The following is a 57,671-nucleotide window of genomic DNA, read 5'->3' as shown; positions in this document are numbered from 1 at the left end:
AAAAAACTAAAAAAATGGACGACTTTAGTAACCTGTGCGACAGCCCTAACAGTCATGACAGCTTGTAGCCAATCAAACAGTCAAGCAACGGGGACGACGTCAAGCACGACATCAAAAACAAGTGCTGTAACCGCAACAACTAGTAAGAAAACGACTAATAACAACAGCAACTATTTTACTTCAAAAGATTCAGACACAACTTATGATGAAAGTTCTGCCTCTAAGATTAAGTTATCAGGTTCATCTGTGGATGTTTCAGGTGATGGCGTAACGGTATCAGATTCAACCGTAACCATCTCCAAAGCTGGGACTTACGTCATTTCTGGAAAATCTGATGGTGTGCAAATCAAGGTGGATGCTGGGGATTCAGATGATGTCCATATTGTTCTAGATGGTGCTACCATGACAAATACAAAGGCACCAATCAACGCTACAAAAGCCGGGCATGTCTACTTAACGCTTAAAGATGGAACCACTAGCACCCTCTCTGATTCAAGTTCTAATAGTGATGAAGATGCGGATGCCGTGATTTTCTCTAAGGGAGATTTGACCATTAATGGGTCAGGTACTTTAAACATTGATGCCAAGAAAAACAATGGTATTAAAGCAAACGACAGTCTTCATATAACAAGCGGTACCTACAAGATTACTTCAGTCGGTGATGCCTTCAATGTCAATGATGAACTTAATATCACAGGAACAACCATGACCATTGAGGCCGAAGAAGATGCCGTTAAGGTCGACAACGATGAAGACACCTCAGTAGGTACCATGTATCTTTCTGACAATACCATGACTATCAAGGCTGGTGACGATGGTATTCATGCCTCTGGTGACCTGATTATTGATAGCGGTACTTACAAAGTCGAAAAATCAACCGAAGGTATTGAAGGTAAATCTGTGACTATTAATGGCGGAAATATCGATGTCTATGCGACAGATGACGGTATCAATGCTGCTAATAGTAATGCCAGTCAAAGTGAGATTTTCTTCAAGATGACAGGTGGAACTCTTAATGTCGAGGTTGGTCAAGGTGACACAGACCCAATTGATTCAAATGGTGATATTACCGTTACGGGTGGAACGATTAACTTAACCGGTCAATCTGGCTTTGACTTTGACGGTTCAGCGACCTATACCGGTGGTGACATTACTATCAATGGTGAAAAACAAACTAAGATTGAAAACTCAATGCCTGGTAGGGGTGGTCCCCAAGGTGGTGGGCAACCAGGTGGCTTTAGCGGAGGTCACTGAAGAATCATGGGATGAAACAGAAAGGAAGTGCCTATGTATATTATTATTCCAGCTTATGAACCAGACATTCGCCTGATTCAGGTGGTTCAAGATATTACTATAAAACTCCCTAAAGCCCGTATTATTGTTGTTAATGATGGGAGTGGTCCACGCTATGACGACTTTTATGACGAAACGGCTCTTTTTGGAGCTACGGTCCTTAAACACCCGATTAATAAAGGAAAAGGAGCTGCTCTCAAGACTGCTTTCGCTTATATCCAAGAAGAAGTGGTCAGCCAACATCTGTCAGCTCAACCTATAGTAACAGTTGACAGTGATGGTCAGCATCTGATTAAGGATATTGTCCGTGTAGCCAAGGCGACCGAGGAAAATCCAAGCCATCTTATCTTGGGTGCGCGTGCCTTTGTTGGTAAAGTGCCAGCACGAAGCCGCTTTGGAAATAAAGTGACTGCGGGGCTCTTTCGTCTAGTAACTGGTCAGAAGGTAACGGATACCCAAACGGGGCTTAGAGGCATGTCAACGGACCTGATTCCATGGTTGCTTAATCTAGATGGCAATCGTTTTGAGTACGAGTTTAACATGTTGCTTGAAGCCAAGAAGTCAGGCCACCAAATCTCTGAAGTCCCAATCGAGACCGTTTATCTGGAGGAGAATAAAAGCTCGCACTTTCGGCCCATTCGTGATTCCATCCGTATTTACAGTCCTTTTTTAAAGTTCTCTGGCACGGCCGTCTTGGCCTCAATCATTGATGCAACAGCCTTATTTGTGCTCTTTGCCTTGACGAAAAATCTCCTCCTTTCGGTCGTGCTAGCTCGAGTGATTTCGGCTTCCAGCCAGTGTCTACTAAACGCTAATGTGGTCTTCAATCCGACAAGTTCCCTCTTTAGATCGAGTGTCCGCTACTTTATGTTGGTCCTAGTCCTCTTGGCTTGTAATTATTTCTTACTTAGTAGTCTAGTTGCCATTGGTTTGGGACTGGTTCTGGCAAAATTGGTCACAGAAACCTTGCTCTTTTTAGTCAGCTATAGGGTCCAACATAATGTCGTTTTTGCTTAATAGCTGACTTGAAAACTGCCAACTGATTGCATAGAGATAGCTTAATCAATGACCTCTAAAAACTTTCCTAAAAAATAGAAAAAGACTACCGTTTTCTAGATTCGGTAGTTTTTAATATTTGTCGAAATATTTTTCAATTTACATTATGGTTAAAAAGTTAAAAGGTCTGATAAAGTTTCCAAATACTTGAAAAAAATATGCTATAATGAAAATGTTTGAATTATGTAGATTTTCATTCAAACTAGGAAAAAGAAATGAGGACCTAAAATGGGAAAAAAGGTACATTATAAGCTTCACAAAGTTAAGAAGCAGTGGGTGACGATTGCCGTCACTTCGGCAGCACTTGCCTCTATCGTAGGTGGCGCTACAGTTGCCAATCAAAAGGTTTCAGCTGATGAAACAACTCAACCAGTTGCCTCTACGACAGCTGAAAGCGATGTTGTCGTTGAAACGCATGAAGTAGCCGCTCCAGCAGCAACTGCTACGACAGATGCGACAGCAGTAACAACTGACAAGGCTGCTGATACTACAACAGTCGAAACTCCTGCGGCAGCAACCACTGCAGCAGATACAAGTGCTAATACGGTGGCACCAGCAACAACTGATCGTGCAACAGTAGTAAATGATGCAACAACAGAAGCACCAGCTACAACTGCGACTGCGACAGATACAACGCTTACAGTAGCTGAAAAACCAAAATCTGGCGTTACTGAAAAAGAAGAAACAGCAGCACTCTCTTTGGACAACATCAAACAAGTTGATGGTAAATACTATTATGTCAAAGAAGATGGTTCATACAAAACAAACTTTGCTGTTTCAGTTAATGGCCAGTTGCTTTACTTTGGTAAAGATGGTGCTTTGACAAGCACATCAACACACTCGTTCACACCAGGTACAACTAATCTAGTTGATGCTTTCTCTTCACATAACCGTGCTTACGATTCTAAGAAAGAAAGCTTTGAGTTGGTAGATGGTTATTTGACACCTAATAGCTGGTACCGTCCAGTCACTATTTTGGAAAATGGTGAAAAATGGCGTGTATCAACTGAGAAAGACTTTCGTCCACTTTTGATGGCATGGTGGCCTGATGTAGACACACAAGTTGCCTACCTCAATACTTTCTCTAAACACTTTAACCTTAACGCAACTTATTCAACTAGCCAAAGTCAGTCAGAATTGAATGCAGCTGCTAAGACAATTCAAATTAAGATTGAACAAGAAATTTCAGCTAAAAAATCAACCGAATGGCTTCGTCAAGCAATTGAGTCTTTTGTAAAAGAACAAGACCAGTGGAATACTACAACTGAAAACTATACCCTTGCTGACCACCTTCAAGGGGGAGCTCTTCTTTATGTCAATAATGACAAGACCCCTTGGGCAAATTCTGATTACCGTTTGCTTAACCGTACACCAAGTAACCAAGATGGTTCTCTAAATGGTACAGGAAGATACTTGGGTGGTTATGAATTCCTACTTGCCAATGACGTTGATAACTCAAATCCAGTTGTGCAAGCTGAGCAGTTGAACCAAATTCACTATCTTGTGAACTGGGGATCAATTGTTATGGGTGATAAGGATGCTAACTTTGATGGTATCCGTGTTGATGCAGTTGATAATGTTGATGCAGACCTTCTCCAAGTTTATACAAACTACTTCCGAGCAGCCTTTGGTGTGGATAAATCTGAAGCTAATGCACTCGCTCACATTTCTATCCTTGAAGCTTGGGATTTAAATGATAATGCTTATAATCAAAAACATGATGGTGCAGCCCTTGCCATGGATAATAACCTTCGTTATGCAATTATGGGTGCACTTTATGGATCAGGCTCTTCATTGAAAGATTTGATTACTAGCAGTTTGACAGACCGTACAAATAATAGTAAGTATGGGGATACACAAGCTAACTATATCTTTGCGCGTGCTCATGATAACCTTGTTCAAGATATCATTCGTGATATTGTTCAAAAAGAAATCAATCCAAAATCAGATGGTTATACCATGACTGATGCTGAATTGAAACGTGCCTTTGAAATCTATAATGAAGATATTAAGAAGGCAGAAAAACGTTATACGATTAACAATATCCCGGCTGCCTATGCTTTGATTCTTCAAAATATGGAGCAGGTAACTCGTGTTTATTATGGAGATCTTTATACAGATAATGGCCAATATATGGCTACTAAGTCTCCTTACTATGATACTATCACAACACTCTTGAAGAACCGTATGAAATACGTTTCAGGTGGACAATCGATGAAAGTCGACACGTTCAATGGAAAAGAAATCTTGTCATCTGTTCGTTACGGTAAAGATATTATGACTGCTGACCAAACTACGGGTGTAGCAGAAACAAGTAAACATTCTGGTATGTTGACCCTTATTGCCAATAATCAGGATTTCTCACTGGGTGATGGTACTTTGAAAGTTAACATGGGTAAACTTCATGCTAACCAAGCCTACCGTCCATTACTTCTTGGTACTGATAAGGGAATTGTCACTTACGAAAATGATGCAGCAGCAGCTGGAAAAATTAAATACACTGATGCTGAAGGGAACTTGACTTTCAGTGGAGATGAAATCAAGGGGTATCGAACTGTTGATATGAGAGGTTATCTTGGTGTATGGGTACCAGTAGGCGCACCTGATAACCAAGATATTCGTGTTAAAGGTTCAGATAAGAAACTTGATAAGACATTCTCTGCTACTGAAGCATTAGATTCACAAGTTATCTATGAAGGCTTCTCAAACTTCCAAGATTTTGTTGAAAACGATAGCCAATATACTAATAAATTGATTGCAGAAAACGCAGAACTCTTCAAGTCATGGGGAATCACATCATTCGAGATGGCTCCTCAATTTGTATCGGCTGATGACCGTACCTTCCTTGATTCTGTTATCCAAAATGGCTATGCCTTTACGGACCGCTATGACCTTGCCATGAGTAAGAACAACAAATACGGTTCTAAAGAAGATCTTCGTAATGCCCTTAAAGCCCTTCACAAGCAAGGTATTCAAGCAATTGCTGACTGGGTACCAGACCAACTTTACCAATTGCCAGGACAAGAAGTTGTAACAGCAACGCGTGCTAATAGTTATGGTACTCCAAAGGCCAATGCTTACATCAATAACAGTTTGTACGTTGCAAATTCTAAATCATCAGGTAAGGACTTCCAAGCTCAATATGGAGGTGAATTCCTTGATGAGCTCCAAAAGAAATATCCACAGTTGTTTGAAGATGTGATGATTTCAACTGGTAAGAAGATTGATCCATCTGTTAAAATCAAGCAATGGTCTGCTAAGTACATGAATGGTACAAATATCCTTGGTCGTGGTAATCGTTATGTTCTCAGTAACGATGCTACTGGTCGCTATTATCAAGTTACTGATAATGGTATCTTCTTGCCAAAACCTTTGACAGACCAAGGTGGTAAGACAGGTTTCTACTATGATGGTAAGGGTATGGCCTACTTTGATAATAGTGGTTTCCAAGCTAAGAATGCCTTCATTAAATATGGTGGAAATTACTATTACTTCGACAAAGAAGGTTATATGTTGACTGGTCGTCAAGATATCGATGGTAAGACTTATTTCTTCTTACCAAATGGTATCCAGCTTCGAGATTCTATTTATCAGCAAGATGGTAAATATTATTACTTTGGTAGCTTTGGTGAGCAGTACAAAGATGGTTACTTTGTATTCGATGTACCAAAAGAAGGTACTTCAGAAACAGAAGCTAAATTCCGTTATTTCTCACCAACTGGAGAAATGGCAATTGGCTTGACTTATGCTGGTGGAGGATTGCAATACTTTGATGAAAATGGCTTCCAAGCTAAAGGCACTAAGTATGTGACTCCAGACGGAAAACTCTACTTCTTCGATAAAAATTCAGGTAATGCCTACACAAATCGTTGGGCAGAAATCGATGGTATCTGGTATGAATTCAACGATCAAGGCTATGCACAAGCTAAGAAGGGGGAATTCTACACTACAGATGGCTCAACATGGTTCTACCGTGATGCGGCTGGTAAAAATGTGACAGGTGCCCTTACTTTGGATGGTCACGAATACTACTTCCGTGCAAATGGTGCTCAAGTTAAAGGTGATTTTGTTACTGAAAACGGCAAGATTAGCTACTATACTGTAGATAATGGTTACAAGGTTAAAGATAAGTTCTTCGAAGTGAATGGTAAATGGTACCATGCTGATAAGGATGGTAACCTTGTCACAGGTCGCCAAACTATTGACCACCTTAACTATTACTTCAATGCTGATGGTAGCCAAGTTAAATCTGACTTCTTCACACTTGATGGTGGTAAGACATGGTACTACGCCAAAGATAATGGTGAAATCGTGACAGGTGCCTATAGTATCGGCGGTAAAAACTATTACTTCAAAGAAGATGGTAGCCAGGTCAAAGGTGACTTTGTTAAGAATGCGGATGGTTCGCTGTCATATTATGATAAAGATTCAGGTGAGCGTCTTAATAACCGTTTCTTGACAACTGGAAACAATGTTTGGTATTACTTCAAAGATGGTAAGGCTGTAACTGGACGTCAAAACATTGATGGCAAAGAGTATTACTTTGATAACTTGGGACGTCAGGTTAAAGGAAGCCCTATTAGCACAGCAAAAGGAGTGGAGTATTACGAATCAGTTCTTGGAGAACGTGTGACAAATACATGGATTACATTCCAAGATGGTAAGACAGTCTTCTTCGACGAAAATGGTTATGCTGATTTTGATAAATAATCACTCATTCTAATCTTAATATGAGATATTAAGTGAAAAACTATATGATTGTTTAGGTGAAATTTCTTGAAAACGGAAATCGTTTAAGGAAATTTTGCCTTTTTTTGTACCTTAAAGAAAAAATCTGACAAATATCAATTTTAAGTTAGAAACCCTGAAAAAGCTATTGTATCAATCTTTCTAGCGATCTCCTTGAAAAAAGTTTTAGCTATCAAACAATATGAAAATGAGAATTGAAAACCTATGAAATAGGCGTGTTACAAAATATTTCTAATGTTACTGTTATGTTAAAGATATTTTATGAAAAAACAATTAATTCGAGAAATAGTTAGAAAATAATGATATAATGTAATTGTTTGAAATCGGATAGATTTCAGTCTGATTTTGACAAATAAAATCACGGGGAAAATTATAATGGAAAAAAAGGTACACTATAAGCTTCATAAAGTTAAGAAGCAATGGGTTACAATTGCAGTTGCATCTGCAGCGCTCGCTACTGTCGTAGGGGGCTTTTCTGCAACAACATCTTCAGTTTCAGCGGATGAGACACAAGACAAGACTGTAACGCAACCAAATTCAGATACAACAGCAGACTTAGTTTCGTCTACTGAAGTAACTTCAACAGAAGCAACAAAAGAAGTCGCTAAACATACTAATACAAAAGAAGCAGATATTTTAATACCTGCAAAAGAAACAAATGCAGTAGAAGCAGGGGCTACAACTAACGTACAAGCAACAGCTGATGTAGCTACAACAGCAACAACTACTACTGATGTAGCAGTGGCAGCTGTTCCAAATAAAGAAGCAGTTGTAACAACAGATGCACCAGCTGTAACAACTGAAAAAGCAGCAGAACAGCCAGCTACCGTCAAGGCTGAAGTCGTCAATACAGAAGTTAAAGCTCCTCAAGCTGCTTTGAAAGATTCAGAAGTGGAAGCAGCACTTTCTTTGAAAAACATCAAATACACTGATGGTAAATATTACTATGTTAATGAAGATGGTTCACACAAAGAAAACTTTGCCATTACTGTAAATGGTCAATTGCTTTACTTCGGCAAAGATGGCGCCCTTACAAGTTCATCAACACACTCTTTCACACCTGGAACAACAAATATTGTTGATGGTTTCTCAATCAATAACCGTGCCTACGATTCATCTGAAGCAAGTTTTGAATTGATTAATGGTTATTTGACTGCTGATAGCTGGTACCGTCCAGTTTCTATCATCAAAGATGGTGTGACTTGGCAAGCATCAACTGCAGAAGATTTCCGTCCACTTTTGATGGCTTGGTGGCCAAATGTAGATACGCAAGTTAATTACTTGAACTACATGTCTAAAGTCTTCAACTTGGAGGCTAAGTACACAAGCACAGATAAGCAAGCAGACTTAAATCGTGCTGCTAAGGATATCCAAGTTAAGATTGAACAAAAGATTCAGGCTGAAAAATCAACACAATGGTTGCGTGAAACTATCTCTGCCTTTGTTAAGACACAACCACAGTGGAACAAAGAAACTGAAAACTATTCAAAAGGTGGAGGAGAGGATCACCTTCAAGGTGGAGCCCTTCTTTATGTGAATGACTCACGTACACCATGGGCAAATTCTAACTATCGTCTTTTGAACCGTACGGCTACTAACCAGACTGGTACGATTAATAAGTCAGTTCTTGATGAGCAGTCTGACCCAAACCACATGGGTGGCTTCGACTTCTTGCTTGCTAATGACGTAGACTTATCTAACCCAGTTGTTCAAGCGGAACAATTGAACCAAATTCACTACCTTATGAACTGGGGTTCAATTGTTATGGGTGACAAGGATGCTAACTTCGATGGTATCCGTGTCGATGCGGTAGATAATGTCAATGCTGACATGCTTCAACTCTACACAAACTATTTCCGTGAGTACTATGGTGTAAATAAATCTGAGGCGCAAGCTCTTGCTCATATCTCAGTTCTTGAAGCGTGGAGTCTTAACGACAACCATTACAATGACAAGACTGATGGTGCTGCGCTTGCCATGGAAAATAAACAACGTTTGGCCCTCCTTTTCTCATTGGCTAAACCAATTAAGGATCGTACACCAGCTGTAAGTCCTTTGTATAACAATACTTTCAATACGACTCAACGCGATTTTAAGACTGACTGGATTAACAAAGATGGAAGCACTGCCTACAACGAAGACGGTACAGCTAAACAGTCTACAATTGGTAAATACAATGAGAAATACGGAGACGCGTCAGGAAACTACGTCTTTATCCGTGCCCATGATAACAACGTTCAAGATATTATTGCTGAAATCATTAAGAAAGAAATCAATAAAAAATCAGATGGTTTCACTATCTCTGATTCTGAAATGAAGCAAGCATTTGAAATTTACAACAAAGACATGCTCAGCAGCAATAAGAAATATACCTTGAATAACATCCCTGCAGCTTATGCTGTAATGTTGCAGAACATGGAAACGATCACTCGTGTCTACTATGGAGACCTTTATACAGATGACGGTCACTATATGGAAACTAAATCACCATATCACGACACCATCGTTAACTTGATGAAGAACCGTATCAAGTATGTATCTGGTGGACAAGCGCAACGTTCTTACTGGTTGCCAACTGATGGTAAGATGGACAATTCAGATGTTGAACTTTACCGCACAAGTGAAGTCTACACTTCAGTACGTTATGGTAAAGACATCATGACAGCTGACGATACAGAAGGTTCTAAATACAGCCGTACCTCTGGTCAGGTAACTCTTGTAGTGAATAATCCAAAATTGACTTTGCATGAGTCAGCTAAACTTAATGTTGAAATGGGTAAAATCCATGCCAACCAGAAATACCGTGCTTTGATTGTTGGTACAGCTGATGGTATCAAGAACTTTACATCTGATGCAGAGGCAATCGCAGCAGGTTACGTGAAAGAAACAGACAGCAATGGTGTCTTGACTTTCGGCGCTAATGACATCAAGGGTTATGAAACATTTGATATGTCAGGTTTCGTAGCAGTTTGGGTTCCAGTCGGAGCTTCAGATGATCAAGATATCCGTGTAGCACCTTCAACAGAAGCTAAAAAAGAAGGCGAATTGACCCTTAAAGCGACTGAGGCTTATGATTCACAATTGATCTACGAAGGATTCTCAAACTTCCAAACTATCCCGGATGGTTCAGATCCTTCAGTCTATACTAACCGTAAGATTGCTGAAAATGTTGATTTGTTCAAATCATGGGGCGTAACATCATTTGAAATGGCACCACAATTTGTATCTGCCGATGACGGTACCTTCCTTGACTCAGTTATCCAAAATGGTTATGCCTTTGCAGATCGTTATGATCTTGCCATGAGTAAGAACAATAAATATGGTTCTAAAGAAGATCTTCGTGATGCTCTTAAAGCCCTTCACAAAGCGGGTATCCAAGCAATCGCTGACTGGGTTCCAGACCAAATTTACCAATTGCCAGGTAAAGAAGTCGTAACAGCGACTCGTACTGACGGTGCAGGACGTAAGATTGCAGATGCTATCATTGATCACTCACTTTATGTAGCTAACTCTAAGTCATCAGGTAGGGATTACCAAGCTCAATATGGTGGCGAATTCTTAGCTGAACTTAAAGCTAAGTACCCTAAAATGTTCACGGAAAACATGATCTCAACTGGTAAACCAATTGATGATTCTGTTAAATTGAAACAATGGAAGGCTAAATACTTCAACGGAACAAACGTTCTTGACCGCGGTGTTGGCTATGTACTTAGCGATGAAGCAACTGGTAAATATTTCACTGTCACTAAAGAAGGTAACTTCATTCCTCTTCAATTGACAGGAAATGAAAAGGCTGTTACTGGGTTCTCAAATGATGGTAAGGGAATCACTTACTTCGGTACAAGTGGTAATCAAGCTAAATCTGCCTTTGTTACTTTCAATGGAAATACCTATTACTTTGATGCACGTGGTCACATGGTTACAAATGGTGAATACTCACCAAATGGTAAAGATGTTTATCGTTTCTTGCCAAATGGTATCATGTTGAGCAATGCCTTCTATGTTGATGCTAACGGTAATACTTACCTTTATAACTATAAAGGTCAAATGTACAAGGGTGGTTACACTAAATTTGATGTAACTGAAACTGATAAAGATGGTAATGAATCTAAGGTTGTGAAATTCCGTTACTTCACTAATGAAGGTGTCATGGCTAAAGGTCTTACTGTTATCGATGGTTCCACACAATACTTTGGTGAAGATGGTTTCCAAACTAAAGATAAGTTAGCAACCTATAAAGGTAAGACTTATTACTTCGAAGCTCATACTGGTAATGCTATCAAGAACACTTGGAGGAACATCGATGGTAAATGGTACCACTTCGATGAAAATGGTGTTGCCGCTACAGGTGCTCAAGTTATCAATGGTCAAAAACTTTACTTTAATGAAGATGGAAGTCAAGTTAAAGGTGGCGTTGTTAAGAATGCAGATGGTACTTATAGTAAGTACAAAGAAGGTTCTGGAGAATTAGTTACTAACGAATTCTTCACAACTGATGGAAATGTATGGTACTATGCAGGCGCTGACGGTAAGACTGTTACAGGTGCTCAAGTTATCAATGGACAACACCTCTACTTTAAAGAAGATGGAAGCCAAGTTAAGGGTGGTGTTGTTAAGAATGCAGATGGTACTTATAGCAAGTACGATGCTGCAACAGGTGAACGCTTGACTAATGAATTCTTCACAACAGGCGACAACAATTGGTACTACATTGGTGCTAATGGTAAGACAGTAACTGGTGAAGTTAAAATTGGTGACGATACTTATTACTTTGCTAAAGATGGTAAACAAGTAAAAGGGCAAACAGTAAGTGCTGGCAATGGTCGAATCAGCTATTACTATGGTGATAGTGGTAAGAGAGCTGTCAGCACATGGGTAGAAATCCAGCCAGGAGTTTACGTTTACTTTGATAAGAATGGTCTTGCTTACCCACCTAGAGTGCTAAACTAATAGACATGAAAAGGAGAACTTCGGTTCTCTTTTTTATATTTTCTGAGAAAAAGTTCTTTTTGAAAAATACCCTTTCAAGTCGCTTACATGACGGATTCTTAATTTAATATTAAGATGGTAAAAAAGTCATTAAAATAAGTTGTATTAAGTTTTTTTGATAGTGAAAAATGATATAATAAGTAAGTCTTTAAGGTGTAGATTTTAAGACAAAAAATATATTGGGGAAAAATTGAATATGGAAAATAAAGTACGCTATAAACTTCATAAAGTGAAGAAGCAGTGGGTTACTTTGGCTGTCGCTTCAGCAGCTTTGGCTACCATTGTAGGTGGTAGTGTTGCCACATCTTCACTCGCCTCTGCAGAAGAAATAAATAATACTAATGGATCACCTTCAACAACTACAGTCGGGGAGAATACAAATCCTGTGGTTGAAAAAGAGGTAGGGACAACAACTGAAGTGGCAAATACTTCAAATGCCACGACAACAGAGCGAGCAACAGTCACTGCTGACAAACCAGCTGAAACGACGGTTCAACCAAATTCAGGAACAACTAGTGATAGAGCTGCAGCAGTAGAGGTTGAAGCCAAACCTGAAACGACTGCTAAGCCAGAAGTTGCTGCTAAACCAGAAACAGCTACAACATCGGAAGTAGCTGCAAATGCTGGAGTAGCCGCTTCAACGACTGACAAGTCTAAAGAGCTTTCTGAAGCTGAAATTAAGGCTGCAGTCTCACTCGATAATATTAAAAAAGAAAAAGATGGTAAATATTACTATCTTTTAGAAGATGGATCACATAAGAAAAACTTTGCCATTACTGTAAATGGTCAGGTCCTTTATTTTGATGAGAATGGTGTCCTTTCAAGCACATCAACTTATTCATTCACACAAGAAACAACAAATCTTGTCACTGATTTTACTAAAAACAATGCTGCTTACGATTCAACAAAAGCAAGCTTTGAACTTGTTGATGGTTATTTGACAGCTGATAGTTGGTACCGTCCAAAAGAAATCCTTGAAGCAGGAACAACTTGGAAAGCGTCAACTGAAAAAGATTTTCGCCCACTTTTGATGTCTTGGTGGCCTGATAAGGATACTCAAGTAGCTTACTTGAACTACATGACTAAGGCTCTTAGCAATGGTGAAGAAACAAAAGATGTCTTTACGATTGAAAATTCTCAAGCTAGCTTGAATGCCGCTGCTCAAATCATTCAACGTAAGATTGAAGTTAAGATTGCTGCTAATAAGTCAACAGACTGGTTGCGTCAGTCAATCGAGGCCTTTGTTAAAGACCAAGATAAATGGGACATTAACTCTGAATCTCCAGGTAAAGAACACTTCCAAAAAGGGGCTCTCCTCTTTGTTAATAGTGATTTAACGAAGTGGGCTAACTCAGACTACCGTAAACTTGACCAAACGGCAACAAGTCGTTTGGCAAACGATAAGATCAAGAGTGGTAGTGATGCTGGTTATGAGTTCTTGCTATCAAGCGATATCGACAACTCAAACCCAATTGTGCAAGCTGAAATGCTTAACCAATTGTATTACTTCATGAACTGGGGACAAATCGTCTTTGGTGACAAGGACAAAGATGCTCACTTTGATGGTATCCGTGTTGATGCTGTGGACAATGTCAGCATCGATATGCTTCAATTGGTGTCTTCATACATGAAGGCTGCTTACAAGGTCAATGAGTCTGAAGCACGTGCCCTTGCTAATATCTCAATTCTTGAAGCTTGGTCTCAAAACGACCCATATTATGTGGACGAACATAATACAGCTGCCCTTTCTATGGATAATGGTCTCCGTTTGTCTATTGTTCATGGATTGACTCGTCCAGTAACTAATAAGGGTACTGGTGCACGTAATGCTTCAATGAAAGATCTTATTAACGGTGGTTATTTCGGTCTTTCAAACCGTGCGGAAGTTACATCATATGATCAACTTGGTTTTGCAACCTATCTCTTTGTTCGTGCACACGACTCAGAAGTTCAAACGGTTATCGCAGACATTATCAGCAAAAAAATTGATCCTACAACAGATGGATTTACTTTTACATTAGATCAATTGAAACAAGCTTTTGACATTTATAATGCTGATATGTTGAAAGTGGATAAGGAATATACGCATTCGAATATTCCTGCAGCTTATGCTTTGATGCTTCAAACAATGGGTGCAGCAACACGTGTATATTACGGAGACTTGTATACTGATAATGGTCAGTACATGGCTAAGAAATCACCATACTTTGATCAAATCACAACTCTTCTTAAAGCGCGTCCTAAGTATGTAGCTGGTGGACAAACATCTTATATCCACAATCTTGCTGGAGATGGCGTATCGTCTGCTAAAGACAATAAAGAAGTTTTGGTTTCTGTCCGTTATGGTCAAGATTTGATGTCTAAGACTGATACAGAAGGTGGAAAATACGGTCGTAATTCTGGTATGTTGACCCTCATTGCTAATAACCCAGATTTGAAATTAGCAGATGGTGAAACAATTACTGTAAATATGGGTGCAGCCCACAAGAACCAAGCCTACCGTCCACTCTTGCTTGGTACGGATAAAGGTATCGTGTCCTCATTGAATGATTCAGATACTAAGATTGTTAAATACACAGATGCACAAGGAAATCTTGTCTTCACAGCTGATGAAATCAAAGGCTTTAAGACTGTTGATATGAGTGGTTACCTTTCAGTTTGGGTACCAGTAGGTGCGACTGACGATCAAAACGTTCTTGCCAAACCATCAACAAAAGCCTACAAAGAAGGGGATAAGGTTTATAGCTCTTCTGCAGCACTTGAAGCACAAGTGATTTACGAAGGTTTCTCAAACTTCCAAGACTTTGTCAAAGAGGATAGTCAATATACTAACAAATTGATTGCAGCTAACGCAGTCCTCTTCAAGTCATGGGGTATTACGTCATTTGAGATTGCACCTCAATATGTCTCATCTAAGGATGGCACTTTCCTTGATTCTATTATTGAAAATGGTTATGCCTTCACAGACCGTTACGACTTTGCCATGAGCAAAAACAATAAATATGGTTCAAAAGAAGATCTTCGTGATGCCCTCAAGGCTCTTCACAAACAAGGTATTCAAGTCATTGCTGACTGGGTTCCAGACCAATTGTATACTCTCCCAGGTAAAGAAGTAGTGACAGCTACTCGTACAGATACGCATGGTAAGGTGCTTGATGATACTAGCTTGGTTAATAAGCTCTATGTGACAAATACCAAGTCATCAGGAAATGATTTCCAAGCACAGTATGGTGGGGCCTTCCTCGACAAACTTCAAAAACTTTATCCAGAAATCTTCAAAGAAGTTATGGAAGCGTCAGGTAAGACAATTGATCCATCTGTGAAGATTAAACAATGGGAAGCTAAGTACTTTAACGGTACAAACATCCAAAAACGTGGTTCAGACTACGTTCTCAGCGATGGTAAATTGTACTTCACCGTTAACGATAAAGGTACCTTCCTTCCAGCTGCCTTGACTGGTGATACAAAAGCTAAAACTGGATTTGCTTATGATGGTACAGGGGTAACTTATTATACAACATCTGGTACTCAAGCTAAGAGTCAATTTGTGACATATAATGGCAAACAGTACTACTTTAACGATAAGGGTTACCTTGTAACTGGTGAACAAGCTATCGACGGTTCAAACTATTTCTTCTTGCCAAATGGTGTTATGTTTACTGATGGTGTTATTAAAAATGCCAAAGGTCAATCATTGGTTTATGGTAAGTCAGGTAAATTGACGACTCAAACTGGTTGGAAAGAAGTTACTGTTAAAGATGATAGTGGTAAGGAAGAGAAATTCTACCAATACTTCTTCAAAGGTGGCATCATAGCTACTGGTTTGACTGAAGTAGAAGGTAAGGAAAAATACTTCTATGACAATGGTTACCAAGCTAAAGGCATCTTCATTCCTACAAAAGACGGCCACTTGATGTTCTTCTGTGGCGATTCAGGTGAACGTAAGTACTCAGGCTTCTTTGAACAAGATGGTAACTGGTACTACGCTAATGATAAGGGCTATGTTGCCACTGGATTTACTAAGGTAGGTAAACAAAACCTTTACTTCAATGAAAAAGGTGTTCAAGTTAAGAACCGCTTCTTCCAAGTTGGTGATGCCACTTACTATGCAAATAACGAAGGTGATGTTCTTCGTGGTGCGCAAACCATCAATGGTGACGAGCTCTACTTTGATGAGTCAGGTAAACAAGTTAAAGGTGAGTTTGTGAACAATCCTGATGGTACGACTTCATACTACGATGCCATTACAGGTGTGAAACTTGTGGATACATCACTAGTAGTTAATGGTCAAACCTTTAATATCGATGCTAAGGGTGTTGTGACTAAGGCACATACACCAGGCTTCTATACTACTGGGGACAACAACTGGTTCTATGCAGATTCACATGGACGTAATGTCACAGGTGCTCAGGTCATCAATGGCCAACATCTCTACTTTGATACAAATGGTCGTCAAGTTAAGGGTGGCTTCGTAACGAACACTGACGGTAGTCGTTCATTCTACCATTGGAATACTGGTGATAAATTGGTATCAACCTTCTTCACTACCGGTCATGATAGATGGTATTATGCTGATGATAAGGGAAATGTCGTTACAGGAGCTCAATTGATCAACGGTCAACAACTCTTCTTTGGTACTGATGGTAAACAGGTTAAAGGTGACTTTGCAACAAATGCGAATGGCAGCCGTTCATACTACCATGGAGCTACTGGTAATAAGCTAGTCTCAACCTTCTTCACTACTGGAGACAACATCTGGTATTATGCTGATGCCAAGGGTGAACTTGTTGTTGGCGAACAGACAATCAACGGCCAAAACCTTTACTTTGACCAAACTGGTAAACAAGTGAAAGGTGCAACAGCTGTGAATCCTGATGGTTCAATCTCTTACTATGATGTTCATACAGGGGAAAAGGCTATTAATCGTTGGGTTAAAATTCCTTCAGGGCAATGGGTATACTTCAACGCTCAAGGAAAAGGCTACGTGTCAAATTAAGATTAATGAATGAAAGAAGTCAATCACTTTTTGTGGTTGCTTTTTTCGTAAAAAATTGTCAAACTTTTATACATTCAGGTCATTTGTCTGGCCAAAAAGTGGTATAATAACTCTTGCTAAATCTTTATTTTGGAGTACACATGGCTAAGTCAAAAAATACTATTGAAAGTCGGATAGATTACTCGATTCTCTTGCCAGTCCTTATTCTACTACTGGTTGGTCTGGTCTCGGTATTTATCGCGACAAATTTTGATTACCCAAAGAATCTTGTGCAAGTCATGTCTCAGCAAGTACTATGGATTTTTCTAGGTTCAGTACTTGCTTTTGTTGTCATGTTATTTAATACAGAGTTTCTTTGGAAGGCAACCCCCTGGCTCTATATTTTTGGCCTGGGACTTATGGTTCTACCTCTCGTTTTCTATTCACCTGCTTTGGTTGCCTCGACAGGGGCAAAAAACTGGGTCAGCATTGGATCAGTCACCCTTTTCCAACCATCTGAATTTATGAAGATATCCTACATCCTTTTTCTATCGAGAATAGGTGTTTGGGCTAAGCAAGGAAAGGAAGTGACTGACCTTAAGGATGACTGGTTGCTACTTTTCCAATATGTAGCTGTTACGCTTCCTGTCTTGGGGTTATTAGTTCTTCAAGGAGATATGGGGACCGCCTTAGTCTTTCTGGCTATTTTAGCCGGTATCGTAGTGGTTTCGGGGATATCCTGGCGTATTATCTTACCGGTAGTTCTAGCTTTTGCAACAGGATTAGCCTTGTTTGTAATGGTATTTACTACAGATTGGGGTAAGGAAGCCATGCTCAAGATGGGGGTTCAAACCTACCAGATTAACCGTATCTCAGCTTGGTTGGATCCCTTCACTTATGCAGATGGTATCGCCTTTCAACAGACACAAGGGATGATTTCGATTGGTACTGGAGGAATCTATGGTAAAGGCTTTAATCATCTGGAGTTGAACGTACCGGTTCGTGAGAGTGACATGATTTTCACAGTCATTGCGGAAGATTTTGGTTTGGTAGGTGGTGGATTGGTTCTTTTAACCTATCTCTTCCTCATTTACCGCATGTTGCGAGTGACGTTTAAGTCTAACAATCGTTTCTATACCTTTATTTCGACAGGTTTTATCATGATGATTGTCTTCCATATTTTTGAAAATATTGGGGCAGCAGTGGGAATTCTTCCTTTGACAGGTATTCCTTTGCCCTTTATTTCACAAGGGGGATCATCGCTCATCTCTAACTTGATTGGTGTTGGTTTGGTGCTTTCAATGGCTTATCAGACTAACCTCAACGAGGAAAATAAAATTCTCCTGGCTATGTCTCGTCGTATGCGTACGTCTGGAACTAGTCAAGTGAAACCTATTTCTAAGAGTAAGTCTAAGAAAAACAAGCCTTCGAAGAGTGTTACTATGGCCACTCAAGAATTGGGCAAGGCTAAAGATAAGGTTGATAAGGCCACTGAGAAAATGCGTCAAACCATTTCTCAAAATACGCCAAGCATTCATCAAGGGAAGCGTCGTAAGGGTTCGAAAAAGAAACCGACACGTAAACATTAAGAAGAAGCAAGTTGGTTAATCCAACTTGTTTTTCTTTGAAAAAAAATTAAGGTCTGTGACCTTCTCTTTGCCCCTGCCTGTGGTATAATAAAAGTTGACTATTTTGAAAAGGGGTTTGCTATGATAGAGACAGCCAAACAGCAAGAACGTGCTATTTTAGTAGGTGTTGAATTGCAAGAAACAGAGCATTTTGACATGTCAATGGAGGAACTTGCCAGTCTTGCCAAAACTGCAGGAGCAGAGGTTGTAGCTAGCTATACCCAAAAACGTGAACGCTATGATAGTAAGTCTTTCGTAGGTTCAGGAAAATTAGAAGAAATCAAGGCCATGGTGGATGCGGATGAGATTACTACTGTCATTGTCAATAACCGTTTAACGCCTCGTCAAAATACCAATCTTGAAGCAGCATTTGGCGTAAAAGTTATTGATCGTATGCAATTAATTTTGGATATCTTTGCCATGAGGGCTAGAAGCCATGAAGGGAAACTTCAGGTTCACCTAGCTCAGCTTAAGTACATGTTACCTCGTTTGGCTGGTCAAGGGATTATGCTCAGCCGTCAAGCAGGGGGCATTGGTAGCCGTGGACCTGGTGAAAGTCAGTTGGAGCTCAATCGTCGTTCGATTCGTAACCAGATAGCCGATATTGAACGCCAGTTAAAGATTGTTGAGAAGAACCGAGAAACCATTCGTGAAAAGCGTGTCGACTCAACTACCTTTAAAATTGGCTTGATAGGTTACACCAATGCTGGGAAGTCAACAATCATGAACCTTATGACGGATGATAAGCAGTATGAGGCCAATGAACTTTTCGCGACCTTGGATGCAACGACTAAGAAAATTTACTTAAAAGATCAGTTTCAAGTGACCTTGACAGATACGGTTGGTTTTATCCAGGATTTGCCAACAGAATTGGTTGCTGCCTTTAAGTCAACGCTTGAAGAAAGTCGTAATGTGGACCTCCTTTTGCATGTCATTGATGCGAGTGATCCTAATCACGAAGAGCATGAAAAGGTGGTCTTAGACATTCTCAAAGACTTAGACATGACTGATATTCCTCGACTAGCAATCTACAATAAGATGGATGTAGCTGATAATCTAGTAGCAACAGTCTTTCCTAATGTTCGCCTCTCAGCACGTGACAAGGGAAGTCGTGAGGCCCTCAGAAGACTCTTGATTGATGAAATTCAACAGATTTTTGAACCCTTTAGTATTAAGGTACATCAGGATCAAGCTTATAAACTTTATCAGTTGAGTCAATTGGCCTTGCTAGATAGCTACACTTTTGAGACAGAAGTGGAAGAAATTACAGGCTATATTTCACCGAAAAATAAATGGAAATTGGAAGAATTTTATGACTGATTATATGGATTTAGCTTTAAAATATGGTGGTTTTACAAGTTTAGATAAGGTCTATCTGGAAAATACCTTATCAGACCTTTCGGACAGTCAAAAATTGGCCTTCATTACACCACCACCAAGCGTGATTAATGCTTATTTTGCAGAGATCTACCAGAAACAATCTCCTGAAGCAGCGACGGGTTACTACTTGGAACTTTCAAAAGAGTTGAACCTCTTTAACCCTGCACCATCTTTTGATGAGCACAAGCCTTTTATTCGTCTCAATCTTTCAGGAAAATCTTACGGTTTTTGCTATGAAAATGCCGATGAAGTGGCCCTAGTCTTTGCAGAGCATTCAGAGGTTCCAACGGCTAGTATTTTGTTTGAGCTTGCTCAAGTTTTCCCACAGTATAAGGTTTATCTTGAAGGAACTCAAATTAAAATGGCCAAGGTTTACTTTGATGAAGAAGTGTTGGAAGAGTTGACACCAGAGACTCAGTTACTAAGTCGTGTAACTAAACTGAAGGGAAATGTCATTAAGTTGGCTAGCTTTAATCAAGATGAATTAGTGGAACTTTTAGCTCAATATAAAGGGCAAACTGTTTATTATGGCTTTGCTCAGCGTGAATGCCTGGCTTATATTGTCCAGAAATAAAAAGAACGATAGATAGAAAGTATAGGAAGTCATGGAATTACAATTTTTAGGGACGGGTGCCGGGCAGCCCTCCAAGGCCCGTAACGTGTCGAGTCTGGTTCTGAAGTTACTCGATGAAATCAATGAGGTCTGGATGTTTGACTGTGGGGAAGGTACTCAACGTCAGATTTTAGAAACAACAATCAAACCTCGTAAAGTTAAAAAAATCTTTATCACACATATGCACGGGGACCATATCTTCGGTCTACCTGGTTTCTTGGCTAGTCGTTCTTTCCAATCTAGTGAAGAACAAACTGACCTTGAAGTTTATGGTCCAGTCGGTATTAAGCAATACGTCATGACTAGCCTTCGTACCTCGGGGACACGTTTACCTTATCATGTGCATTTTAAGGAAATTGATGAGCATAAGCTAGGCTTGGTTATGGAAAATGACAAGTTCGCTGTTTATGCAGATAAGTTGGATCACACCATTTTTTGTATTGGTTACCGTGTGGTTCAAAAGGATCTCGAAGGAACCTTGGATGCTGAGGCTCTTAAAGCAGCAGGTGTGCCATTTGGACCACTTTTTGGTCAAATTAAGAATGGTCAAGATGTGGTTCTTGAAGATGGAACGAAAATCATTGCCAAGGACTTCATTTCCGCGCCTAAGAAAGGTAAAGTTATCACTATCTTAGGTGATACCCGTAAGACAAATGCCAGTGTTCGTCTTGGATTGGGTGCAGATGTCTTGGTTCATGAGTCTACTTATGGGAAGGGCGATGAAAAAATTGCCAAGAGCCATGGACATTCAACCAATATGCAAGCAGCACAGGTAGCTAAGGATGCGTCAGCAAAACGCCTTCTTCTAAATCACGTATCAGCACGTTTCATGGGGCGTGATATCGGTAAGATGGCAGCAGATGCTAAAACAATTTTCGAAAACACCCACATCGTTCGTGACTTGGAAGAGGTAGAAATCTAATGGCTAAACAACGTATTATTGCTATTACTGGTGCCTCAGGAGGCCTTGCTCAAGAAATTGTCAAGCAGCTCTCACCCAGTGATGGTATTATCCTCTTAGGACGAGACAAGGACAAACTTGAGAAATGTTATCGCCATGTGGAAAATAAAACTTGCCTTGCCATTGACCTAAGAGACGACAAGGCCATTAAAGAGATGGTAGATTATCTCTATCAACGATTTGGACGTATTGACGTCTTTATCAATAATGCTGGTTACGGTGAATTCAAGTCTTATGATAACTACACTAGCCAAGAAGTCCGTGACATGTTTGACATCAATACCTTTGCAACGTTGACCTTTTCACGTCTGATGGCTGAGAAAATGGTGGAGCAGGGCAATGGGCATATCGTTAATATTGCTAGTATGGCGGGAAAAATTGCGACAGCTAATTCAAGTGTTTATGCAGCGACAAAGTTTGCGGTAATTGGCTTTTCAGATGCCCTGCGTTTAGAGTTGGCTGATAAGGGAGTCTATGTGACTACGGTCAATCCAGGTCCAATTGAGACATCTTTCTTCAATCAAGCTGATCCCTCTGGAGCTTATCTTGAGAGTGTTAAGAAATTTGTCCTCAGTCCTAAATACGTGGCTAAAAAGATTGTCCGTATTCTGGGCAAAAATAAACGTGAAGTCAATCTACCACGACTCTTAGCAGTTGCCCATAAAGGCTATACGCTATTTCCACACATCTCGGACAAACTAGCTACCAATATGTTTAACTACAAATAAGGGGATGCCAGATGGCAGCTAATATCCAAGCCTATTTAGAAAATCTCCAGCAACCCTGGGGTCAAATCTATTATGATATTCTTTTTGACCAATTACAGGACATCAAGGGTAAGCGAGTTCTTGATTTTGGTAGTGGCTTTGGCCTTGTAGCCAAGCACCTAGCGCAAGAAAATAAAGTCCTTGCTGTGGAGCCTAATGAAGAAATGGTGGCCTTGCGTACCCAAGATTACACCTACCAACAACTAGTCGGAAGTCTGGATCAGTTAGAAAGCTTTGAGGATGCTAGCTTTGATGTCATTCTCTGCCACAATGTCTTAGAGTATGTAGAGGATCGCAAGGTGGTTCTCAAGGAATTCACCCGCCTCTTGAAACCAGGTGGCCTGCTCTCTATCGTCAAGCACAATGAAGTCGGACGCGTCCTGCAGACCGTCGTCTTTGAAAATGATACTCAGAAAGCGCTTGATCTCCTAGCAGGTCAGAATCTGGAAACCCACTCCACTCCATGGGCTTGGCCCAGGCCTATGATCTAGATAGAGCAGTAGAAGACCTAGCCCTCGAAGTTCAGGACTACCAAGGAATTCGTGTCTTTTACGCCTTGCAGGACAATCACTTTAAAGGACAAGAAGGCTGGCGAGAGTCTATGCTCAAGATGGAGCTGGCCGTTTACCAAGAGTCCCCTTACAGAGATATCGCCTTCTTCCAGCACTATACCTTAAAAAGGAGTTAAGATGTTAAATTATAAAAAAGGGATTCCAGCGATAACAGACCTACTCGCACTGTACAGTTCAGTCGGCTGGACCAATTATACTAACAATCCAACCATGCTAGAAGAAGCTGTCAAAGCCAGTCTATGGCAGTTGGCGGTCTATGATAAGGAAGAGTTAGTAGCCTACATTCGCTTGGTAGGAGATGGGCACTCTGTCCTTTTGGTGCAGGACCTCTTGGTGCGACCAGATTACCAGCGCCAAGGCATCGGAAAAAAACTCTTAGAAAAGGCTTTAGAGACGTTCCCCCATGTCTATCAACGGCTCCTTGCCACTGAACGTAGCGAGAAAAATTTAGCCTTTTACCAGTCCTTGGGCTTTGTCGAACTTTCAGAGCAAGCTTGTACAGGGATGATTTATAAATATTGATGTATAGGATTTCCAAATAGGGAATCTTTTTCTTGTTTTTCCTAATATTACTTGAAAATGATAGTAGAATAGAGTTAGTTAACGTAAAGAGGAGAAGGGAATATCTGAGAAAACACAAATCAAAAAGGGAACAATATCCAGACTATTATTTTGTCTAGAAAAGTAGGTCTTGATTGGAAATGTAGCACGAGTCTAAACACCTTCCGATATTTTCCATTCTCTTTTTAGGAAACTTAGGCTTTTATCCACTATGATAAATTTATTCATGTTATAATAGGTAGACTAGATGACAGGGAGTAAATATAAAAACATGATTACATCAACGTATGATTGGAAAATAAACACAAAAGAGCCAGATGCTGGCTTTTTTAAACTTGCCAAAGAACATGGACTGGCAGAAACAGCAGCCAAGATTGTCTATGAACGTGGCATTACGACAGAAGATGCTCTTGAAGACTTTCTAAAGGCTGATTTATCACATCTTCATGATCCTTATCTGCTTCATGATATGGATAAGGCAGTGGCTAGAATTCGTCAGGCCATTGAAAATTATGAACAAATCTTAGTCTATGGAGACTATGATGCAGATGGTATGACATCAGCATCGATTGTTAAGGAAGCTCTTGAAATGATGGGCGCTGAAGCTCGAGTCTATTTGCCTAACCGGTTTACAGATGGTTATGGGCCAAACGAAAGTGTCTACAAGTACTTCATTGAACAGGAAGGCATTTCACTCATTGTTACAGTGGATAATGGGGTAGCGGGGAATGATGCTATCGCTTATGCGCAAGAGCAAGGTGTGGACGTTATCGTTACAGACCATCACAGTATGCCGGCACAACTTCCAGATGCCTATGCCATTGTCCATCCAGAGCATCCAGATGCCGATTATCCTTTTAAGTATTTGGCAGGTTGTGGTGTAGCTTTCAAATTGGCAACTGCCCTCCTTGAAACTATTCCTACTGAGATGTTGGACTTGGTAGCCATTGGTACCATTGCCGATATGGTTAGCCTAACGGATGAAAATCGTATTATGGTCAAGGTCGGCCTGGAAATTCTAAAGACTACTGAGCGTATTGGACTGCAAGAGTTACTCCGTATTTCAGATGTAGACCCAACAACGATTTCTGAAGAAACGGTAGGATTTAAGCTGGCCCCTCAACTCAATGCCTTGGGGCGCTTAGATGATCCAAATCCAGCCATTGAACTGCTGACCGGATTTGACGATGAAGAAGCCCAAGCCATTGCTCTGGAAATCAATGCTAAAAATGAAGAACGTAAGGAAGTTGTTCAAAAAATCTTTGATGAAGCCATGACTATGGTGGATTTGGATAAACCTGTTCAGGTTTTGGCCAAGGAAGGTTGGCATCCTGGCGTTCTAGGTATTGTGGCGGGGCGTATCATGGAACAAATCAGTCAGACAGTAGTGGTTTTGAATATTGAAGATGGCTTGGCTAAGGGTTCCGCTCGTAGTTTGGAATCTATCAATATCTTCCATGCCCTTAATGACCACCGAGACATCTTTACTGCATTTGGAGGACATGCTGGAGCGGCGGGGATGACACTTCCCGAAGAAAATCTTGGACGACTATCAGAGATTTTGTGTCATTATGTCTACGATAATGACATTGATACGAGTGCCAAAAATACGCTAAATTTAGATGAGGAGCTCCAGCTCAGTGAGCTTAGCTTGGATACCATTAAGAGCCTAGAAAAACTAGCACCTTTTGGCATGGATAATAAAAAGCCAGTCTTTTGGCTACATGATATTACCGTTACTCAAGCTAGGACTATGGGACAAAACGGAGCTCATCTTAAGTTTAAGGTTAAGCAAGGAAAGGATAGTTTTGATGTTGTGGCCTTTAATAAAGGTCATTTGCTTCAAGAATTTCAACAAGCTCAGGGGTTGGAATTAGCAGTGACCCTGTCCGTTAATGTATGGAATGGTCAGACAACGCTCCAGCTCATGCTAGAAGATGCGCGTGTGGATGGTGTTCAATTATTTGATTTTCGCTCAAAAAATATGGCACTGCCTGAAGGCCTACCAACGGTAGAAGAAGCATCAGACACTGAACCTGCGGTTGTCCTCAACACCTTACCTGATTCAGCGACAGAAGTAAAAGAGTGGTTTGAAGGTAAAGATTTCCAGGCTATCTATTTTAAAAATAGTATTAAGGAAGCCTATTATCTGACAGGTTATGGAACTAGAGAGCAATTTGCAAGACTCTATAAAACCATTTACCAATTCCCAGAATTCGATGTCCGCTATAAACTGGATGAGCTCAGTCATTACCTTAAAATCGATAAGATACTTCTGATTAAGATGATTCAGATTTTTGATGAATTGGATTTTGTGACTATTGATAATGGTGTTATGACAGTCAATAAAGAAGCTGAAAAACGTGAGATTGAGGACAGCAAGATTTTCCAAGATCTTAAACATCTCGTCAAGTTCCAAGAACTTATGGCTTTAGGGACACCACAGGAAATTTATGACTGGCTTTATAAGTAGGGGAGTACTTAATCCAAAGGATTCGTCTTGAAATGAGGGTTAGCATTTTCTAAATCTGAAGATTCATGCTATAATGGTGTGTAAATATTTTTTTGGCGAAAAGCCTATAGGAAGAACAAATGAAATTAGAAGATTATATTGCATCTATTGAAAACTACCCTAAAGAAGGGGTTACTTTCCGTGATATTAGTCCTTTGATGGCTGATGGAAATGCTTATAGCTATGCTATCCGTGAAATCGTTCAGTATGCGACTGATAAGAAGATTGACATGATTGTTGGTCCTGAAGCGCGTGGTTTCATCGTTGGTTGTCCAGTTGCTTTTGAACTTGGTATTGGCTTTGCTCCAGTTCGTAAACCTGGTAAATTGCCACGTGAAGTGATTTCAGCAGATTACGAAAAAGAGTATGGTGTCGATACACTTTGTATGCATGCTGATGCAATCAAACCAGGTCAACGTGTACTTATCGTTGATGATCTCTTGGCGACTGGTGGTACCGTCAAAGCTACAATTGAAATGATTGAGCGTCTAGGTGGTGTCGTTGCTGGCTGTGCCTTCTTGATTGAGCTTGATGGTCTTAATGGACGCAAAGCTATTGAAGGTTACGATACTAAAGTATTGATGAACTTCCCAGGATAAATCTATCTATGAATTAACAAAAGGCCTTAGGGCCTTTTTAACTCTTTTAAAATATAAGTGTTCTCTAAGTATAGTTTAAAGCTATAGCTAACTAGAGAAAATATATATTTGATAACAATACCTCCCCGGTTTATAATATGAAGATAGAATAAATAAGGATGGAGATATTGTTATGCCTATAAAACTTGATAATAAGTTACCAGCTCTTGATGTATTGCGTTCGGAAAATGTCTTCATCATGGATGAGAACAGAGCTAGTAGTCAGGATATTCGACCAATGGAGGTCTTAATCCTAAATCTTATGCCAACTAAAGAAGTTACAGAAACTCAGTTACTGCGTCTTTTAGCTAATACGCCACTTCAAATTAACGTCGAGTTTCTTTATATGGCTAGTCATAAGTCAAAAAATACACATGCCGAACATATGGAAACTTTCTATAAGACTTTTGATGAAATTAAGCATAAGTATTATGATGGTCTCATTGTAACAGGTGCACCTGTTGAGCAAATGCCATTTGAGGAAGTGGATTATTGGCAAGAATTAACACAAGTTTTTGATTGGTCTAAAAAGCATGTTTATTCAACCCTTCATCTGTGTTGGGGAGCTCAAGCAGGTCTCTATTATAAGCATGGAGTCGACAAGGTTCCATTGTCAGAGAAATTATCTGGAATCTATAAACAAACTGTTGACATGCCTGAAAACTTCCTTATGAATGGCTTTGATGATAGCTTTATGTCACCGCACTCACGCTATACAGAGGTTAGGCTCGAGGATATTAAAAACAAGACGGATTTAGATATTGTTGTGTCAGGACCAGAGGTTGGCTTATCCATTCTAGCAAGTAAGAATCTTCGTGAAGTATATAGTTTTGGTCATTTTGAATATGACCGTGATACTCTGGCAAGAGAATACCGAAGAGATTTGGATGCAGGCATTAATCCAGATGTACCGGCAAACTATTTCCCAGAGGATGATCCAAGTCAGGAGCCTAAACTACGTTGGAATCTTGCGGCATCTGCCTTCTTTAGTAATTGGATTAACTATGCGGTATATCAAGAAACACCTTATCGTTTAGAAGAGTTGGAAGACGATTTTTCATTCTACGGTTATTTGTAGTAGACAGTCTCAAAGGACTTATGTGAGAGCATTTGACTTTTTGGGGTGTCTAGCTACTTTGAAAGGTAAATATGAGTTTTTTTGAACAGTATCGATCAGGTAATCTGGTCCTTCCTAATGCTTTATTTTTCCACTTTAAGGATATTTTCCCATCTGCGGATGACTTTCTGGTTTGGCAGTTTCTCTATCTACAAACGACAACTCAGATTGGAGAAGTGGCTTCTAGTCAGATCGCGCAAGTAACTGGGAAGACGCCAACTGAAGTTAATAAAAGTATTACGACATTGACTGAGGCTGGACTTCTTGATTTCACGACTATTAAGATTAACAATGAAATTGAGATGGTTGTAGATGCCTCACCTGCCTTGGCAGTGTTGGACAAGTTAGTGAGCAATGAAAAGACAACGGCAGGACCTGTCGTTGGTCAGCCAACAAATACCCAGCTCATCAAGCAATTAACAGATGAATTGGAACAAGCTTTGGGAATCTTGAATCCTATGGTTGTCGAAGATTTAAACAAGGAAATCCAAGAAGAACATACTGACCCCGAACTTATCCGTGAGGCTTTGAAAGAAGCAGTATTTAACCGCAAGATAAATTGGAATTATATAAAAGGAGTTCTTCGTAACTGGAAATTAAGTGGTATTACAACTAAAATTCAAGTTGAAGAGCGTCGTTTGGAGCATCAAGGTAAGAAGCACCATTATCAGGTTTCCGATGACTTCAAAACAGGAATGGATGCCGCCCGTCAATTATGGGGTGGCCAATAATGTTAGGAAGAAAACGTGTTAATGAGGCTTTAGCTCTCATGGGAGAGATGTTTCCCAATGCTCATGGAGAGTTGGAGTGGGAAACTCCTTTCCAGCTATTAGTTGCTGTTATTTTATCAGCCCAGACAACAGATAAGGCTGTTAATAAGATTACACCAGGCTTGTGGGCGCGTTATCCAGAAATTGAGGATTTGGCTTCTGCCAACCTGGATGATGTTGAGATGTGTTTGCGAACGATTGGTCTATACAAGAATAAAGCAAAGAACATTATCAAGACTGCTAGAGCTGTTTTAATGAATTTTGATGGACAGGTTCCGAAAACGCATAAGGAATTGGAAAGTCTACCTGGTGTGGGACGAAAAACGGCTAATGTGGTTTTAGCTGAGGTTTATGGCATTCCTTCGATTGCAGTAGATACGCACGTCTCACGTGTTTCCAAAAGGCTAAATATCGCCCCAGAGGATGCTAGTGTAGAGGAAATCGAAGCAGAATTGATGAAGAAAATCCCAAAGAAGGATTGGATTATCAGCCATCACCGTATGATTTTCTTTGGACGCTATCATTGCTTAGCTAAGAATCCTAAATGCCAGACCTGTCCTCTTCAAAGTTATTGTAAGTATTATAAAGAAACAACTAAGAAATAAGCTGAAGAATGTGATTTTCTTCGGCTTTTTACAACTGTAAGAATTTGTTACAAACTAGTAACTTGACAAAAGTCTCAGGCTTTAAGAAAATAGAAGAAACGATTTAGAAGCAGGAGCGATTTAGTGAATGGCTGAATTCAGTAATGAAGAGTATCTGAGAGCCTTAGCTGATAATGGTGATAGAGAAGCAGCCAAAGAATATGAGCAAGCTTTGGATAATCGTATTTTTCAGTTGCAGATTTCATTGGCTCAAACGAGTGATCCACAGGGTCGTAGGGAAGTGCAAAAGCTCTTGGAACAAGAGGAAAAGAAAAAAAGGGACTACTTTCAAGAAAAAGAGGAAAAAGCTGTGAGCGAATTTAGACGTCGTAAAAATGAAACTACAAAGGGAAGAAAAGTTTCGAGTTTTGACAAACTCAAAGATCCTAAAAACATTAGATGGGTAATTGGAGTTGTTGCAGTACTTGCAGTGGTTATTCCTGTTGTTACCTTGATGTGGTATAGTAATAACCAAAAAGAGAGTGAAACAAATCCATGGAAAAACGGTCAGTTGGCAAAAAGTAAGGAAGCAGCTGCAGCATCATCTGATAATCAATCCTCACAAGTTGATACCTCATCTTTGTCTGATCAACAGTTAGAAGACTGGGTTGTTTCTACCTATGCTAAAGAACAAGGTTCAACTGGAGAAAATTATAAAAATCTAGGTTGGAATGTTTATTCATGGACGGATGATGATGATAACCTAGTTTATGCTCAACTTTATGATGCCTATGGTAATGATGTTCTTCTTTTCCGTGTAGATAAGAAGGGACAACTCGAAGCCTATGGTGGTATTGACGGTTCAAGCGATTCTTGGGACGTCGTTTCAAAAACTTATACAACCGATTAATGAAACTATATAAAACACCTGACTATGGTGGTTGAGACTGTCTTTTGACAGTCTTTTTTGGTATAATTTAAGGTAATCGTGTATACAATTAAAAAGCTGACTGAGAAGATTTGGGGATGATGGTTCTACAGAACTTTTTTAATGTCTTCAGGTTTTCGAGGATAGGTTAAATAAAGGAGAGTTGTCGTGTCAGACTATTTATCGGTCACATCCTTAACCAAATATTTGAAAATGAAATTTGACCGTGACCCTTATTTAGAGAGGGTATATTTGACGGGACAGGTTTCCAATTTTCGTCGCCGCCCGAGTCATCAATATTTTTCGCTTAAGGATGAAGGAGCTGTTATTCAGGCGACGATTTGGGCTGGAGTTTTCAAAAAACTTGGTTTTGAACTCGAAGAAGGGATGAAGATCAATGTCGTAGGTCGTGTCCAGATTTATGAGCCTAGTGGCTCTTATTCCATTATTATCGAGAAGGCTGAGCCGGATGGTATTGGAGCTTTGGCTATCCAGTTTGAGCAGCTTCGTAAAAAATTGACTGCAGAAGGCTACTTTGATGATCGTCATAAGCAAGCGCTGCCTAATTTTGTCAAAAAAATTGGGGTTGTCACGAGTCCTAGTGGTGCGGTTATTCGAGATATTATTACGACCGTTAGTCGTCGTTTTCCTGGGGTAGAAATCTTACTTTTTCCTACCAAGGTTCAAGGTGAAGGAGCTGCACAGGAAATTGCTGAAAATATCCAAAAAGCCAATCAAAGGGATGACCTAGATTTACTTATCGTTGGTCGTGGTGGAGGTTCTATTGAAGACCTCTGGGCTTTTAACGAGGAAATTGTAGTTCAGTCGATTTTTGAGAGTCGTCTCCCTGTGATTTCAAGCGTTGGCCACGAAACAGATACGACTTTGGCTGACTTTGTTGCAGATCGTAGAGCTGCTACGCCTACCGCAGCGGCAGAACTTGCTACTCCGGTATCAAAGGCTGATACCTTGGTTTGGATTCGTGAAAGACAAAATAGAGCCTATCAAGCCTGTTTGAGACGTATACAATATAATCAGGAACGCTTGGCCAAATTGTCACAATCTGTTGTCTTTAGACAACCTGAACGCCTTTACGATGGTTATCTACAAAAGTTGGATCGACTAACAACAAGGCTTGAAACCTTTATGAGTCAAGATTTCGCACGCAAACAAAAAGAAGCGGAACTTTTGAGACAACGATTACAAGGCTTAAATCTTCTAACTAGTGTTCAGAACTACCAAGACCGTCGAGAGTCTTTGCAACGTTTATTGGTGACTACAACTAGGAACACCATTAATGGTAACCGTGTGAGATTAGAAAAGGCACAGGATGCCTTATTGTCTCTAGATACTAGTCGTATTGTTGCAAGGGGTTATGCCATTGTCAAGAAAGATGATAAACCTTTAACAAGTACCAAGAATATTACCGAAGGTGATCAATTAACCGTCCAAATGAGAGATGGAGAACTAGAAGTAGAGGTGAAAAATGTCAACTAAAAAAACATTTGAGGAAAATTTACAGGACTTAGAAGCTATCGTCACTAAGCTCGAAACAGGTGATGTTGCTCTTGAGGATGCTATTGCTGAGTTCCAAAAAGGTATGGCCTTGTCTAAAGATTTGCAGAAGACCTTGAAAGATGCTGAAAAAACACTGGTTAAGGTTATGCAAGCAGATGGTACAGAAACGGAAATGGATGCCTAATGAGCAAGCTAAATAAAATTGATGTGGCTATCCGTGATTACTACCAAAAAAAGAATCTTCCTGTATCAAGTGATTTAATCACTGCCATCCTTTATTCAGTTGATAGTGGAGGCAAGCGTATTCGTCCACTGATTTTCTTAGATTTACTTGAAGGATTTGGTTTAGAGCTTACTCCTAGTCATTTCGATGTCGCAGCAAGTCTTGAAATGATTCATACCGGAAGTCTTATTCACGATGATCTGCCGGCCATGGATGATGATGATTACCGTCGAGGACGTTTAACCAACCATAAGAAATTCGATGAAGCAACGGCAATCTTGGCTGGAGATTCTCTCTTTTTGGATCCATTTGACCTCCTGGCTCAAACAGACCTATCCGCAGAAATTCGAGTTCAATTGATTCAAGCATTGTCTCATTCTTCAGGCACCTTCGGTATGGTAGGTGGTCAGATGCTGGATATGAAGGGTGAAGGTCAGGAACTTGATTTATCGCAACTGGCTAAGATTCATGAGCATAAGACAGGTAAGCTTTTAACCTTTCCTTTTGTGGCGGCTGGTATTGTTGCTCAAAAAGATGAACAGGTCTTGGAAAATCTTCAAGAAGCTGGTCGCCTAATTGGTCTTGCCTTTCAAGTACGTGATGATATTTTGGATGTGACTGCTGATTTCGAAGAACTTGGGAAGACACCTGGAAAAGATGTAGTAGCTGGAAAATCAACCTATCCGGCTCTGCTTGGTCTGGAAAAATCACATGCTATCCTCGAGGAATCACTTGATAAAGCTGAAGCAATTTTTCAAAATCTAGCTGATACTCAAGGTTTCAAGAAAGACAGTATTATAGAAATCATAGAAAGGTTACGACTCCATGCCTAAGGAAAGAGTAGACGTTTTGGCTTATAAACAAGGCCTTTTTGAAACACGAGAACAAGCTAAACGTGGCGTTATGGCTGGTTTAGTTGTTAATGTTATCAATGGTGAACGTTACGATAAACCCGGTGAAAAAATCGACGACGGTACAGAGTTGAAGCTTAAAGGAGAAAAACTCAAGTATGTGAGCCGTGGAGGACTCAAACTTGAAAAAGCTTTGGAAGTATTCAATCTGTCAGTTAAAGGCATGACGACCATCGATATCGGAGCTTCAACAGGTGGGTTTACCGATGTTATGCTTCAAAATGGGGCTAAACTGGTTTATGCTGTGGATGTCGGCACTAATCAGTTGGTTTGGAAATTGCGCCAAGATGAGCGTGTTCGTTCCATGGAGCAATATAATTTCCGTTATGCTGAACCTGTCGATTTCACAGAAGGACTACCGTCTTTTGCATCAATCGATGTCAGCTTCATCTCTCTTAATCTGATTCTACCGGCTTTGGCTAAGATATTGGTTGATGGGGGGCAAGTTGTTGCTCTTGTGAAACCACAATTTGAGGCTGGCCGTGAACAAATTGGGAAAAACGGGATTGTCCGTGAGAGCAGTGTCCATGAAAAAGTGTTAGAAACAGTGACTGCTTTTGCGATTGACTATGGCTTTTCAGTTAAGGGGCTGGACTTTTCACCTATCCAAGGTGGTCATGGTAACATTGAGTTTCTCGCACACTTGGAGAAGACAAATTCTCCTCAAAATGATGCTCAAACCTCTATTAAGGAAGTTGTAGCACAAGCACACAAGGAGTTTAAAAAGAATGAAGAAGAATGATCGTTTGGAGTTAATCCGAAAGATTGTCCAAGAAAATAAAATTACGACTCAAGGAGAATTGGTAAAATTACTCCAAAATGAGGGATTAAAGGCTACTCAAGCGACTGTATCGCGTGATATCAATGAAATTGGTATTACCAAAGTACCAACTGAAGATGGTTCTTACATCTATGGGCTCTCAACTGCTCCTAGACGAGTAGGTGGAACCTCTGTTGCGACTCGTCGCTTGTTGCGCGTTGATCGTCAACATGCCTTTATGAATATCGTTGTTCAACCTGGGACAAGTCGCCTCATCAAGAAGATTCTTTTAGATGAGTACAAGCATTTGATTTTTAGTGTTATTGCTGATGATGATACCCTCTTTTTAGTGGCTCAGTCAGAGTTAGCAGCTATCGAACTACAGGGGCAAATCATTAAGTGGGTTGAAGAATAGGAGGGCCTATGCTTCTCGAAATTACGATAAAGAGTTTCGCAATTATTGAAGAGATTTCTCTAAACTTTGAGAATGGTATGACCGTCCTTACTGGTGAAACAGGTGCTGGTAAGTCCATTATTATAGATGCTATGAATCTTATGTTGGGTGCTAGGGCTTCTAGTGAAGTCGTCCGTCATTCAGCATCTAAGGCTGAAATTCAGGGCTTCTTTTCAATCGAACAAAATCCTGCCTTGGTTAGTATCTTGGAAGATAATGGGATTCCTGTTGAGGATGAATTGATTATCCGTCGTGAAATCTTCCAAAATGGTAGAAGTGTTAGTCGCATCAATGGGCAGATGGTCAATTTAACGACGCTTAAGGCTGTTGGGCACTTCTTGGTAGATATTCATGGACAACATGACCAGGAAGAGCTTATGAAACCTGCTCTCCATATTACCATGCTTGATGCCTTTGGTGACAAGGAATTTTTCCAGACTAAGAAAGAGTACCAGAAGTATTTTGACCGCTATCGTGAGTTAAGAAAAGCTGTTCTTGAAAAGCAGAAAAATGAGCAGGAGCATAAGGCTCGAATTGAAATGCTAGCTTTTCAGATTGCAGAAATTGAAGCAGTCTCTCTAAAATCAGGAGAAGATTTGGCTTTGATGCAGGAACGAGACAAGCTTCTTAATCATAAGCTGATTGCTGATACCTTAACAAATGCCTATGTCATGCTGGATAATGAAGATTTTTCAAGCCTTTCAAATGTTCGTTCTGCCATGAATGACCTCCAGTCTCTTGAAGAGTATGACTCTGATTACAAAGATCTCTCTGGAAATCTATCAGAAGCCTATTATGTTCTGGAAGATGTCACTAAGCAACTAGGTGATTTTTTGGATAATCTGGACTTTGATGCTGGGCGTTTACAAGAGATTGAACACCGCTTAGATACCATTAATGCCATTACTCGTAAATATGGTGGGACTGTTGATGACGTCTTGGATTATCTGGAAAATTCAAGTAAAGAATACAATCTTCTGACAGGAAACTCTAGCTCGTCAGATGCTATGGAACAAGAGCTTAAGCAACTTGAAAAGGACCTGCTTGCGTCTGCGGAGACCCTACAAACAGCACGCCATCAAATTGCTACGGCTCTTGAAGCTGAGATTAAGAGCGAGTTATGCGACCTCTACATGGATAAGGCTGATTTTAAAGTTACCTTTACTAAAGGGAAATTTAACCGTGATGGCAATGAGCAGGTTGAGTTTTACATCTCAACCAATCCAGGTGAAGGCTTTAAACCGCTTGTTAAGGTTGCTTCAGGAGGAGAATTATCTCGACTCATGTTAGCGATTAAGTCAGCCTTTGCCCGCAAAGAAGACAAAACAAGTATCGTCTTTGATGAGGTTGATACTGGCGTTTCAGGTCGTGTTGCCCAAGCCATCGCTCAGAAAATTCATAAGATTGGGAGTCATGGTCAGGTTTTGGCCATCAGTCACCTTCCACAAGTTATTGCCATTGCTGATTATCAGTTCTTTATTTCTAAGGAAAGCGATAACGAGACAACTGTCTCTCGTGTTCGTCTTTTGACACCTGAGGAAAGGGTGCAAGAAATCGCTAAGATGTTAGCAGGTGATAACGTGACGGAGGCTGCCTTGAGCCAAGCAAGAGCTTTGTTAAAGGTGGATGACTCTCTTTAGGAAAAGACTTGGGAAAAACTTTCCAGTCATGCTATAATAGAATAAAAATTTGTGTTAAGCGAGAAAATTATGAGTAAAATCAGAATTGTAACCGATTCGTCAATCACGATTGAACCAGAATTGGTTAAAAAATATAATATCACTGTTGTCCCATTGTCGGTAATGGTGGACGGTGTCATCTATTCAGATAGTGACCTTCGAGAAGAAGGCCGTTTCTTGGAAATGATGAAGCATAGTAAAGAGTTACCAAAGACAAGCCAACCACCTGTAGGTTTGTTTGCTGAGACATATGAAAATCTTGTCAAAGAAGGTGCAGAACAAATTGTGGCAATCCACATTATGCACACACTCTCTGGGACATGTGAAGCCTCACGTCAAGGAGCTAGTCTTTCAGGAGCAGATGTAACTGTCATCGATTCAGGCTTTACGGATCAATGCCTCAAGTTTCAAGTTGTTGAGGCAGCTAAATTAGCTGAAGCAGGAGCTAGTCTTGATGAGATTGTAGCCCATGTTGAAGAAGTGAAAAATAAATCTGAACTTCATATTGGTGTTTCTACCCTTGAGAATCTGGTTAAAGGTGGTCGTATTGGACGTGTAACAGGTCTTCTGTCTTCATTACTCAATATCCGTGTCATCATGGAGTTGAAAGACTATCAGTTGAATACGATTGCTAAGGGGCGAGGAGCTAAGACTTTCACGAAATGGTTAGATTCTTATATTAATGGTATCAAGGATAAGGACCGCAAAGTGGCAGAGATTGGTATTTCTTATGCAGGAACACCTGATTTAGCACATGAACTGGCTGAAAAACTTGAGGTTTTGGGTGCTCCAATTTCAATCCTTGAGACTGGTTCCATCATTCAAACGCACACTGGTGAAGGCGCCTTTGCCGTAATGGTTCGTTATGAATAAGTGGAAAGAATCAGAATTAGTTAGAAGCCTCCTAGGCTTCTTCTTGCTTTTTCTCTTATTTGTCGGCCTCTTCATTTTTATCGTTCCTAGTACGCATCAGTCATCAAAAATTGCAGAAAAGATTAAATCTATCAAAAATGAAAATGTGACCTATGTTGCTATTGGTGATTCCCTTACTCAAGGGGTAGGTGATAGTAGTAATCAAGGAGGATTCGTTCCTGTGCTATCACAGGCATTAGAGTCAGATTTTGACTGGCAAGTGACTTCTCGTAACTACGGTATTGCGGGGAATACGAGTAATCAAATTCTCAAAAGAATGCAAGAAAAGAAGGATATTCAAAGAGATCTCAAAAAGGCTAAAGTGATGACTCTGACAGTTGGTGGTAATGATGTGATCCATGTCATTAAGGACAATATCACGAATCTTAATGTAGCTACCTTCACTAAGCCTGCTCAGGCCTATCAAAAGAGATTAGGACAGATTATTGAGCTAGCTCGCAAGGAAAATAAAACATTGCCAATTTATATTGTTGGTATTTACAATCCTTTTTATCTTAATTTTCCAGAGATGACAGAAATGCAAACTATTGTAGATAATTGGAACCAGTCTACTGAAGAGGTGTGCAAAGAGTACGATAATGTGTATTTTGTTCCTGTAAATGATTTGCTTTATAAGGGAATTGATGGTAAGGACGGTGTTACAAGTTCTGATGATACCTCTCAGTCTAGTAAATCTTCTCAAGATAGCCTGAACGATGCTCTTTTTGAGGATGATCATTTTCATCCAAATAATACAGGTTATCAAATTATGTCAGATGCCATTTTGAAACGTATTAACCAAACAAAGAAGGAGTGGTCAGGTGAGTAAGGTATGGAAGTGGCTATTTTTAGGACTCTTGGCCTTAAATCTAGCGCTAGTAAGTGTTGTGACATATAGAATCATGACTCCAGTGGAGACGACAAGTTCTGTATCCCTACCCAAGGGAGCAACTAAAATTGGAAAATATAGTATGACTAAGGATGAGCTTGACGCTGCTCTTACAGGCTTTGCCCAGGATTATTCGACTGATAAGATGCGATTCAAGGTCAAGGTTACCAATTCTAAAATTGTTTTTGAAAGTAGCTATAAGGTTTTAGGTCATCCTGTTCCTCTATATGTCTATTTTACGCCGGTTGTTAGTGAATCAGGAGCAATTGTACTGCATGTTTCTGAACTTTCAGCTGGAACCTTGAAACTGCCTGTTTCGGATGTCCTTAAGATGATTAAACGTTCGACGAACCTTCCTGATTACATCGCAATCGATAGTAAGAAGGGAAAGGTTACCCTAAATATTCAGTCTATGAAGAATGAGAAGGGGATAACAGCACGTGCTCAAAGCCTAGATTTGGTTAATGACCGTATCGAATTTGACATCTATAAGACAATAAATTAAAAAGCCTTTACTTTTTGCAAAAAAGCGATTAAATTAGCGTTTATTACTTGACCTCATAGGTCTTTTAGGATAAGATAATACTTGTTCAAGCGCTAAAAAAACTATTCGCTTAGAAATAAATTGGAGGATTGTTACAATGGCTAACAAACAAGATTTGATCGCTAAAGTTGCAGAAGCAACTGAGCTTACTAAAAAAGATTCAGCAGCAGCTGTAGATGCAGTTTTCGATTCTATCGAAGAATTTCTTGCTGCAGGTGAAAAAGTACAATTGATTGGTTTCGGTAACTTTGAAGTACGCGAACGCGCTGCTCGTCAAGGTCGTAACCCACAAACTGGTGAAGCTATCTCAATCGCAGCTTCTAAAGTTCCTGCATTTAAAGCTGGTAAAGCTCTTAAAGACGCAGTTAAATAATGTAAAAACCCCTAATATTTTAGGGGTTTTGATTTATACGAAATAAGTTAAGGAAATCTATGAAAACCATAACAGTGGTATTGATTTTTCTTTTGGTTTTTACTGTTATTAAACTATCAGGTATTGTTGCTATTAGCAAACTGATGAAGCCAAGTGAAAAACAAATCGAAGAAGCTCGTCAGAAACGTCTTCAAGCTGAGAAAGAGGGCAAGGATCCTTTTGAAGACTGGGATGAACGTGACGATGATGGTCTTGTCTAATAAGAGAATCCTCATCAAATAATAAAAAAGTTTGGAAGACCTTCCAAACTTTTTTTGTAGACTAGTCAATGTAGTGAAGTTTTCCTCGGAAGTCTTCAAGAGTTTCGTAACCTTTTTCTTCCATGATTTCTTTAAGTTCTTTAGTAATACGGTCAAAAACAGCGACACCTTCTTTTTGAAGGGCAGTACCCACTTGTACCATACTTGCACCACAAAGGATGTGTTCAAAAGCATCACGACCAGATTTGACACCACCAGTACCAATAATTTGGATTTCAGGTTTCAGACGTTGGTAGAAAGCGTGAACGTTTGCCAAGGCAGTAGGTTTGATGTAGTCACCACCGATACCACCAAAACCATTCTTAGGTTTGATGACAACAGACTCATCTTCGATGTAAAGGCCGTTACCAATTGAATTTACACAGTTAACAAAGACAAGTGGGAATTGGTTGAACACTGCAGCAGCTTGGTCAAAGTGCACAATATCAAAGTATGGTGGTAATTTCACACCAAGAGGTTTTGTAAAGTAAGAGAAGACCTCAGTAAGGATCTCGGTTGTTGTTTCAAAATCGTAAGCGATTTGAGGTTTACCTGGAACGTTAGGACATGAAAGGTTGAGTTCAACGAGCCCCTCGTAGTCACTTTCTTGAACTTTTTTAAGAATAGTGTGCGTTTCCTCAGGTGAGAGACCAACAAGTGAAAGAAAATGATTTTTTGTATTGGGTTGCTTTTGCAATTCAATGACATAGTCAAGGTAGTATTCAAAACCGTTATTTGGCAATCCCATTGAGTTGATTGACCCAAGAGGGACATTCACATAACGTGGTTCAGGATTACCAGGACGGGCCTCAAGTGTCCCTGTTTTTGTGACAAATGAGCCTGCGGCTGAAGCCTCAACCTCTGCCAATTCTTCCTTAGTCATACAATGAACACCAGCAGCATTCATGAGACAGTTAGCAAATGTAAACTGACCAACTTTTGTAGCAGTAGAAACCATAAGATCCTCCTTAAAGATCACAAAGTAAAATGTTACTATTTCATCTCATTTTAGCATGAAAAGAGGCCTAAAACAAGGAAATGTTGGATAGCTACAAGCATCTAAAACAAAATTCTGATACCGTCTCTTTTGGCTAAGGCAAGAAGCGATAGAATTTTACAGAATTTTTTGGATTTTGCTAGCTTTTTCAAGGTTTTTTGGGTAGAATAGATAGAGTAAATGGGTATAACCCAAAATAAAAAGGAGACATAACTAATGGTAAAATTGGTTTTCGCTCGCCACGGTGAGTCTGAATGGAACAAAGCTAACCTTTTCACAGGTTGGGCTGACGTAGATCTTTCTGAAAAAGGTACTCAACAAGCTATCGACGCTGGTAAATTGATCAAAGAAGCTGGTATCGAATTTGACCAAGCATACACTTCAGTATTGAAACGTGCGATCAAAACAACTAACTTGGCTCTTGAAGCATCTGACCAACTTTGGGTTCCAGTTGAAAAATCATGGCGCTTGAACGAACGTCACTACGGTGGTTTGACTGGTAAAAACAAAGCAGAAGCTGCTGAACAATTTGGTGATGAGCAAGTTCACATTTGGCGTCGTTCATACGATGTATTGCCTCCAGCAATGGATCGTGATGATGAGCACTCAGCACACACTGACCGTCGTTACGCTTCACTTGACGACTCAGTAATTCCAGATGCTGAAAACTTGAAAGTTACTTTGGAACGTGCCCTTCCATTCTGGGAAGATAAAATCGCTCCAGCTCTTAAAGATGGTAAAAACGTATTCGTAGGTGCACACGGTAACTCAATCCGTGCCCTCGTTAAACACATCAAACAATTGTCAGACGACGAAATCATGGATGTTGAAATTCCAAACTTCCCACCATTGGTATTCGAATTTGACGAAAAATTGAACGTTGTTAACGAATACTATCTCGGAAAATAAGCTGAGATAAGTAGTTATCATTAACAATAAAAAAAGTTGACTTCGGTCAGCTTTTTTTCTTTTACTGAAAATAAATGTAAATTATGGTCAGAAAAGTCAGTCAATTCAGTAATTTTTCCTTGACTTTCAAGTTGGAAAGATGTATCATATTAACCAAGATACATCGAAAGGAAATGAGTCAAATGACATTCGCAACTACAACTGTTTTGCTATTGCGTAATGAGGGCTAGTGCAAAAGCATTAGTCCTGTTTGGCTTACCAAGCGGGAGGTAAAAACATCTCGCTTGGGTTTCCGAGTGAGATGTTTTTTTACTACTATCGTTTTTACTTTTAGAAAGAGGATTGTCTATGCGTAAAGTTGAATTTTTTGATACAAGTCTTCGTGATGGGGAACAAACACCAGGTGTTAACTTTTCAATCAAAGAAAAAGTTGCCATTGCTAAGCAACTTGAAAAATGGGGAATTTCTGTAATCGAAGCAGGTTTCCCTGCAGCTAGCCCAGATTCATTTGAGGCAGTAAAACAAATTGCGGAAGCTATGACAACAACTTCTGTTACTGGTTTGGCTCGTTCAGTAAAATCTGATATTGATGCTTGTTATGAGGCTTTGAAAGATGCTAAGTATCCACAAATTCATGTCTTTATCGCAACAAGTCCGATTCATCGTGAGTTTAAATTGAAGAAATCAAAAGAAGAAATTCTTGAAGCTGTAAAAGAACATGTGTCATATGCACGTTCAAAATTTGAAGTTGTTGAGTTTTCTCCTGAAGATGCTACTCGTACTGAGCTTGATTTCTTGACTGAAGTTGTTCAAACAGCAGTTGATGCTGGTGCCTCATATATTAATATTCCTGATACAGTTGGCTTTACGACTCCAGAAGAGTTTGCACGTATTTTTGATCACTTGACTGAAAATATTAAATCAGATCATAAAGTTGTCTTTGGTGTTCACTGCCACGATGACCTTGGTATGGCAACTGCAAATACTTTGACAGCAATTAAACATGGTGCTGGACGTGTTCAGGGAACAGTCAATGGTATTGGTGAGCGTGCGGGTAATGTTGCTCTTGAAGAAGTAGCTGTTGCTTTGAAAATTCGTGAAGACTTCTTCCAAGCAACAAGTGATATTGTTCTTAATGAAACAATGAATACTTCAGAGCTTGTTTCTCGCTTCTCTGGAATTCCTGTTCCTAAAAATAAAGCTGTTGTTGGTGGAAATGCCTTCTCTCATGAATCAGGTATCCACCAAGATGGTGTTCTTAAGAACCCACAAACTTATGAAATCTTCACACCAGAATTGGTAGGTGTGAAGAGTAACAGTCTTCCTCTTGGTAAATTGTCAGGACGTCATGCCTTTGTTGAAAAATTGAAAGAACTTGAGCTTGACTTTGTTGAAGAAGATATCAAACCACTCTTTGCCAAATTTAAAGTCTTGGCTGGGAAAAAACATGATATCACAGATGCAGACATTCGTGCACTTGTTGCTGGTACTAGTGTAGATAATCCAGAAGGTTTCCACTTCGAAGATCTTCGCTTGACTACTAATGCTGATGAAACAATCACTGCTACAGTAAGCTTGGCTAATGAAGACGGTGAATCTGTAGAATTTTTGGCCAATGGTCAAGGGTCAGTTGAAGCTATCTTCAATGCTATTGACAAATTCTTCAACCAAACAGTTCGCTTGACTTCTTATAATATTGACGCTGTAACTGATGGTATTGATGCGCAAGCGCGTGTACTTGTAACTGTTGAAAATGTAGATACAGATACTATTTTCAATGCATCTGGTTTGGACTTTGATGTCTTGAAAGCATCAGCAATTGCCTATATCAATGCTAATACATTGGTTCAAAAAGAAAATGCCGGTGAGATGGCACGTAAGGTTTCTTATCGTGACCTTCCATAAGCCAAAGAGGAGTTAAACATGACAAAGAAAATCGTAACACTTTCAGGTGATGGAATTGGACCTGAGATTATGGCAGCGGGTCTTGAAGTTCTTGAAAAAGTAGCTTCAAAAATTGGATTTGATTATGACATCGATGCCAAACCATTTGGTGGTGCTGGTATTGATGCTGAAGGTCATCCACTTCCTAAGTCAACTTTGGATGCTGCTAAATCAGCAGATGCTATCCTCTTGGCTGCAATTGGTGGACCAAAATATGACAATGCGCCAGTTCGTCCTGAACAAGGACTTTTGGCCATTCGTAAAGAGCTAAATCTCTTTGCTAATATCCGTCCTGTCCGCATCTTTGATGCTTTGAAACACTTGTCACCTCTTAAACCAGAGCGTATCGAGGGCGTAGATTTTGTCGTTGTTCGTGAGCTTACAGGTGGGATTTACTTTGGTGAGCATATTATCGAAGAAGATAAGGCTCGTGATATCAATGATTATTCAGCAGATGAGATTCGTCGTATCATGCGTCGTGCTTTCAAGATTGCCCAAGGTCGTGGCAAAAAGGTCACTAGCATTGATAAACAAAATGTTTTGGCAACTTCTAAATTGTGGCGTAAGATTGCTGATGAAGTTTCTTTGGAGTTTCCAGATGTAACTCTTGAACACCAACTCGTTGATAGTGCCGCAATGATTATGATTACCAACCCAGCTCGTTTTGATGTGGTTGTGACAGAAAATCTTTTTGGAGATATCTTGTCTGATGAATCAAGTGTCCTTCCAGGAACTTTAGGCGTTATGCCATCTGCCAGTCATTCTGAAAATGGTCCTAGTCTTTATGAACCTATCCATGGTTCAGCACCAGACATTGCCGGTCAAGGTATTGCCAACCCAATTTCAATGATTTTATCAGTAGCTATGATGTTGCGTGAAAGTTTCAATGAAACTGAAGGGGCTGAATTGATTGAAAATGCTGTTGATAAGACCTTGAACCAAGGCATCTTGACACGTGATTTGGGTGGTCAGGCTTCGACTGCTGAAATGACAGCAGCTATTATTAGCAATCTCTAAACTCATGACACTAAAACTAGTGTTACTCAGTGTTTTGTTGGTATGGAATCTCCTTGTTTTATGTGCTTATGGACTTGATAAAAGCAAGGCTATTCGACATAAGAGACGGATTTCTGAGAAGGCATTATTATTGCAGACTCTGATTTTCGGTGGTATTGGTGCTTTTCTAGTGGAAAACTTTTTAGACATAAAATTAACAAATGGTATTTTAAGCTATGTTGGCTTATGGGAATTGTTATTGATGTCGTTATTTTATACCTTATTCTAACAAGACTTTCGGATTAGCTAATCCTTAGATTATATTTGGAGTATTTTATGAGCGGAAAATCAATTTTTGATAAACTTTGGGAACGCCACGTCGTTACTGGAAACGAGGGCGAACCACAATTGATGTATGTGGATCAGCATTATATTCACGAGGTTACAAGTCCACAGGCCTTTCAAGGACTTCGTGATGCTGGACGTAAAGTTCGTCGCCCAGATCTAACTTTTGGTACGACAGACCACAACGTTCCTACAGTTGATATTTTTAACATTCGTGACCTTATTTCTAAAAACCAAATTGATACTTTGGCGAAAAACGTCGAAGAATTTGGTATTGATGCGGCTACCCACGGTACTGCTCGTCAGGGGATTGTCCATATGGTTGGTCCTGAAACAGGTCGTAGTCAACCCGGAAAATTTGTAGTTTGTGGGGATAGTCATACGGCTACGCACGGTGCCTTTGGTGCCATTGCCTTTGGTATTGGTACATCTGAGGTGGAACATGTCTTTGCGACACAATGTTTGTGGCAAGTAAAACCTAAGAAAATGAAGGTTGAATTTGTTGGTAAACCACAGCCAGGTGTTTATTCAAAAGACTTTATTCTTGCACTTATTGCACGCTATGGCGTTGATGCTGGTGTAGGATACGCGGTTGAATATTGTGGTGAAGCTATTGATGCCCTTTCAATGGATGAACGCATGACTATCTGTAACATGTCTATTGAATTTGGTGCTAAGATGGGTCTTATGAATCCAGACCAAAAAACTTATGATTATGTTGAAGGGCGTCCTTGCGCACCTAAGGGTGAGAAGTTTGAAGAAGCAGTAGCTGACTGGAAAACCTTGGTCTCAGATCCAGATGCTGAATACGATAAAGTAATCACTATTGATGTTTCAGAATTGGCACCTATGGTTACATGGGGAACTAACCCTGAAATGGGTGTTGAGTTTGATCAACCATTCCCAGAAATCAAAGACTTTAATGATGAACGTGCTTACGAGTATATGGATGTTAAGCCTGGCGAATATGCTAAAGATATCGATCTTGGCTATGTCTTTATTGGTTCTTGTACTAACGCACGTCTTAGCGACCTTGAGTTAGCTGCTAAATTCGTTAAAGGAAAACATATCGCACCAACATTGACAGCTATTGTTGTTCCAGGTTCACGTCCAGTTAAGAAAGAAGCTGAACGTCTTGGTTTGGATAAAATTTTCTTGGATGCAGGATTTGAATGGCGTGATCCAGGTTGCTCAATGTGTCTTGGTATGAACCCAGACCATGTTCCAGAAGGCGTTCACTGTGCATCTACAAGTAACCGTAACTTTGAGGGACGTCAAGGATATGGAGCTCGTACTCACCTTTGTAGTCCAGCAATGGCAGCAGCTGCGGCAATCGCTGGTAAATTTGTAGATGTACGCTATATGCCAGAAGTTCAAGCATAAGGGAGAAGATAATGGAAAAATTTACCGTCTATACAGGGAAATCAGTACCTTTGATGAATGATAACATCGATACGGACCAACTCATTCCCAAACAATTCTTGAAAGCTGTTGATAAAAAAGGCTTCGGTAAGAATTTGATGTTTGAATGGCGTTATCTTAATGATGACTACGAAGAAAATCCTGATTTCGTCTTCAATAAACCTGAGTATCGCGATGCGACTATTTTGGTTACTGGTGATAACTTTGGTTCAGGATCATCTCGTGAACACGCTGCGTGGGCATTGGAAGACTATGGTTTCCGCTGTGTTATCGCTGGATCATTTTCAGATATCCACTATAACAACGAATTGAAGAATGGTATGTTGCCAATCGTTCAACCCCTGGAAGTACGTCAAAAATTGGCTGCTCTTCCTGCAGGTGAGGAAATCACGATTGACCTTCCAAACCAAGTCATTAAATCTTCAGCAGGAGAGTTTCCATTTGATATCGATCATGAGTGGAAACGTAAATTGGTTGAAGGGCTTGACGATATTGGAATCACTCTTCAATATGAAGATTTGATTGCTGCCTATGAAAAACAACGCCCATCATATTGGCAATAAGGGACTAAGTTGTTTTTCTAAACTTTGATATTCAATCTTGCTATCAGAAGCAATGATGTGTTAGTAAAAAAATAATGATCACTTAAAAGAATGGGATAAGGACAATGTCTAAAATGTTGTTCTATCTCATTCTTTTTGTTTGAAACAGTTAATATGGTAGAGGCGTTTTTACTAGTAGCGTATGCTATAATAGAAAGATAGAAAGGAGGCCTTCATGTTTGCACAATTGGATACAAAATCCGTCTATAGTTTCATGGATAGTGTCGTAGATTTGAACAGCTACGTTGCGCGTGCCAAAGAGCTTGGCTATCAAGCCCTTGGTTTGATGGATCGTGACAATCTCTATGCTGCTTATCATTTTGCCCAGCTTGCAAGTAGAAACGGTTTACGTCCTTTGATTGGTATGGAAGCTAATCTATTTTACGAGGGAAGAAAAATTCCTTTTCGTCTATTAGCAAAAAATAATCAGGGCTATAAAAATTTGATGAAGTTGGCAACAGAGCTTTCCTCAGGACAACGTGAACTTACAGCTTTTTCGGACTATCTGAATGCTATTGCCCTCATCCTTCCGAGTGAAGACTGGGAGTCAGGGATGACACTTGGTTCAGAGGTTTTCATTGGGGTAAGGCCAGAAGATGCTGGCAAAGAGTTTGATTATCCTGTGGTTCCCTTACATACAGTGCGTTACTTTGAGAATTCAGACCGCTCGACGATTCAGATGTTGCATGCCATCTCACAAAATGTTTCCTTGTCAGAGGCCTCTATTTGTCCTATGAATCAGCTACTTTTCTCGCCTCAAGAAATGGAAAGTGCCTATAGCGATATTCCAGAGGCTTTGAACAATTTGGAGCAACTTGTTTCAGACATTACTTATCAATTTGATACAGATTTGAAGCTTCCACGTTTTAATCGAGATATGCCAGCAGTTGACCAATTAAGTCAATTAGCTCAATCTGGATTGGAGTCTAAAAAGTTAACCTCAGCAGTTTATCAGGAACGTTTAGACAAAGAATTGTCTATCATTCATCAGATGGGCTTTGATGATTATTTCTTGATTGTCTGGGATTTGTTACGCTTTGGGCGTAGCCGTGGTTATTATATGGGAATGGGACGTGGATCTGCTGCAGGAAGCTTGGTGGCCTATGTTCTTGACATTACTGGAATTGATCCCGTTAAAAATGACTTGCTTTTCGAGCGTTTCCTAAATGAAGAGCGTTATAGCATGCCTGATATTGATATCGACTTGCCTGATATCTATCGAAGCGAGTTTCTTCATTATGTTAGGGACCGTTATGGTAGTAAGCACTCTGCTCAGATTGTTACCTTTTCAACCTTTGGAGCCAAGCAGGCTATTCGAGATGTTTTTAAACGTTTTGGTGCTAAGGAATTTGAACTGTCCCAACTAAGTAAAAAGATTTCTTTTCGTGATAACTTGACCTCTGTCTATGAGAAGAATATGTCATTCAGACAGCTGATTAATCAGAGACAGGAATTTCAGAGGGCATTTGAAATTGCTAAGGCTATTGAAGGCCAGCCAAGACAAACCTCAATTCATGCTGCCGGTATAGTGATGAGTGATGATGACCTGACTAATCATATTCCTCTAAAAGCTGGTGAGGATATGATGGTTACTCAGTACGATGCCTCCGCAGTTGAGGCCAATGGCTTGCTTAAGATGGATTTCTTGGGTCTCCGTAATTTGACCTTTGTTCAAAAAATGAAGGAGAAGCTTGAAGAAGAGCAGGGCATCACTATTGATATCAAATCCATTGACTTGGAAGATCCACAGACCCTAGCACTTTTTGCCAGTGGTAAGACAAAGGGGATTTTTCAGTTTGAGCAGGCGGGTGCCATAAACCTCCTTAAACGAATTAAACCTGCTAAGTTCGAAGAAGTCGTAGCGACAACCTCTCTTAACCGTCCTGGAGCCAGCGATTATACAGATAATTTCATTGCTCGTAAGTATGGTAAGGAAAAAGTAGATCTGATTGATCCAGTAGTTGCACCAATCCTTGAGCCTACTTATGGCATCATGCTCTATCAGGAGCAGGTTATGCAGATTGCCCAAGTATTTGCGGGCTTTACACTTGGAAAAGCCGATTTGCTTCGTCGAGCGATGTCTAAAAAAGATGCCAATGAAATGTCCAAGATGTCCGAACAATTCATGGAAGGAAGTCGTCAGTTAGGACGTGACCCACAGATTGCTGAAAGACTCTTTAGTATGATGGCTAAGTTTGCGGGTTATGGCTTTAATAGAAGTCATGCCTATGCCTACTCAGCTTTGGCCTTTCAGTTAGCCTATTTCAAAACGCACTACCCACAGATATTCTATGACGTTATGTTGAATTATTCGTCTAGTGATTACATTAAGGATGCAATTGAAAATGGCTTCTCCCTAGCTAGACTCGATATTAATAGGATTCCCTATCTGGACAAGATTTCAGATGGCAAGATCGTATTAGGCCTTAAGACTATCAAAGGCTTGCCAAGAGATTTTTCCCTTTGGATTATTGAGGATCGCAAACAAAATGGCAAATACATTTCTATAGAAGACTTTTTGACACGTATTCCTAGTAAATATCAGAAAGTCGATATTTTGACACCTCTTATTCAAATTGGTTTGTTTGATATTTTTGAACCAAACCGTCAGAAAATCATTGGCAATTTAAACAACCTCTTTACTTTTGTCAATGAGTTAGGAAGTTTGTTTGCAGAGTCCTCTTATTCTTGGGTTGATTATGAAGACTATAGCCAGACGGATCGTTATAATTTAGAACAGGAGTTACTAGGAGTTGGGCTTAGTCCTCATCCTTTACACCTAGCTCAAAAAATGGCCTCTCGTCCCTATCAACCAATTTCTGATTTGACGGTTAATACTAAGGCGACGGTTTTGGTTCAGCTAGAGTCCGTTCGAATTATCAGAACTAAAAAAGGTGATCAGATGGCCTTTCTGAACGTAACTGATGGGATCAATAAACTTGATGTTACTCTATTCCCAGAAACTTATTTCTATCATAAGGATAAATTAAGTGAAGGTGGTCTCTTTTATCTTGATGGGCGGACCCAGGAGCGTGATGGACGCATTCAGTTAATTTTGTCCAACATGGAGGAAGCTAGTACGGAGCGTTTCTGGATTTTACTTGAGAATCATGATCAGGACTTAGACGTTTCTCAAATCTTAGCTAAGTATCCTGGAAACATCCCTGTCATTATTCGTTATCAAGGAAGTAAGGAAACCATCGTTAGTCAAAGATATAGAGTATCCAAGAACGAGGAACTTAATCAGGAATTAGCACCTTATGTGTTGAAAACGGTTTTACGATAAAAAAAAACAATAAATCTTTTCAAATTTAAAGCCATTTAGAATTCTTTATGTTATAATGAAAATGTTAAATATATAAAAGGAGTATCAGGAATAATGAAACGTATTGCTGTTTTGACTAGTGGTGGAGATGCCCCTGGTATGAACGCTGCCGCTCGCGCAGTTGTTCTCAAAGCAATTTCTGAAGGAATTGAAGTATTCGGCATTAACCGTGGATACGCTGGTATGGTTGAAGGAGATATCTTCCAACTTGATGCCAAAGGCGTAGACAACATCCTCAGCCGTGGTGGTACTTTCCTTCAGTCTGCTCGCTATCCTGAGTTTGCCCAACTTGAGGGTCAACTTAAAGGTATTGAGCAACTTAAAAAACATGGAATCGAAGGTGTAGTAGTTATTGGTGGAGATGGTTCTTACCATGGTGCTATGCGTTTGACTGAACATGGTTTCCCAGCTGTTGGTCTTCCAGGAACTATCGATAACGATATCGTTGGTACAGACTATACAATTGGTTTTGATACTGCTGTTGCAACTGCAACAGAAGCTATCGATAAAATTCAAGACACTGCTTTCAGTCACGGACGTACTTTTGTCGTTGAAGTTATGGGACGTCACGCTGGTGATATCGCTCTTTGGGCTGGTATCGCTTCTGGTGCAGACCAAATTATCGTACCTGAAGAAGAGTACGACATCAACGAAGTTGTCCGTAAAGTTAAAGAAGGTTACGAATCAGGTGTTAAAACTCACCACGTAATCGTACTTGCTGAAGGTGTTATGGGTGCTGAAGAATTTGCAGCTAAAATGAAAGAAGCTGGAGATACTTCAGATCTTCGTGCAACAAACATTGGACACGTGGTTCGTGGTGGTTCGCCAACTCCGCGTGACCGTGTTCTTGCTTCATGGATGGGTGCTCATGCGGTTGACCTCCTTAAACAAGGTATTGGTGGTGTAGCTGTTGGTATCCACAATGAAGAGCTTGTTGAAAGCCCAATCCTTGGTACAGCAGAAGAAGGCGCTTTGTTCAGTCTTACTGAAGACGGTAAAATTATCGTTAACAATCCACACAAAGCTCGTCTTGACTTTGCAGACCTTAACCGTTCATTGGCTAACTTGAGCTAATCTCGGTTATTTAAATTATTGTTAATCCGTCGCTAGGGCGACAAAAAATATAAGGGAGTTTTTATTTATCATGAATAAACGCGTAAAAATCGTTGCAACACTTGGTCCTGCGGTTGAAATCCGTGGCGGCAAAAAATTTGGTGAAGATGGTTACTGGGGTGAAAAACTTGACCGTGAAGCATCTGCTAAAAACATTGCTCAATTGATCAAGGAAGGTGCCAACGTTTTCCGTTTCAACTTCTCACATGGTGACCACGCTGAACAAGGTGAACGTATGGATGTCGTTCGTATGGCAGAAGACCTTGCTGGTCAAAAAGTAGGTTTCCTTCTTGATACAAAAGGACCTGAAATGCGTACTGAATTGTTCGAAGGTGATGCTAAAGAGTATGCATACAAAACTGGTGAACAAATTCGTGTTGCTACTAAACAAGGTATCAAATCAACTCGCGACGTTATCGCTTTGAACGTTGCAGGTGCACTTGACGTTTTTGACGATGTAGAAGTAGGTAAACAAGTTCTTATCGATGATGGTAAACTTGGTCTTCGTGTTGTAGACAAAGATGCTGAAAAACGTGAATTCATCGTTGAAGTTGAAAATGATGGTATCATCGCTAAACAAAAAGGTGTAAACATCCCTTACACTAAAATTCCTTTCCCAGCACTTGCTGAACGTGATAACGCTGATATCCGTTTTGGTCTTGAACAAGGTCTTAACTTTATCGCTATCTCATTCGTACGTACTGCAAAAGACGTACAAGAAGTTCGTGCTATCTGTGAAGAAACTGGTAACGGTCATGTTCAATTGTTGGCTAAAATCGAAAACCAACAAGGTATCGATAACATCGATGAAATCATCGAAGCTGCTGACGGTATCATGATCGCTCGTGGTGACATGGGTATCGAAGTACCATTCGAAATGGTTCCAGTTTACCAAAAAATGATCATCACTAAAGTAAACGCTGCTGGTAAAGTTGTTGTTACAGCTACTAACATGCTTGAAACAATGACAGAAAAACCACGTGCAACTCGTTCTGAAGTATCTGACGTATTTAACGCAGTTATCGATGGTACAGATGCTACAATGCTTTCTGGTGAGTCTGCAAATGGTAAATACCCAGTTGAATCAGTTCGTACAATGGCTACAATTGATAAAAACGCTCAAACTCTTCTTAAAGAGTATGGTCGTCTTGATTCATCAACATTTGACCGTTCAACTAAGACTGAAGTAGTTGCGTCTGCAGTTAAAGATGCTACTAACTCAATGGATATCAAACTTGTTGTTGCTCTTACTGAATCAGGTAACACTGCTCGTTTGATTTCTAAATACCGTCCAGAAGCTGATATCTTGGCTGTAACATTCGATGAAATTACTCAAAAATCATTGATGCTTAACTGGGGGGTTATTCCAGTAGTTACTGAAAAACCAAGCTCAACTGATGATATGTTTGATGTTGCTGAAAAAGTTGCATTGGAATCAGGTCTTGTAGAATCTGGTGATAACATTGTTATCGTTGCTGGTGTTCCAGTAGGTACAGGTGGTACAAACACTATGCGTATCCGCACAGTAAAATAATTTAAGTAGAACTTAAATTGAAAGAAGGTCTTTGGATCTTCTTTTTTTGGCTCTATAATCGATTTAGTAGGTTAAACTATTGAAGAGATTATAGAGCTTTTTTCGTAGGTAGCTAAATCAATTGGATAATAATAACAAGTGAAAAAGTGAAGAATATCATACTTATTCCAAATGGTTTAAAGCAAGATGGCTGATTTGGTTTGTATTTTCAACAGATTTAGTTCTAAGTGTCATATGACTTAGAAAGTATTTAGCGAAGTGGGAAATTATCTTTTCAAAGAAATTTTGCTTTTCTTGAAAACAACAGGATAAAAAATGTCGTTAAATAGGCTTCTAAACTATAGTTAAGATGGTTATAAGCTATCTTTTTTAGAAGGACTGAGTTGATAACCAACCATTTTTATTTCAATAATGACTTACTAATTTAAAAGTTCTAATGAATTATTAATTCTGAAAATCGATTTTTGAAAAAAATGAAATCATAAGTTTCTTTTTACTGACAATTCTAAAAGTAAATAATTATAAAATTATTAATTGAAACGTTTATAAAAATAGTGATATCTATAATCATTCTATTGTTTACATGATTATTTTTAAGTGAACCTTATAAAAAAATTGAAAATAAGAGCATTTCTTTTCACAAATATTAGGAATTTTGTTAGAATATTTAACGATTAGTATTTTTAAATACTTTTAATCTCATTGAGGGGTGAGATACTTAATAGTATAAGTGTGGAGGATTACCAAAGTGGGTAAAGATTTATTTAATGATCGTATAAGTCGATTTTCGATTCGTAAGCTGAATGTAGGGGTTTGCTCCGTTCTTCTTGGGACTCTGGTTATGGTTGGTACTGCTAGTCAAGTATCTGCCGATGAAACAGCTAACCAAGTCCAAGCAGGAGATGTAGCTAGCACTACTGCTACAGTGAGTGATGAGACATCTTCTCAGAATGCTGTTGCTGCTCAAGCTTCGACGGAAGTCGCAAATTTCTTATCAATTTCTGAGACTAATAGTCAGTCTCAAACAGTTTCAAATGCTAGCGCAGCTACTTCTGAAACGTCTACAACACAAGCTTCTAGTGAGACTACATCTCAAGCAGCTACATCAACGTCAGCAACTACTGCAGCATCTACCACTAGTGTTGCTGGCTCTACAAGTGTAGGCAATACTACGGGAGTTTCAACGACAGCCTCTGTTACACCAGCATCATCTGAGACAACTGCTTCAGAAACAGCATCTGAAGCACAAGGTGTGGACGTTCAAGCAGAAGCTTCTACAACGAATGCTCTTTCAAGTGGTGCCGAAGCGTCTGCTCTAGAGCAACCTGTTGTAACAGCAGAAACTTCTGGTCGCCGTCGTACACGTCGTGCAATCGGTGACCCTAATGACGAAAGCTTGATTGGTGATGATGTAGAAGATGCAACCTCAACTCCAAAAGTTGAAAAACCAACAGAATTTTCTAAAATTAATGCAAAAGAACTAGTTAAACAAATTAACTGGTTAGATTTTGGAGATACAACTGCTTGGACCAATACTACAACATCTAAAGACGGTAGAACAGCTCTTCAAGTAGGATCAACTTACACTAAAGAAATTATGCCTGGATATATAGTTAACATTAAGGTTAAGAGTCTTAAACCATTCCAAGCAACTGAAATTTATAAAAATCGTATGGAAGCACAAGGTGCTACAGAAGCTGAAAAAGCTACATATGATCCAAATGCAAAAAATGGATACATTGGAACTATTGGAGATCCTACAACTAGAGCAGCTTTCGCAAACAGAGAAGAAGCATTAGTAGTAGCAGACGCTCAAAATCGTTGGACTGAAATTCGTCAAGAAGGAATTGATACTGGTTCAAAACGAACAACAATTTCATCAGAGTATAATGGTGCGAATATCGGTGTTCAATTTGAGATTTCTGCAACATTCCGTGGTAAATCAGTAAAACCTGCAGTAGTAGCTGCTGATGGTGAGTCAGCTAACCCTGGTGAATTAGTGTTATTCACTACAAATGGTGCTGGTTGGAAACATATCGGAGAATGGAAAAAAGCTTCTAATACTGAAACGTATGTAGTTCAAGACACACACAATTATTTTGATCCCGCAAATAACTATAGTAGATCAAAATTTGTTGATGTAAATGGTGCTAGAATATCAGGACTAAACTTGGAATTACTTCGTAATGCTAATGAGGTTGGCCCAGATAAAAAACCAGTAGCGTGGAAATACTTTGGTAGTCCAGACCAAGTTACGGGTGGATTAGGAACTGGAGTTTTCGGACCGAACGTGTCTGCTAGCCGTTTTTCAGTACCTCTAGTTATGACTCAAGGAGCTTCAGAAGTGGGACTTTATATCGCATCATCAGGTAAACAATCTGCTATGCTTGGATTCTTCCCTCTTGATGAAGGAGACGCTCCAGAAAGTTATGGAAAAGCACAACACTCAATTGGAACGGTAGACGGTGTAACAGGTACAAAACTTGCTCAACCATACTTAGGAACTGTAAGTCCTGATATGGATGAAAATAACGCAAATGACTGGACAGGTGATGATAACACTATTTCTGCTGATGAAGGTGTTGATCAAATCGTACCTGATAACTTAAAAGGTCAAACTAATGATATGATTAAATTAGACCGTACTCGTCCAGGAACGTATACTTTAGATGTTGAAGCACATACTGATGGTGCTGCTAAAGCGTATGTTTACGGTTGGATCGACTTTAACCAAAATGGAACATTCGATGAGGATGAACGTTCTGACTTGGCAACTGTTACAAAAGATGGAACAGTTAGACTTGAATTCAGAAATGCAAAAACAATGATTGATCCAAGTGTTACTGAATTAGGTACACGTGTTCGTATTGCTAGTAATCAATCAGATATTGAAAACCCAACAGGTTTAGCTTTATCTGGAGAAGTAGAAGACTTTAAAACTCAAATTACTTTCCCTCCAAAAGGTGAACGTAAAGAAACAATCGATGTTCAAGGAGCGACACAAACAGCAACAGTTGCTTTCACGGCTCAAGGACTATCCAAGTACAGTCGTGATAAAAATGCAGAAATCGATCAAACTGTAGCTCCAGTTATTATTGATAATAGAACGAAACAAGTAGTAAATCCAAAAGCTGATGGATATTATGTAATACCAGGAGAAGGTAAATATAAAATTACTCCAAACGGTAATAACGTAGATATTGAATTTACTCCAGAAGATAACTTTGTAGGAACTGCGAGCGGTATAAGTATCCGTCGTACAGATGATAATGGTTATACAACTGATTGGGTTTCTAAAGATAAAACATTATTACCATCAATTAATGAAGTGATGGATAATATGGATGGTCTTTACATTCCAACAGTAACACCTAAAAATATCGAAGGGGAAGACAAGAAATCTACGGATGTTCAAGGAGCTAGTCAAACTGGTACGCCAGAATTCGCTCTTGAAGGAACAAATAGTAATGGTGAGAAAGTTAAAATCACACCTGATTTTGATTATCCGGCTAAGTTTGTCGATCCAGCGACTGGAAATGTCATCAATGATCCTGTTTTGACTGTAGAAGGAGAAGGAATTTACTATCTAGACGAGTTGACTGGCAAGGTTACTTTTGTACCAGAACCAGGATTTACTGGAACTGCCAAGGGGGTAACAGTTTCTCTTACGGCTCCAGTTGGTCGTGACAAAGATGGTAGAGTGCCAGATAATGCTCTTAAGACTGCAACTGCTAAGTACACACCAACTGCCACACCAATCACAGTGACTCCTACAGACAAGGTTTCTGAGGATGTTCAAAATGTTCCTCAAACCCAAACTCCTACATTTGAGTTGAGTAACGACAAGGCTGCGAAAATCACAAGCAAGAAATTGGTGGATCCCGCAACTGGTCAACCGACTGATGAAACAACTGTAACAGTAGCAGGGGAAGGAACATACACAATCGATCCTACTACTGGTGCTGTGACATTTACTCCTGAAAAAGATTTTGTTGGAACAGCAAAAGGTGTAACTGTTCAAGCAACTGCGACTATTACCAATGCTAATGGTAAGACAGCAATAATTACTTCAGATGCGAAATATACACCAACTGTAGTGCCAGCTGTTCCAACTGAAAGCCCTGCAACTTCTAAAGATATTCAAGGGGCAACACAAACAGGGACACCAAGCTTTGCAGGAACGACTGTCCAAGTAAATGGTGAAGATAAAGCTATTACGATCAAAGATAATAGCTACACGCTTTTGGATAGTGATGGCAATGAAGTGACAAGTACACCAGCTTATGCCGCTGATGGTACAACTGAAATTGGTACTTACTCAATTGATTCAGCCACTGGTCAAGTAACCTTCACACCGACTGATAAATCATACACTGGTGCAGTCACACCAGCAAAGGTTCAAGCTGAAAGCTCAAACGGTATCAAGGTGGATACAACTTACACACCAGAAATCGTTCCAGTAACCCCAACAGCTACACCAGCTGAAACAACTGATATTCAAGGTGCGACACAAACTGGTAAACCTGAATTCAAGGGTGGAACTGTAACAGTAGATGGCGTTGAGAAAACAGTAGCTATCAATGAAGCTGTTCCAGCAACATTTGATGATGGCTCAACTACCAAGTCAGTTGATGGCGTTGGTACCTACACAGTAGCAGCAGACGGTACTGTTACATTTGTTCCAGAACCAAGTTTTACAGGAACAGCACCAGCGGTTACAGTTGTTCGTGAAGACAAGAACGGAACAAAAGCTTCAGCGACTTACACCCCAACAGTAACACCAGTTACACCAACAGCAGAAGATACAACATCAACAGGTAAACAAGGTCAAACCCAAACAGGTAAGCCTGAATTTACTGAAGGTGATAGCCGTGTGCCAATGAACGATGACGTTCCAGCAACCTTCGACGATGGTTCAACTACCAAGACAGTTGATGGAGTTGGTACTTACACAGTAGCAGCCGACGGAACTGTAACTTTTGTTCCTGAGAAATCATTCACAGGTAAAGCGCCGGCCGTAACGGTTGTTCGTGAAGATAAGAACGGAACAAAAGCTTCAGCGACTTACACACCAACTGTGACACCAGTAACTCCAACAGCAACACCAGCTGAATCTACGGGACCTCAAGGTTTGGTTCAAACTGGAACAGTAACCTTCACAGAAGGTGATGAAGTAGCGCCAATTAACAAGGATTCAATTACCCTTCTTGATGAAAATGGTCAGCCAGCAGCATCAGTAGAAGCGAAATCACCAGCAGGTGACGTGATCGGTACCTTCACTGTTGATAAAGAAACAGGTGTTGTGACCTTCACACCAACAGATAAATCTTATTCAGGTGATGTTGTCCCAGTTAAGGTTCAAGCAGCTGATACAAATGGTACAACAGTAGAAACAACTTACACACCTAAGATTACTCCAGTCGTTCCAACTTCTGAAGATGCAACATCGACAGATATCCAAGGTGCCACTCAAACAGGTAAACCAACCTTTACTGAAGGCGATCCAAATGTTCCAATCGATGAGGATACTCCAGCGACCTTTGAAGATGGCTCAACCACTAAGACAGTGGATGGCGAAGGAACATACACCGTTTCTCCAGATGGTACAGTAACTTTCGTACCAGAAAAATCATTTACTGGAGTAGGAACAGGCGTAACTGTGAAACGTGTGGATAAGAACGGAACTGAAATCACAGCTAAGTACACCCCAACAGTAACTCCTGTAACACCGACAGCAACACCAGTTGAAACTACAGATATCCAAGGTGCTACACAAACTGGTAAACCTGTATTTACTGAAGGCGATAGCCGTGTGCCAATGAACGATGA

At 39.9% G+C, this 57,671-nt stretch carries 37 protein-coding genes and 3 pseudogenes (1 of these 40 running past the window's edge); 39 read left to right on the top strand and 1 reads right to left on the bottom strand.

What is annotated here, in order from left to right:
• From H7T93_RS00400 to H7T93_RS00260, 29 genes and pseudogenes are all read left to right on the top strand, one after another.
• Window positions 1-1,254, top strand: partial view of a carbohydrate-binding domain-containing protein gene (locus tag H7T93_RS00400; protein ID WP_201041562.1) — the 3' portion only. It extends 9 nt beyond the left edge of the window; the window shows 1,254 of its 1,263 coding nt (coding positions 10-1,263); its start codon lies beyond the left edge, outside the window; its stop codon occupies window positions 1,252-1,254.
• Between the two features lie 33 nt (window positions 1,255-1,287).
• The gene (locus H7T93_RS00395) at window positions 1,288-2,310 is read left to right on the top strand and encodes a glycosyltransferase (RefSeq protein WP_201041561.1); all 1,023 of its coding nucleotides are present in this window, start codon (window positions 1,288-1,290) and stop codon (window positions 2,308-2,310) included.
• A gap of 267 nt (window positions 2,311-2,577) precedes the next feature.
• Window positions 2,578-7,059 carry a glycoside hydrolase family 70 protein gene (locus H7T93_RS00390; protein WP_201041560.1) on the top strand — a complete coding sequence of 1,494 codons (4,482 nt, stop codon included), beginning with the start codon at window positions 2,578-2,580 and terminating at the stop codon, window positions 7,057-7,059.
• A gap of 414 nt (window positions 7,060-7,473) precedes the next feature.
• Window positions 7,474-12,048, top strand: coding sequence for a glycoside hydrolase family 70 protein (locus tag H7T93_RS00385; RefSeq protein WP_201041559.1), 4,575 nt, complete (start codon window positions 7,474-7,476; stop codon window positions 12,046-12,048).
• A 235-nt stretch (window positions 12,049-12,283) separates the two neighbouring features.
• Window positions 12,284-17,083: a glycoside hydrolase family 70 protein gene (locus tag H7T93_RS00380; RefSeq protein WP_201041558.1), complete on the top strand. Its 4,800-nt coding sequence runs from the start codon at window positions 12,284-12,286 to the stop codon at window positions 17,081-17,083.
• 140 nt (window positions 17,084-17,223) lie between these two features.
• Window positions 17,224-18,393: pseudogene (locus H7T93_RS00375) on the top strand (FtsW/RodA/SpoVE family cell cycle protein); the annotation flags it as partial.
• A gap of 378 nt (window positions 18,394-18,771) precedes the next feature.
• A complete protein-coding gene (hflX, locus tag H7T93_RS00370; RefSeq protein ID WP_048790276.1) occupies window positions 18,772-20,010 on the top strand; it encodes a GTPase HflX in 1,239 nt (412 codons plus the stop codon).
• Window positions 20,003-20,644: a cystathionine beta-lyase gene (locus H7T93_RS00365; protein WP_175057543.1), complete on the top strand. Its 642-nt coding sequence runs from the start codon at window positions 20,003-20,005 to the stop codon at window positions 20,642-20,644. The genes hflX and H7T93_RS00365 overlap by 8 nt, the downstream gene beginning before the upstream one ends.
• Window positions 20,645-20,675: 31 nt before the next feature.
• Window positions 20,676-21,605 carry a ribonuclease Z gene (gene rnz / locus H7T93_RS00360; protein WP_073685418.1) on the top strand — a complete coding sequence of 310 codons (930 nt, stop codon included), beginning with the start codon at window positions 20,676-20,678 and terminating at the stop codon, window positions 21,603-21,605.
• The gene (locus H7T93_RS00355; RefSeq protein ID WP_175057545.1) at window positions 21,605-22,372 is read left to right on the top strand and encodes an SDR family NAD(P)-dependent oxidoreductase; all 768 of its coding nucleotides are present in this window, start codon (window positions 21,605-21,607) and stop codon (window positions 22,370-22,372) included. Before rnz ends, H7T93_RS00355 begins: the two co-directional genes overlap by 1 nt.
• Window positions 22,373-22,383: 11 nt before the next feature.
• Window positions 22,384-23,099, top strand: a pseudogene (locus tag H7T93_RS00350) (class I SAM-dependent methyltransferase).
• 1 nt (window position 23,100) lies between these two features.
• Window positions 23,101-23,505 carry a GNAT family N-acetyltransferase gene (locus tag H7T93_RS00345; RefSeq protein WP_175057546.1) on the top strand — a complete coding sequence of 135 codons (405 nt, stop codon included), beginning with the start codon at window positions 23,101-23,103 and terminating at the stop codon, window positions 23,503-23,505.
• 310 nt (window positions 23,506-23,815) lie between these two features.
• Window positions 23,816-26,017: a single-stranded-DNA-specific exonuclease RecJ gene (gene recJ, locus H7T93_RS00340; RefSeq protein ID WP_175057889.1), complete on the top strand. Its 2,202-nt coding sequence runs from the start codon at window positions 23,816-23,818 to the stop codon at window positions 26,015-26,017.
• A 119-nt stretch (window positions 26,018-26,136) separates the two neighbouring features.
• A complete protein-coding gene (locus H7T93_RS00335; protein WP_002890753.1) occupies window positions 26,137-26,655 on the top strand; it encodes an adenine phosphoribosyltransferase in 519 nt (172 codons plus the stop codon).
• 172 nt (window positions 26,656-26,827) lie between these two features.
• Complete coding sequence (gene metA / locus H7T93_RS00330) at window positions 26,828-27,772, top strand: homoserine O-acetyltransferase MetA (RefSeq protein WP_060971484.1); 945 nt, start codon at window positions 26,828-26,830, stop codon at window positions 27,770-27,772.
• 71 nt (window positions 27,773-27,843) lie between these two features.
• On the top strand, window positions 27,844-28,542 hold the full coding sequence (locus H7T93_RS00325; RefSeq protein WP_175057547.1) for a DnaD domain-containing protein: 699 nt from the start codon (window positions 27,844-27,846) through the stop codon (window positions 28,540-28,542).
• A complete protein-coding gene (nth, locus tag H7T93_RS00320; protein WP_021144303.1) occupies window positions 28,542-29,186 on the top strand; it encodes an endonuclease III in 645 nt (214 codons plus the stop codon). The genes H7T93_RS00325 and nth overlap by 1 nt, the downstream gene beginning before the upstream one ends.
• Window positions 29,187-29,313: 127 nt before the next feature.
• Window positions 29,314-30,075 carry a hypothetical protein gene (locus H7T93_RS00315; RefSeq protein ID WP_002890759.1) on the top strand — a complete coding sequence of 254 codons (762 nt, stop codon included), beginning with the start codon at window positions 29,314-29,316 and terminating at the stop codon, window positions 30,073-30,075.
• A 186-nt stretch (window positions 30,076-30,261) separates the two neighbouring features.
• Window positions 30,262-31,590 carry an exodeoxyribonuclease VII large subunit gene (gene xseA / locus H7T93_RS00310; RefSeq protein ID WP_013990727.1) on the top strand — a complete coding sequence of 443 codons (1,329 nt, stop codon included), beginning with the start codon at window positions 30,262-30,264 and terminating at the stop codon, window positions 31,588-31,590.
• Complete coding sequence (locus tag H7T93_RS00305; protein ID WP_110980938.1) at window positions 31,580-31,795, top strand: exodeoxyribonuclease VII small subunit; 216 nt, start codon at window positions 31,580-31,582, stop codon at window positions 31,793-31,795. The genes xseA and H7T93_RS00305 overlap by 11 nt, the downstream gene beginning before the upstream one ends.
• Complete coding sequence (locus H7T93_RS00300) at window positions 31,795-32,667, top strand: polyprenyl synthetase family protein (protein WP_110980937.1); 873 nt, start codon at window positions 31,795-31,797, stop codon at window positions 32,665-32,667. The genes H7T93_RS00305 and H7T93_RS00300 overlap by 1 nt, the downstream gene beginning before the upstream one ends.
• Window positions 32,660-33,487 carry a TlyA family RNA methyltransferase gene (locus H7T93_RS00295; RefSeq protein ID WP_110980936.1) on the top strand — a complete coding sequence of 276 codons (828 nt, stop codon included), beginning with the start codon at window positions 32,660-32,662 and terminating at the stop codon, window positions 33,485-33,487. Before H7T93_RS00300 ends, H7T93_RS00295 begins: the two co-directional genes overlap by 8 nt.
• The gene (locus tag H7T93_RS00290) at window positions 33,474-33,920 is read left to right on the top strand and encodes an arginine repressor (RefSeq protein WP_002890762.1); all 447 of its coding nucleotides are present in this window, start codon (window positions 33,474-33,476) and stop codon (window positions 33,918-33,920) included. Before H7T93_RS00295 ends, H7T93_RS00290 begins: the two co-directional genes overlap by 14 nt.
• Window positions 33,921-33,928: 8 nt before the next feature.
• Window positions 33,929-35,599 (top strand): DNA repair protein RecN, encoded by a 1,671-nt coding sequence (recN, locus tag H7T93_RS00285; protein WP_175057550.1) that lies wholly within the window; start codon window positions 33,929-33,931, stop codon window positions 35,597-35,599.
• Window positions 35,600-35,668: 69 nt separating this feature from the next.
• Entirely contained in the window at window positions 35,669-36,511 is an 843-nt protein-coding gene (locus H7T93_RS00280) for a DegV family protein (RefSeq protein WP_155212992.1), read from the top strand.
• Entirely contained in the window at window positions 36,504-37,379 is an 876-nt protein-coding gene (locus tag H7T93_RS00275; protein WP_175057551.1) for an SGNH/GDSL hydrolase family protein, read from the top strand. The genes H7T93_RS00280 and H7T93_RS00275 overlap by 8 nt, the downstream gene beginning before the upstream one ends.
• Window positions 37,372-37,944: a YpmS family protein gene (locus H7T93_RS00270; protein WP_175057552.1), complete on the top strand. Its 573-nt coding sequence runs from the start codon at window positions 37,372-37,374 to the stop codon at window positions 37,942-37,944. The genes H7T93_RS00275 and H7T93_RS00270 overlap by 8 nt, the downstream gene beginning before the upstream one ends.
• Before the next feature lie 136 nt (window positions 37,945-38,080).
• Window positions 38,081-38,356 (top strand): HU family DNA-binding protein, encoded by a 276-nt coding sequence (locus H7T93_RS00265; protein WP_175057553.1) that lies wholly within the window; start codon window positions 38,081-38,083, stop codon window positions 38,354-38,356.
• A 59-nt stretch (window positions 38,357-38,415) separates the two neighbouring features.
• Window positions 38,416-38,616: a hypothetical protein gene (locus H7T93_RS00260; protein WP_002883994.1), complete on the top strand. Its 201-nt coding sequence runs from the start codon at window positions 38,416-38,418 to the stop codon at window positions 38,614-38,616.
• 61 nt (window positions 38,617-38,677) lie between these two features.
• Here H7T93_RS00260 and H7T93_RS00255 read toward each other — a convergent pair whose 3' ends face one another.
• Window positions 38,678-39,613 carry a dihydroorotate oxidase gene (locus tag H7T93_RS00255; protein ID WP_045772084.1) on the bottom strand — a complete coding sequence of 312 codons (936 nt, stop codon included), beginning with the start codon at window positions 39,611-39,613 and terminating at the stop codon, window positions 38,678-38,680.
• 255 nt (window positions 39,614-39,868) lie between these two features.
• Here H7T93_RS00255 and H7T93_RS00250 point away from each other — a divergent pair, with 255 nt between their 5' ends.
• From H7T93_RS00250 to H7T93_RS09910, 10 genes and pseudogenes are all read left to right on the top strand, one after another.
• Window positions 39,869-40,561 carry a phosphoglycerate mutase gene (locus H7T93_RS00250; RefSeq protein WP_002884137.1) on the top strand — a complete coding sequence of 231 codons (693 nt, stop codon included), beginning with the start codon at window positions 39,869-39,871 and terminating at the stop codon, window positions 40,559-40,561.
• A gap of 348 nt (window positions 40,562-40,909) precedes the next feature.
• Window positions 40,910-42,466: a 2-isopropylmalate synthase gene (locus H7T93_RS00245; RefSeq protein ID WP_004182645.1), complete on the top strand. Its 1,557-nt coding sequence runs from the start codon at window positions 40,910-40,912 to the stop codon at window positions 42,464-42,466.
• A gap of 18 nt (window positions 42,467-42,484) precedes the next feature.
• A complete protein-coding gene (gene leuB / locus H7T93_RS00240; protein WP_037610968.1) occupies window positions 42,485-43,522 on the top strand; it encodes a 3-isopropylmalate dehydrogenase in 1,038 nt (345 codons plus the stop codon).
• Between the two features lie 4 nt (window positions 43,523-43,526).
• A pseudogene (locus H7T93_RS00235) lies at window positions 43,527-43,807 on the top strand (DUF1294 domain-containing protein).
• Between the two features lie 30 nt (window positions 43,808-43,837).
• Window positions 43,838-45,229, top strand: a complete 1,392-nt coding sequence (leuC, locus tag H7T93_RS00230) for a 3-isopropylmalate dehydratase large subunit (RefSeq protein WP_022496499.1) — start codon at window positions 43,838-43,840, stop codon at window positions 45,227-45,229.
• A gap of 11 nt (window positions 45,230-45,240) precedes the next feature.
• Window positions 45,241-45,831 (top strand): 3-isopropylmalate dehydratase small subunit, encoded by a 591-nt coding sequence (gene leuD / locus H7T93_RS00225; RefSeq protein ID WP_002884116.1) that lies wholly within the window; start codon window positions 45,241-45,243, stop codon window positions 45,829-45,831.
• Window positions 45,832-46,045: 214 nt separating this feature from the next.
• Window positions 46,046-49,156 (top strand): DNA polymerase III subunit alpha, encoded by a 3,111-nt coding sequence (locus tag H7T93_RS00220; RefSeq protein WP_175057554.1) that lies wholly within the window; start codon window positions 46,046-46,048, stop codon window positions 49,154-49,156.
• Window positions 49,157-49,249: 93 nt separating this feature from the next.
• Window positions 49,250-50,269: a 6-phosphofructokinase gene (pfkA, locus tag H7T93_RS00215; protein WP_002884051.1), complete on the top strand. Its 1,020-nt coding sequence runs from the start codon at window positions 49,250-49,252 to the stop codon at window positions 50,267-50,269.
• Window positions 50,270-50,339: 70 nt separating this feature from the next.
• Window positions 50,340-51,842: a pyruvate kinase gene (gene pyk, locus H7T93_RS00210; protein ID WP_022496496.1), complete on the top strand. Its 1,503-nt coding sequence runs from the start codon at window positions 50,340-50,342 to the stop codon at window positions 51,840-51,842.
• A 748-nt stretch (window positions 51,843-52,590) separates the two neighbouring features.
• A partial coding sequence (locus tag H7T93_RS09910; protein ID WP_311634951.1) for a CshA/CshB family fibrillar adhesin-related protein occupies window positions 52,591-57,671 on the top strand: 5,081 nt, incomplete at its 3' end.

Origin of the sequence: Streptococcus sp. 9.1, assembly GCF_016648815.1 — a bacterium.
GTDB classification, from domain to species: Bacteria; Bacillota; Bacilli; order Lactobacillales; family Streptococcaceae; genus Streptococcus; species Streptococcus salivarius_E.
Note: the sequence above shows the minus strand (reverse complement) of the source record. Positions and strands in the feature narration are given on the sequence as shown.

Bases quoted from the DNA above. Each gene is read 5' to 3' on its own strand.
- H7T93_RS00395 (WP_201041561.1), top strand. From the start codon at position 1,288: ATGTATATTATTATTCCAGCTTATGAACCAGACATTCGCCTGATTCAG.
- H7T93_RS00390 (WP_201041560.1), top strand. From the start codon at position 2,578: ATGGGAAAAAAGGTACATTATAAGCTTCACAAAGTTAAGAAGCAGTGG.
- H7T93_RS00385 (WP_201041559.1), top strand. From the start codon at position 7,474: ATGGAAAAAAAGGTACACTATAAGCTTCATAAAGTTAAGAAGCAATGG.
- H7T93_RS00380 (WP_201041558.1), top strand. From the start codon at position 12,284: ATGGAAAATAAAGTACGCTATAAACTTCATAAAGTGAAGAAGCAGTGG.
- hflX (WP_048790276.1), top strand. From the start codon at position 18,772: ATGATAGAGACAGCCAAACAGCAAGAACGTGCTATTTTAGTAGGTGTT.
- H7T93_RS00365 (WP_175057543.1), top strand. From the start codon at position 20,003: ATGACTGATTATATGGATTTAGCTTTAAAATATGGTGGTTTTACAAGT.
- rnz (WP_073685418.1), top strand. From the start codon at position 20,676: ATGGAATTACAATTTTTAGGGACGGGTGCCGGGCAGCCCTCCAAGGCC.
- H7T93_RS00355 (WP_175057545.1), top strand. From the start codon at position 21,605: ATGGCTAAACAACGTATTATTGCTATTACTGGTGCCTCAGGAGGCCTT.
- H7T93_RS00345 (WP_175057546.1), top strand. From the start codon at position 23,101: ATGTTAAATTATAAAAAAGGGATTCCAGCGATAACAGACCTACTCGCA.
- recJ (WP_175057889.1), top strand. From the start codon at position 23,816: ATGATTACATCAACGTATGATTGGAAAATAAACACAAAAGAGCCAGAT.
- H7T93_RS00335 (WP_002890753.1), top strand. From the start codon at position 26,137: ATGAAATTAGAAGATTATATTGCATCTATTGAAAACTACCCTAAAGAA.
- metA (WP_060971484.1), top strand. From the start codon at position 26,828: ATGCCTATAAAACTTGATAATAAGTTACCAGCTCTTGATGTATTGCGT.
- H7T93_RS00325 (WP_175057547.1), top strand. From the start codon at position 27,844: ATGAGTTTTTTTGAACAGTATCGATCAGGTAATCTGGTCCTTCCTAAT.
- nth (WP_021144303.1), top strand. From the start codon at position 28,542: ATGTTAGGAAGAAAACGTGTTAATGAGGCTTTAGCTCTCATGGGAGAG.
- H7T93_RS00315 (WP_002890759.1), top strand. From the start codon at position 29,314: ATGGCTGAATTCAGTAATGAAGAGTATCTGAGAGCCTTAGCTGATAAT.
- H7T93_RS00305 (WP_110980938.1), top strand. From the start codon at position 31,580: ATGTCAACTAAAAAAACATTTGAGGAAAATTTACAGGACTTAGAAGCT.
- H7T93_RS00300 (WP_110980937.1), top strand. From the start codon at position 31,795: ATGAGCAAGCTAAATAAAATTGATGTGGCTATCCGTGATTACTACCAA.
- H7T93_RS00295 (WP_110980936.1), top strand. From the start codon at position 32,660: ATGCCTAAGGAAAGAGTAGACGTTTTGGCTTATAAACAAGGCCTTTTT.
- H7T93_RS00290 (WP_002890762.1), top strand. From the start codon at position 33,474: ATGAAGAAGAATGATCGTTTGGAGTTAATCCGAAAGATTGTCCAAGAA.
- recN (WP_175057550.1), top strand. From the start codon at position 33,929: ATGCTTCTCGAAATTACGATAAAGAGTTTCGCAATTATTGAAGAGATT.
- H7T93_RS00280 (WP_155212992.1), top strand. From the start codon at position 35,669: ATGAGTAAAATCAGAATTGTAACCGATTCGTCAATCACGATTGAACCA.
- H7T93_RS00275 (WP_175057551.1), top strand. From the start codon at position 36,504: ATGAATAAGTGGAAAGAATCAGAATTAGTTAGAAGCCTCCTAGGCTTC.
- H7T93_RS00265 (WP_175057553.1), top strand. From the start codon at position 38,081: ATGGCTAACAAACAAGATTTGATCGCTAAAGTTGCAGAAGCAACTGAG.
- H7T93_RS00260 (WP_002883994.1), top strand. From the start codon at position 38,416: ATGAAAACCATAACAGTGGTATTGATTTTTCTTTTGGTTTTTACTGTT.
- H7T93_RS00255 (WP_045772084.1), bottom strand. From the start codon at position 39,613: ATGGTTTCTACTGCTACAAAAGTTGGTCAGTTTACATTTGCTAACTGT.
- H7T93_RS00250 (WP_002884137.1), top strand. From the start codon at position 39,869: ATGGTAAAATTGGTTTTCGCTCGCCACGGTGAGTCTGAATGGAACAAA.
- H7T93_RS00245 (WP_004182645.1), top strand. From the start codon at position 40,910: ATGCGTAAAGTTGAATTTTTTGATACAAGTCTTCGTGATGGGGAACAA.
- leuB (WP_037610968.1), top strand. From the start codon at position 42,485: ATGACAAAGAAAATCGTAACACTTTCAGGTGATGGAATTGGACCTGAG.
- leuC (WP_022496499.1), top strand. From the start codon at position 43,838: ATGAGCGGAAAATCAATTTTTGATAAACTTTGGGAACGCCACGTCGTT.
- leuD (WP_002884116.1), top strand. From the start codon at position 45,241: ATGGAAAAATTTACCGTCTATACAGGGAAATCAGTACCTTTGATGAAT.
- H7T93_RS00220 (WP_175057554.1), top strand. From the start codon at position 46,046: ATGTTTGCACAATTGGATACAAAATCCGTCTATAGTTTCATGGATAGT.
- pfkA (WP_002884051.1), top strand. From the start codon at position 49,250: ATGAAACGTATTGCTGTTTTGACTAGTGGTGGAGATGCCCCTGGTATG.
- pyk (WP_022496496.1), top strand. From the start codon at position 50,340: ATGAATAAACGCGTAAAAATCGTTGCAACACTTGGTCCTGCGGTTGAA.